The sequence below is a fragment of the Streptomyces sp. NPDC047981 genome (genome assembly GCF_040653315.1).
Lineage (GTDB): Bacteria > Actinomycetota > Actinomycetes > Streptomycetales > Streptomycetaceae > Streptomyces.
On record NZ_JBEZNQ010000010.1, the window covers coordinates 57,672 to 113,638 of the forward strand.

Annotated in this window: 55 protein-coding genes and 4 pseudogenes (2 of these 59 cut by a window edge); 27 read left to right on the forward strand and 32 right to left on the reverse strand. The window is 71.3% G+C overall.

The annotated features are described in order from the left end of the window. Window positions 1-194: the 3' portion of a metalloregulator ArsR/SmtB family transcription factor gene (locus tag AB0E14_RS08760; protein ID WP_362413970.1), read on the forward strand. 169 nt of this gene lie to the left of the window's left edge; 194 of the gene's 363 nt are visible here — the last part of the coding sequence; the start codon falls outside the window, past its left edge; it ends in the stop codon at window positions 192-194. A gap of 80 nt (window positions 195-274) precedes the next feature. Here AB0E14_RS08760 and AB0E14_RS08765 read toward each other — a convergent pair whose 3' ends face one another. Further along, window positions 275-1,039, reverse strand: a complete 765-nt coding sequence (locus AB0E14_RS08765) for an alkylmercury lyase family protein (RefSeq protein ID WP_362413972.1) — start codon at window positions 1,037-1,039, stop codon at window positions 275-277. Between the two features lie 21 nt (window positions 1,040-1,060). On the opposite strand from AB0E14_RS08765, the gene AB0E14_RS08770 reads away from it, so the two are divergent. Continuing rightward, window positions 1,061-1,480, forward strand: a complete 420-nt coding sequence (locus tag AB0E14_RS08770; protein ID WP_362413974.1) for a heavy metal-responsive transcriptional regulator — start codon at window positions 1,061-1,063, stop codon at window positions 1,478-1,480. On the opposite strand, the pseudogene AB0E14_RS08775 reads toward AB0E14_RS08770, so the two are convergent. From AB0E14_RS08775 to AB0E14_RS08785, 3 genes and pseudogenes are all read right to left on the reverse strand, one after another. Next, window positions 1,463-2,524: pseudogene (locus AB0E14_RS08775) on the reverse strand (ArsO family NAD(P)H-dependent flavin-containing monooxygenase). The gene AB0E14_RS08770 and the pseudogene AB0E14_RS08775 overlap by 18 nt on opposite strands. After that, window positions 2,521-3,291, reverse strand: a complete 771-nt coding sequence (locus tag AB0E14_RS08780) for an MIP/aquaporin family protein (RefSeq protein ID WP_362413976.1) — start codon at window positions 3,289-3,291, stop codon at window positions 2,521-2,523. The pseudogene AB0E14_RS08775 and the gene AB0E14_RS08780 overlap by 4 nt, the downstream one beginning before the upstream one ends. Window positions 3,292-3,325: 34 nt before the next feature. Further along, a complete protein-coding gene (locus AB0E14_RS08785; protein WP_362413978.1) occupies window positions 3,326-3,634 on the reverse strand; it encodes a metalloregulator ArsR/SmtB family transcription factor in 309 nt (102 codons plus the stop codon). Window positions 3,635-3,706: 72 nt separating this feature from the next. On the opposite strand from AB0E14_RS08785, the gene AB0E14_RS08790 reads away from it, so the two are divergent. The 3 genes from AB0E14_RS08790 to trxB are packed head-to-tail and all read left to right on the forward strand — an operon-like array spanning window position 3,707 to window position 5,455. Continuing rightward, a complete protein-coding gene (locus tag AB0E14_RS08790; protein WP_362413980.1) occupies window positions 3,707-4,033 on the forward strand; it encodes a three-helix bundle dimerization domain-containing protein in 327 nt (108 codons plus the stop codon). Window positions 4,034-4,043: 10 nt separating this feature from the next. Next, complete coding sequence (locus AB0E14_RS08795) at window positions 4,044-4,460, forward strand: arsenate reductase ArsC (RefSeq protein WP_362413982.1); 417 nt, start codon at window positions 4,044-4,046, stop codon at window positions 4,458-4,460. A 47-nt stretch (window positions 4,461-4,507) separates the two neighbouring features. Next, entirely contained in the window at window positions 4,508-5,455 is a 948-nt protein-coding gene (trxB, locus tag AB0E14_RS08800; RefSeq protein WP_362414143.1) for a thioredoxin-disulfide reductase, read from the forward strand. 747 nt (window positions 5,456-6,202) lie between these two features. On the opposite strand, the gene AB0E14_RS08805 is transcribed toward trxB, so the two are convergent. The 3 genes and pseudogenes from AB0E14_RS08805 to AB0E14_RS08815 all read right to left on the reverse strand — a co-directional run. After that, window positions 6,203-6,616: a hypothetical protein gene (locus tag AB0E14_RS08805; protein ID WP_362413985.1), complete on the reverse strand. Its 414-nt coding sequence runs from the start codon at window positions 6,614-6,616 to the stop codon at window positions 6,203-6,205. Between the two features lie 50 nt (window positions 6,617-6,666). After that, a complete protein-coding gene (locus AB0E14_RS08810) occupies window positions 6,667-7,053 on the reverse strand; it encodes a hypothetical protein (protein ID WP_362413987.1) in 387 nt (128 codons plus the stop codon). A gap of 145 nt (window positions 7,054-7,198) precedes the next feature. Then, window positions 7,199-7,350 (reverse strand): annotated as a pseudogene (locus tag AB0E14_RS08815) (IS5/IS1182 family transposase); the annotation flags it as partial. A gap of 307 nt (window positions 7,351-7,657) precedes the next feature. Between AB0E14_RS08815 and AB0E14_RS08820 the strand changes: the two are divergent. The 11 genes from AB0E14_RS08820 (at window position 7,658) to AB0E14_RS08870 (ending at window position 18,058) form a co-directional block, all read left to right on the forward strand. After that, window positions 7,658-8,191 carry a hypothetical protein gene (locus AB0E14_RS08820; RefSeq protein ID WP_362413989.1) on the forward strand — a complete coding sequence of 178 codons (534 nt, stop codon included), beginning with the start codon at window positions 7,658-7,660 and terminating at the stop codon, window positions 8,189-8,191. Window positions 8,192-8,802: 611 nt separating this feature from the next. Further along, a complete protein-coding gene (locus tag AB0E14_RS08825) occupies window positions 8,803-9,816 on the forward strand; it encodes a serine/threonine-protein kinase (protein ID WP_362413991.1) in 1,014 nt (337 codons plus the stop codon). Between the two features lie 3 nt (window positions 9,817-9,819). Continuing rightward, window positions 9,820-10,878 carry a hypothetical protein gene (locus AB0E14_RS08830; protein ID WP_362413993.1) on the forward strand — a complete coding sequence of 353 codons (1,059 nt, stop codon included), beginning with the start codon at window positions 9,820-9,822 and terminating at the stop codon, window positions 10,876-10,878. A 79-nt stretch (window positions 10,879-10,957) separates the two neighbouring features. Next, the gene (locus AB0E14_RS08835; RefSeq protein ID WP_362413995.1) at window positions 10,958-11,308 is read left to right on the forward strand and encodes a hypothetical protein; all 351 of its coding nucleotides are present in this window, start codon (window positions 10,958-10,960) and stop codon (window positions 11,306-11,308) included. A 32-nt stretch (window positions 11,309-11,340) separates the two neighbouring features. Continuing rightward, window positions 11,341-11,778 carry an NUDIX domain-containing protein gene (locus AB0E14_RS08840; RefSeq protein WP_362413997.1) on the forward strand — a complete coding sequence of 146 codons (438 nt, stop codon included), beginning with the start codon at window positions 11,341-11,343 and terminating at the stop codon, window positions 11,776-11,778. 192 nt (window positions 11,779-11,970) lie between these two features. Beyond that, entirely contained in the window at window positions 11,971-12,192 is a 222-nt protein-coding gene (locus AB0E14_RS08845) for a hypothetical protein (RefSeq protein WP_362413999.1), read from the forward strand. A gap of 59 nt (window positions 12,193-12,251) precedes the next feature. Beyond that, window positions 12,252-13,874, forward strand: a complete 1,623-nt coding sequence (locus AB0E14_RS08850; protein WP_362414001.1) for a hypothetical protein — start codon at window positions 12,252-12,254, stop codon at window positions 13,872-13,874. Between the two features lie 4 nt (window positions 13,875-13,878). Further along, a complete protein-coding gene (locus AB0E14_RS08855; RefSeq protein WP_362414003.1) occupies window positions 13,879-15,063 on the forward strand; it encodes a lanthionine synthetase C family protein in 1,185 nt (394 codons plus the stop codon). 226 nt (window positions 15,064-15,289) lie between these two features. Beyond that, window positions 15,290-15,619, forward strand: coding sequence for a three-helix bundle dimerization domain-containing protein (locus AB0E14_RS08860; protein WP_362414006.1), 330 nt, complete (start codon window positions 15,290-15,292; stop codon window positions 15,617-15,619). 118 nt (window positions 15,620-15,737) lie between these two features. Beyond that, entirely contained in the window at window positions 15,738-17,513 is a 1,776-nt protein-coding gene (gene sulP / locus AB0E14_RS08865) for a sulfate permease (RefSeq protein ID WP_362414145.1), read from the forward strand. Window positions 17,514-17,707: 194 nt separating this feature from the next. Then, window positions 17,708-18,058: a carboxymuconolactone decarboxylase gene (locus AB0E14_RS08870; RefSeq protein WP_362414008.1), complete on the forward strand. Its 351-nt coding sequence runs from the start codon at window positions 17,708-17,710 to the stop codon at window positions 18,056-18,058. 162 nt (window positions 18,059-18,220) lie between these two features. On the opposite strand, the gene AB0E14_RS08875 is transcribed toward AB0E14_RS08870, so the two are convergent. Beyond that, window positions 18,221-18,631, reverse strand: coding sequence for a Rid family hydrolase (locus AB0E14_RS08875; protein WP_362414010.1), 411 nt, complete (start codon window positions 18,629-18,631; stop codon window positions 18,221-18,223). A gap of 171 nt (window positions 18,632-18,802) precedes the next feature. Here AB0E14_RS08875 and AB0E14_RS08880 point away from each other — a divergent pair, with 171 nt between their 5' ends. Both AB0E14_RS08880 and AB0E14_RS08885 read left to right on the forward strand, forming a co-directional pair. Then, window positions 18,803-19,960 (forward strand): hypothetical protein, encoded by a 1,158-nt coding sequence (locus tag AB0E14_RS08880; RefSeq protein WP_362414012.1) that lies wholly within the window; start codon window positions 18,803-18,805, stop codon window positions 19,958-19,960. Window positions 19,961-20,402: 442 nt separating this feature from the next. Next, window positions 20,403-20,930: a transglycosylase SLT domain-containing protein gene (locus AB0E14_RS08885; protein WP_362414015.1), complete on the forward strand. Its 528-nt coding sequence runs from the start codon at window positions 20,403-20,405 to the stop codon at window positions 20,928-20,930. A gap of 88 nt (window positions 20,931-21,018) precedes the next feature. Here the strand turns inward: AB0E14_RS08885 and AB0E14_RS08890 are convergent, their stop codons facing one another. Both AB0E14_RS08890 and AB0E14_RS08895 read right to left on the reverse strand, forming a co-directional pair. After that, complete coding sequence (locus AB0E14_RS08890) at window positions 21,019-21,339, reverse strand: hypothetical protein (protein WP_362414017.1); 321 nt, start codon at window positions 21,337-21,339, stop codon at window positions 21,019-21,021. 135 nt (window positions 21,340-21,474) lie between these two features. Continuing rightward, on the reverse strand, window positions 21,475-22,122 hold the full coding sequence (locus AB0E14_RS08895; protein ID WP_362414019.1) for a DUF4232 domain-containing protein: 648 nt from the start codon (window positions 22,120-22,122) through the stop codon (window positions 21,475-21,477). 351 nt (window positions 22,123-22,473) lie between these two features. Between AB0E14_RS08895 and AB0E14_RS08900 the strand changes: the two genes are divergently transcribed. Further along, window positions 22,474-22,638 carry a hypothetical protein gene (locus AB0E14_RS08900; RefSeq protein ID WP_361445728.1) on the forward strand — a complete coding sequence of 55 codons (165 nt, stop codon included), beginning with the start codon at window positions 22,474-22,476 and terminating at the stop codon, window positions 22,636-22,638. A gap of 31 nt (window positions 22,639-22,669) precedes the next feature. Here the strand turns inward: AB0E14_RS08900 and AB0E14_RS08905 are convergent. After that, a pseudogene (locus AB0E14_RS08905) lies at window positions 22,670-24,169 on the reverse strand (carboxylesterase family protein); the annotation flags it as partial. A 290-nt stretch (window positions 24,170-24,459) separates the two neighbouring features. On the opposite strand from AB0E14_RS08905, the gene AB0E14_RS08910 reads away from it, so the two are divergent. Beyond that, window positions 24,460-25,044, forward strand: coding sequence for a DinB family protein (locus tag AB0E14_RS08910; protein WP_362414021.1), 585 nt, complete (start codon window positions 24,460-24,462; stop codon window positions 25,042-25,044). A 17-nt stretch (window positions 25,045-25,061) separates the two neighbouring features. Here AB0E14_RS08910 and AB0E14_RS08915 read toward each other — a convergent pair whose 3' ends face one another. From AB0E14_RS08915 to AB0E14_RS08940, 6 genes are all read right to left on the reverse strand, one after another. Continuing rightward, complete coding sequence (locus AB0E14_RS08915; protein ID WP_362414023.1) at window positions 25,062-26,297, reverse strand: cytochrome P450; 1,236 nt, start codon at window positions 26,295-26,297, stop codon at window positions 25,062-25,064. Window positions 26,298-26,321: 24 nt separating this feature from the next. Continuing rightward, entirely contained in the window at window positions 26,322-27,746 is a 1,425-nt protein-coding gene (locus tag AB0E14_RS08920; RefSeq protein WP_362414025.1) for an FAD-dependent oxidoreductase, read from the reverse strand. Next, complete coding sequence (locus tag AB0E14_RS08925) at window positions 27,703-27,927, reverse strand: ferredoxin (RefSeq protein ID WP_362414147.1); 225 nt, start codon at window positions 27,925-27,927, stop codon at window positions 27,703-27,705. Before AB0E14_RS08925 ends, AB0E14_RS08920 begins: the two co-directional genes overlap by 44 nt. 141 nt (window positions 27,928-28,068) lie before the next feature. Further along, window positions 28,069-28,707 carry a hypothetical protein gene (locus tag AB0E14_RS08930; protein WP_362414027.1) on the reverse strand — a complete coding sequence of 213 codons (639 nt, stop codon included), beginning with the start codon at window positions 28,705-28,707 and terminating at the stop codon, window positions 28,069-28,071. 139 nt (window positions 28,708-28,846) lie between these two features. Continuing rightward, complete coding sequence (locus AB0E14_RS08935; RefSeq protein ID WP_362414029.1) at window positions 28,847-29,950, reverse strand: PP2C family protein-serine/threonine phosphatase; 1,104 nt, start codon at window positions 29,948-29,950, stop codon at window positions 28,847-28,849. Window positions 29,951-30,051: 101 nt separating this feature from the next. Then, window positions 30,052-30,774 carry a TetR/AcrR family transcriptional regulator gene (locus tag AB0E14_RS08940; RefSeq protein ID WP_362414031.1) on the reverse strand — a complete coding sequence of 241 codons (723 nt, stop codon included), beginning with the start codon at window positions 30,772-30,774 and terminating at the stop codon, window positions 30,052-30,054. Window positions 30,775-30,950: 176 nt separating this feature from the next. Between AB0E14_RS08940 and AB0E14_RS08945 the strand changes: the two genes are divergently transcribed. The 3 genes from AB0E14_RS08945 to AB0E14_RS08955 all read left to right on the forward strand — a co-directional run bounded on the left by AB0E14_RS08945 (window position 30,951) and on the right by AB0E14_RS08955 (window position 38,647). After that, the gene (locus AB0E14_RS08945) at window positions 30,951-32,702 is read left to right on the forward strand and encodes an amidase (RefSeq protein ID WP_362414033.1); all 1,752 of its coding nucleotides are present in this window, start codon (window positions 30,951-30,953) and stop codon (window positions 32,700-32,702) included. A 217-nt stretch (window positions 32,703-32,919) separates the two neighbouring features. Further along, complete coding sequence (locus tag AB0E14_RS08950; RefSeq protein ID WP_362414035.1) at window positions 32,920-35,289, forward strand: isoamylase; 2,370 nt, start codon at window positions 32,920-32,922, stop codon at window positions 35,287-35,289. 61 nt (window positions 35,290-35,350) lie between these two features. Then, a complete protein-coding gene (locus AB0E14_RS08955; RefSeq protein ID WP_362414037.1) occupies window positions 35,351-38,647 on the forward strand; it encodes a carbohydrate binding domain-containing protein in 3,297 nt (1,098 codons plus the stop codon). Window positions 38,648-38,716: 69 nt separating this feature from the next. Here AB0E14_RS08955 and AB0E14_RS08960 read toward each other — a convergent pair whose 3' ends face one another. The 5 genes from AB0E14_RS08960 to AB0E14_RS08980 all read right to left on the reverse strand — a co-directional run bounded on the left by AB0E14_RS08960 (window position 38,717) and on the right by AB0E14_RS08980 (window position 44,097). Next, window positions 38,717-40,096, reverse strand: coding sequence for a DUF5685 family protein (locus AB0E14_RS08960; protein ID WP_362414039.1), 1,380 nt, complete (start codon window positions 40,094-40,096; stop codon window positions 38,717-38,719). Between the two features lie 68 nt (window positions 40,097-40,164). Beyond that, window positions 40,165-41,868: a methyltransferase gene (locus tag AB0E14_RS08965; RefSeq protein WP_362414041.1), complete on the reverse strand. Its 1,704-nt coding sequence runs from the start codon at window positions 41,866-41,868 to the stop codon at window positions 40,165-40,167. 168 nt (window positions 41,869-42,036) lie between these two features. Next, window positions 42,037-43,245: a 4-hydroxybenzoate 3-monooxygenase gene (locus AB0E14_RS08970; RefSeq protein ID WP_362414043.1), complete on the reverse strand. Its 1,209-nt coding sequence runs from the start codon at window positions 43,243-43,245 to the stop codon at window positions 42,037-42,039. A 133-nt stretch (window positions 43,246-43,378) separates the two neighbouring features. Then, complete coding sequence (locus AB0E14_RS08975; protein ID WP_362414045.1) at window positions 43,379-43,606, reverse strand: helix-turn-helix transcriptional regulator; 228 nt, start codon at window positions 43,604-43,606, stop codon at window positions 43,379-43,381. Then, complete coding sequence (locus tag AB0E14_RS08980) at window positions 43,606-44,097, reverse strand: DUF2975 domain-containing protein (RefSeq protein ID WP_362414047.1); 492 nt, start codon at window positions 44,095-44,097, stop codon at window positions 43,606-43,608. Before AB0E14_RS08980 ends, AB0E14_RS08975 begins: the two co-directional genes overlap by 1 nt. 67 nt (window positions 44,098-44,164) lie before the next feature. Here AB0E14_RS08980 and AB0E14_RS08985 point away from each other — a divergent pair. Then, window positions 44,165-44,319, forward strand: a pseudogene (locus tag AB0E14_RS08985) (FKBP-type peptidyl-prolyl cis-trans isomerase); the annotation flags it as partial. A gap of 15 nt (window positions 44,320-44,334) precedes the next feature. On the opposite strand, the gene AB0E14_RS08990 reads toward AB0E14_RS08985, so the two are convergent. Further along, the gene (locus AB0E14_RS08990) at window positions 44,335-45,837 is read right to left on the reverse strand and encodes an MDR family MFS transporter (protein ID WP_362414049.1); all 1,503 of its coding nucleotides are present in this window, start codon (window positions 45,835-45,837) and stop codon (window positions 44,335-44,337) included. A gap of 270 nt (window positions 45,838-46,107) precedes the next feature. Here AB0E14_RS08990 and AB0E14_RS08995 point away from each other — a divergent pair, with 270 nt between their 5' ends. The 3 genes from AB0E14_RS08995 to AB0E14_RS09005 all read left to right on the forward strand — a co-directional run bounded on the left by AB0E14_RS08995 (window position 46,108) and on the right by AB0E14_RS09005 (window position 48,318). After that, window positions 46,108-47,616, forward strand: coding sequence for a DUF4246 domain-containing protein (locus tag AB0E14_RS08995; RefSeq protein WP_362414051.1), 1,509 nt, complete (start codon window positions 46,108-46,110; stop codon window positions 47,614-47,616). A gap of 233 nt (window positions 47,617-47,849) precedes the next feature. Then, a complete protein-coding gene (locus AB0E14_RS09000; RefSeq protein WP_362414053.1) occupies window positions 47,850-48,101 on the forward strand; it encodes a DUF6400 family protein in 252 nt (83 codons plus the stop codon). Next, window positions 48,085-48,318, forward strand: coding sequence for a hypothetical protein (locus tag AB0E14_RS09005; RefSeq protein ID WP_362414055.1), 234 nt, complete (start codon window positions 48,085-48,087; stop codon window positions 48,316-48,318). The genes AB0E14_RS09000 and AB0E14_RS09005 overlap by 17 nt, the downstream gene beginning before the upstream one ends. Before the next feature lie 12 nt (window positions 48,319-48,330). On the opposite strand, the gene hypE is transcribed toward AB0E14_RS09005, so the two are convergent. The 9 genes from hypE to AB0E14_RS09050 form a co-directional block, all read right to left on the reverse strand. Then, on the reverse strand, window positions 48,331-49,371 hold the full coding sequence (gene hypE, locus AB0E14_RS09010; protein ID WP_362414149.1) for a hydrogenase expression/formation protein HypE: 1,041 nt from the start codon (window positions 49,369-49,371) through the stop codon (window positions 48,331-48,333). A 37-nt stretch (window positions 49,372-49,408) separates the two neighbouring features. Beyond that, window positions 49,409-50,599: a hydrogenase formation protein HypD gene (gene hypD, locus AB0E14_RS09015; RefSeq protein ID WP_362414057.1), complete on the reverse strand. Its 1,191-nt coding sequence runs from the start codon at window positions 50,597-50,599 to the stop codon at window positions 49,409-49,411. Continuing rightward, complete coding sequence (locus AB0E14_RS09020; RefSeq protein WP_362414059.1) at window positions 50,596-50,916, reverse strand: HypC/HybG/HupF family hydrogenase formation chaperone; 321 nt, start codon at window positions 50,914-50,916, stop codon at window positions 50,596-50,598. The genes hypD and AB0E14_RS09020 overlap by 4 nt, the downstream gene beginning before the upstream one ends. 10 nt (window positions 50,917-50,926) lie before the next feature. Continuing rightward, a complete protein-coding gene (gene hypF / locus AB0E14_RS09025; protein ID WP_362414061.1) occupies window positions 50,927-53,377 on the reverse strand; it encodes a carbamoyltransferase HypF in 2,451 nt (816 codons plus the stop codon). Next, entirely contained in the window at window positions 53,374-54,069 is a 696-nt protein-coding gene (hypB, locus tag AB0E14_RS09030) for a hydrogenase nickel incorporation protein HypB (RefSeq protein ID WP_362414063.1), read from the reverse strand. The genes hypF and hypB overlap by 4 nt, the downstream gene beginning before the upstream one ends. Before the next feature lie 2 nt (window positions 54,070-54,071). Next, window positions 54,072-54,467: a hydrogenase maturation nickel metallochaperone HypA gene (locus tag AB0E14_RS09035; protein WP_362414065.1), complete on the reverse strand. Its 396-nt coding sequence runs from the start codon at window positions 54,465-54,467 to the stop codon at window positions 54,072-54,074. A 155-nt stretch (window positions 54,468-54,622) separates the two neighbouring features. Next, on the reverse strand, window positions 54,623-54,763 hold the full coding sequence (locus AB0E14_RS09040) for a hypothetical protein (protein WP_362414067.1): 141 nt from the start codon (window positions 54,761-54,763) through the stop codon (window positions 54,623-54,625). After that, on the reverse strand, window positions 54,760-55,290 hold the full coding sequence (locus AB0E14_RS09045; RefSeq protein WP_362414069.1) for a hydrogenase maturation protease: 531 nt from the start codon (window positions 55,288-55,290) through the stop codon (window positions 54,760-54,762). The genes AB0E14_RS09040 and AB0E14_RS09045 overlap by 4 nt, the downstream gene beginning before the upstream one ends. Continuing rightward, on the reverse strand, window positions 55,287-55,967 hold the final stretch of the coding sequence (locus tag AB0E14_RS09050; protein WP_362414071.1) for a hypothetical protein. Its footprint extends 720 nt past the window's final position; 681 of the gene's 1,401 nt are visible here — the last part of the coding sequence; the start codon falls outside the window, past its right edge; it ends in the stop codon at window positions 55,287-55,289. The genes AB0E14_RS09045 and AB0E14_RS09050 overlap by 4 nt, the downstream gene beginning before the upstream one ends.

Genomic DNA, 55,967 nt, shown 5'->3' on the forward strand with positions numbered 1-55,967 from the left:
AGGGCGGCGAGGCATGCGTCTGCGACATCTCCGACGTCGGCGTCTCCCAGCCGACCGTCTCCCACCACCTGAAGAAGCTGAAGGAGGCCGGGCTCCTCTCCTCCGAGCGGCGCGGGACCTGGGTCTACTACCGCGTCGAGCCGGCCGTCCTCGCCGCCATGGGCGCGCTCCTCACCAAGACTGCCGCCGCGTGACCGCCTCAACCATCGTGGTCCCGCCCTCTGCGGAGCTCCGATGATTCCCGCCGGAATACGCTGCGGAACCCGGCTCACCTTCACTTCTCGGCGAGCAGCGGGCCGAAGGTCCGCTCGGCGATGGCGACGGCCTCGGCCTGGTCGGTGACGCGGCCGGGGATGTCGGGGTGGCGGCGCGCCCACGTCTCGGCCGTGGTGCGGTCGGCGAAGAAGTTCAGGGCGTCGCAGCACACGTCGGCCGCCGGGCCTCGTGCCGGGCGTCGGCCGACGAAGACGACCGCTCCCTCGGGCTCCCACCGTGCCGCGCCACTGGTGAAGGAGACCGTGACCGGGTGACCGCTGACCGGGTCGGAGGAGGTGACCCGGACGTCCTGGTCGAGCATCGCGGCGATGCCGAGGGCGTCGATCGCACACATCGACCACGCCTCCACCCCGTTGCCGAGCCTGACCCGGTGAGGCGTCTCGACTGCGGAGAAGGGGTACGCGACTCGCACCCTGTCTTCGGTGTCGAGGGCGAGGAAGTCCTCGGCGGCAAGCTCTGCGAGGACGTCGCGGGCGGTACGGCCGGCTTCGGCGGCGACCGGTTCGAGATCGGACGTGCTCGGTGCGGAGCCGGTGGTGGCGAAGTGCCGCAGCACCGCCTGGTGGACGGTACGCAGTCCCCGCTCGGCGGGGGCCCGGCGGCCACGTCCCGCTCGCCCGATCGGATCGAGGAGCTGGTCGTCGCAGCACTCCTTCGCGCTGTCGAGCGCCGCCCGCAGTACTCCGACGCCGGGCGCCCCGTCCGCCCGCCCCTGCTCGTCCCGGTACAGGCGGCAGGACGCGCCGGCGGGCGCTCCGGGCACGGCGAACGGGTCGACGCCTCCATGCCTATCGGAGAGTTCGCCACGCAGGCGGGGCTGTCGACCAAGACGATCCGCTTCTACGAAGAGTCGGGCCTGCTGCCCGCGCCGCCGCGTACCTCCGGCGGCTACCGGGACTATCCGGCGCAGGCCACCACTCGGCTGTCCTTCGTCCGCGACGCCCAGGCCGCCGGGCTCTCTCTCGCCGAGATCCGATCGGTTCTCGCCCTGCGCGACAGCGGGCAGGCCCCGTGCCGGGAGGTCGGGGCGCTCATCGAGCAGCACCTGGCCGACAGCGAGCGCCGCATGAGCGAGCTGCGCGAAGCCCGCGCCGCGCTGCGCGAGCTGTCCCGCCGGGCCGCCGTGACCGACCCGGACACGTGCACGGACGGCGACATCTGCACCATCCTCACGCGCCCCGCCGGCTCACACGGCGCCGAGTAGTCCGGCGATCTGCCGGGCGGCTTCACGGGCGGGGCGGCCGACGCCGATGAGGGTGGCGGAGGCGGGGCCGGTCCAGTCGCCGTAACCGAGGAGGTGGAGGCGGGGCTCACCGATGGCCTGGGTGCCGGAGGTGGGGATGTGGCCTCGGGCGCCCCGCAGGCCGAGTGGGGCCAGGTGCGACAGTGCGGGGCGGAAGCCGGTGCACCAGACGATCGCGTCGGCCTCGGCGGTCATGCCGTCGGCTCACTCCACCCCGGTCGAAGTGACACGGGTGAACATCGGCTGGGCCTTGAGCAGGCCGGCGTCGCGGGCCTCGCGTACGGGTGGGACGGCGACGATGTCACCCAGCGAGGCGACGCCGCCCGTGTCGGCGCGGCCCTCGTCGAGGGCGCGGCGGCGGGCGGTGGCGTGGTCGAAGAGAGCGCGGCCGTCGATGTCGTCGGCGAGGTAGCGCGGTTCGCGGACGGTGACCCAGGTGAGATCGGCGTCTTGGGCGAGGTCGGCGGCGATCTGGGCGCCGGAGTTGCCGCCTCCGACCACGATCACCTCGTGTCCGGCGAAGTCGCGTGGGCCGTGGTACTCGACGGTGTGGAGCTGGGTGCCCTGGAAGGTCGTACGGCCGGGGACAGCGGGGACGAAGGGTCGCGACCAGGTGCCGGTGGCGCTGACGACCGCACGGGCGAGCCAGGTGCCGGAGTCGGTCTCGACGCGCAGGAGTTCGCCGTCCCGGTGGACGGCGGTGACGCGTACGGGGCGATGGACGGGGAGTTCGTAGCGCTGCTCGTAGTCGGTGAGGTACGTGACGACGTGGGTGGCGTCCGGGTACGTCTCGCCGTGCTGCGGCGGCATGAGCCGGCCCGGCAGCGAGGAGAAGGCGGCCGGGGAGAACAGACGCAGGGAGCCCCAGGTGTGCTGCCAGGCACCGCCCGGCGTGGACTGCGCGTCGAGGACGACGAAGTCCACGCCCAGGCGGCGCAGGTGGTAAGCGGCGGCGAGCCCGGACTGGCCGCCGCCGATCACCACCACGTCCACGAGCTGGGTCACTGGGCTTCCGTCGTACCGCGCATGAAGATGACCGCGACGAGGGCCAGGCCGACGGCCGTGCCGATGATCTGCATGCCGATGAACGCCGGGACGGATGCCGGGGCGATGCCCGCGAAGGTGTCCGTGAACGCGCGCCCGACCGTCACCGCCGGGTTCGCGAACGAGGTGGACGAGGTGAACCAGTAGGCCGCGCCGATGTACGAGGCGACCGCGACGGGCGCGAAGCGGAGGCGGTCGGTGCGGGCCAGGCCGAAGATCAGCAGGATCAGGCCGGCCGTCGCCACGACCTCGCCGAGGAACAGGTTGCCCGCCGAGCGGTCGTGCGTGGACCACTTCACCAGCGGCTCACCGAACATCGCGTCCGCCAGAATCGCCCCCGCGATCGCGCCGATGATCTGCGAGGGGACGTAGACGGCGAGTTCGCGCGCGTTCACGCCCGCGCCGCCGCGACGGGCGGTCCACCACTCGGCCAGGGTGACGGCCGGGTTGAAGTGCGCGCCGGAGACCGGGCCGAGGAGGGCGATCAGGACGCCGAGGCCGAAGACAGTGGCGGTGGAGTTGGCCAGCAGCTGCAGCGCGACGTCGTCGGTGAGCTGGGTGGCCTGGATGCCGGAGCCGACGACGACGGCCACGAGGGCCGCCGTACCCACCAGCTCGGCGGCGGCGCGGGCGGCGAGCGGGGTACGGGGCGGGGTGGCGCCGGGTGCGGGCTGCGGTGACGTGTCGGTTGCTATGGCGTCACTCGCAGCGGGCTCGGTGGCGGTCACGGGCGGGTACTCCTCGGCAGGTGAGGGCGAGAGGCTACGGGCAGGCTCTCTTGGCGTCGGCGTTGGCGCGCGCGGTCTCCGCGAGGGCGGTGAACTGCCCGGCCAGGGCTTCGATGACGTCCGGCTTCAGGCGGTAGTAGGTGAACCGGCCGCAGGGCTCCGTCTCGACGACCCCGGCCTCGCGCAGCACCTTCAGGTGGTTGGAGAGGTTGGTCTGCTTGGCACCGGTCTCCTCCACGAGGTGGGTGGTGCACAGCGTCTCGCGGGCGAGCAGGGTCACGATCTGCAGGCGCAGGGGATCGCCCAGAACCCGGATCAGATCAGTATCGACTGACGTCATCATGGGCTGATACTCTCACATCACCCGGCGCTGATACCAGCCTGGACTGACCTCTTTGAGCCCTGGGGGTTCTCCATGACCGCGTCCTCGTACCCGGTCCTTCCCGACGGACGACTCGCGGCGGGTGGCGCCCGCCTCGCCGTGCGCCACCAGGGCCGGTACTCGGTGGAGACGGTACAGCGGCTGATCGCCGACTCCTACGAGCAGCTCGCCGCGCACGTGCACGTCCGCACCCACCTCGTGGTGCCGGCGGAGCGGTTAGCCGCCGAGCGCCTGGACGCACTGGCGCATGTCGAGAACCCGGTCCCCGCCGGGGCCCGGCTGCGAGTGCTGTTCGCGTGCAGCCACCACGCCGGCCGCTCACAGTTTCCCGTCCCCGCACCACGCTCCGTCCCTGCCTAAGGAAGACCCGATGACCGCTCCGCTCGCCTCCGTGCTCTTCGTCTGCGTCCACAACGCCGGCCGCTCCCAGATGGCCGCCGGATTCCTCAACCACCTCGCCGGTGACCGCATCGAGGTCCGCTCTGCCGGTTCCCTCCCGGGCGAGCAGGTCAACCCGGCCGCCGTCGAGGCCATGAAGGAGGTCGGCGTCGACATCTCCGACCAGAAGCCGAAGGTCCTCACGACCGAGGCCGTCCAGGCGTCGGACTACGTCATCACCATGGGCTGCGGCGACGCCTGCCCGATCTTCCCCGGCAAGAAGTACCTCGACTGGGCCCTGGAGGACCCGGCCGGCCAGGGCGTCGAAGCCGTCCGTCCCATCCGCGACGAGATCAAGGTCCTCATCGAGGGCCTGATCGCCGAGATCGACGCGACGCAGGAGGCGTAACCGAAGTGACCGAGCCCTCCGCCGACGATGTCCGTGAGGTCATCGTCATGGGCTCCGGCCCCGCCGGATACACCGCCGCCCTCTACACCGCACGCGCCCAGCTCGAGCCCCTGCTCTTCGGCAGCTCGATCTTCGTCGGCGGCTCGCTGACCACGACGACCGAGGTCGAGAACTTCCCCGGCTTCCCCACCGGAGTCGACGGTCCGGACCTCATGGACGACATGCGGGCCCAGGCCGAGCGATTCGGCGCCGAGACGATCGACGACGACGTCATCTCCGTCGACCTGACGGGAGACATCAAGGAGGTCACCGACAGCGAGGGAACGGTCCACCGCGCCAAGGCCGTGATCATCGCGACCGGCTCCGGCTACCGCAAGCTCGGCCTGCCGAACGAGGACGAGCTCTCCGGCCGCGGCGTCTCATGGTGCGCCACCTGCGACGGCTTCTTCTTCCGCGACCGCGACATCGTCGTGGTCGGTGGCGGCGACACCGCCATGGAGGAAGCCACCTTCCTCACCCGCTTCGCCCGCTCCGTCACCGTCGTCCACCGCCGCTCCACTCTGCGCGCCTCCAAGGCCATGCAGAACCGGGCGTTCTCCGACGACAAGATCTCCTTTGCCTTCGACAGCGAGATCGCCGAGATCAAGTCCGAGAACGGCATGCTCGACGGCGTCGTCCTCCGGGACGTCATCACGGGCAGGACCCGCGACCTCGACGCCACCGGCCTGTTCATCGCCATCAGCCACGACCCGCGTACCGAACTCTTCACAGGCCAGGTCGACCTGGACGACGAGGGCTACATCAAGGTCGACTCGCCCTCCACCCGCACGAACCTCCCCGGCGTCTTCGCCGCCGGCGACGTCGTCGACCACACCTACCGCCAGGCCATCACCGCCGCAGGCTCCGGCTGCCAGGCCGCCCTCGACGCCGAGCGATACCTCGCCGCCCTCGCCGACGACAGCAAGACCGCCCCCAGCGTGACGCTCGCCTCCTAGAAGCGAGCGGCACGAAGTGATCCACATCGAGCCGGGCCGCGTCGGTCCCCACGACGCCGTCGTACGGGCTGAGCCGGGATCCGCCGGTCAGTGCGCAGCCGGCCGCGATCTGGGGCGCTGCCGGCGACATCACCGAGCACCCGCGCGGCCTGGTCGTCGCCGTGCTCACACACAAGACCGGGCACTCCGTGCGCAACGCGCAGACCGCGTACGCCGACGACCCCGTCCTCTGCCCCGTCCGCGCGTACAAGGCTCCTACTGCGCGTCGGCCGCCGAGACCTACAAGGCGTTCAAGGAGGCCGAGGACGGTGTCTCCCACGTCGAGATCGTGAAGGTGACACCGGGCCTGTAGGCCGCGCCCGCCGAACTCTTTACGTGAGCGCCCCGTCCCGGGCAGCACACGGGACGGGGCGCTTAGGCATATGCCGACGGTTCTTTCATGCACGCCTCTGTTGCCCGACGGGGGCGCGGTGGCAGGGTGTGCGCACGCGGTCCTCGCAGACCACCCCCGGAGAGGGACCGCCATCTGGTTGGCCCCGCCCGCAGCCGAACGGGCGGGGCCGCGCCGCCCCTTGCCGGCTCCCCACGGGAAGGGGGCGGGCACACGCCCAGGTCGCGCGGAGCGGCCTCGCCGTTTGCGTGTTTCTGATCCCCGATGATGCGGAACGGTAGCTGTCGTGGTGAAGCGCAGATGCAGAACAGCCCCGGTTCGCAGTGTTCTGAACCGGAGCTGTTCTGCTGACGTTCTCAGGGGACGAGGAGCCAGAAACCCTGGTCGGCGTACTGGCCGTTGATGCCGACGGTGACGGTGAGAGTGTCGTCGCGGTCACCGCACTGCGGAGTCCTCGTGTAGGCGGGGTAGGCGTCGGTGCCGAAGGGGACGCCGGCGACCGGCACGGTCTGGGGTGTGATGTTGTGGACCGTCAGCTTGGTGTCGACGAACCGGATGCAGTAGATGCCGGTGCCGCCCTTGGTCACCTCGGCGATGCCGGTGCCGCGGTCGACGTCGCCGTTGTACTTGATCAGGCCGGATGCCTGGGCGTGCGGTGCCCTGACGGGAGTGCCGATGCCCGTCGCGAGTGCGATGCCGCCTGTCAGGGCCGCCGCGGTGACGACGGAGGCGGCGATGACGGTGATGCGTGCCTTCTTGGTCTTGAACACGGTTGCTGCCTCTCAGGAGCCCGAGCGGGTTTCTTGGGCCGGGCCGGCGGTCAGTGGACGGTGAGGGTGAAGCCGTCGTCGATGGCGGCCCCGTTCAGGTTGCGTACGTAGACGAGGATGGTGTCGGTCGCGTTGCCGCACTGCGAGGTGGGCGTCTCGTAGGCGTGGACGCTGCCGCCGGCCGGGCCGCCGGTGACGTGGACGATGCTGTCGGCGAGGTCGACGGCGTCCGGGCCGACCTTCACGCAGTAGCCGCCGGTCTGGAACTTGCTGCTGGAGACCACGTTCTTCTGCTTCAGCAGCGTCCCGTTGGCCGCGACTTTGGCGGCGGCCTGGGTGTGGGGAGCGAAGGACGGCTCGGGCCCGGCCTGCGCGGGAGCCGCGAGGGCGACGGTCACCGCGACGGCTCCGATACAGGGCATGGCGAAACGACGCATGGCACTCTCTCGTTCACTAGGGCGACGCAATGCGACGGTGAAGACGCACAGCGTGATGATCGACTCATCGGCAATGAGATCGGCGGGGAAGTCGTGCCGCAATCCGTCGCCCAGGGCTTCTAGGCCAGCTGGGGGTGGCGCATCTCCGGGTGAGCCGACGGGTCACGAGGGTGATCGCCGCCCAGATGACGAGGGTTTCGGGGTGTTGGACGAGAGTTCGTCGTCCCTCGCGTGGCGGCGGGCGTTCATCATCCGTGCGAGCGACCGTTCGACGGCCCGGCGGCGGGGCAGGACGACGAGGCGCCGGGCCGGTGACGAGGCGTACGCGCGGCCCGGCTCGTCTCCCCGGAGGAGCCCGATGCCGGAGGTCGCCGAGGCCCTCGGGGACACGGAGAAGGCCGCCCGCTCGCACAACCCGCGGAGAGGGACCGCGTCTCCTTCGCCCACCCCGCAGCCGAACGGGCGGGGCCGCGCCGCCCCTTGCCGGCTCCCCACGGGAAGGGGGCGGGCGCACGCCCAGGCCATGCGGAGCGGCCTCCCTGTGCCACGACCACCGGGACCCGCTACGAGGATCGATGTCAGTCCTCGTTCATACGATCACCGCATGCCTGATGCCTTCACTGTCCTGTGGACCCACGACACGTGCCGTGCCCTGCGCAAGGCAGGCCGCGTGGGCGAGCGGCCGCCGGTCGCCTACTCCGGTGTCCACCAGTCCCTGCCCACCTGGTCGGGCGCCCGTGCCGGTGACGAGGTGTACGCACTGCACGTCAACCGGTGCGAGGTGTTCGTGGTGTCCCGCATGCGGGTCATCGACATGGAACGCGGCGACTGCTGCGGCGCCGCTCAGGCGACGTGGCAGGATCCACCATTCCCCGGGCACGACGACTGGTGGATGCTCGGAGCCGGCGGCTGCGGCGCCGGCGCGGTCCACGTGGAGGCGACACCCGTACGCTTCGACACACCGATACCCGGCGACCTGCTGCCGGCCCTCACCTGGCGCAACGCCCGAGGCAAGACCCGCAACCTGAAGTACGTCGTCGACGGCCGTCTCGAGCGCTTCGTCAGCCTTCAGGGCTTCTACCGACTCACTTCCGAGTCCGCGGCCACGCTGTCCGGGCTCGTCGACGGCGTCCGGTGAACCTGGGAAGCCACGCATCCGGATCCGGGCGACCGCTTTGTCAGCCCTCGCGGCCGCGATCGGTCTGTTTTTCAGCGCCACGGTGGCGTCGTCACGCGTGAACGCGACTCGCAGGCAGTTGGACCAGGACGAGCGGCATCAGCCCGGACGGGTCGGCTTCTGGACAGGGCCGGGCGGCGGTGGATCCGCGGCCCGACCGGGCTCCGCGCATAGGTGCCCGGGGTCCACGCTGTGGTGCAGGGGGTCGCTCTGCAGGACTCGGAGGACGTATGCATGGCTCGCGCCGAAGTCGAGCGGGCCGAGGACTGGGAAGGGCTCCCAGACCCACGTCTGGGAGCTCGGTCTCCACGACGCGCTGTTCACGGAGGTGCGGACCGGGTCGAGTCGTCAAGGCCGCCTTCGGCGGCGCTGGGCGCTGGGAAGTGTCCTCCTGGCCGGGGCACTGCCTGCCCACCCCGACGACCAAGCAACGAGATCGCCCATTCGGCTTGAGTTGGGTGCGGAGGAGTGGCTCATTGGGCCAGCCGCCTTCCCTCAGCCGGTGTTTCGGTGCTGCGGTTACGACCTCCGAGGCGAACCTGAAGCGCCTCCGGCGTAAAGGTGGCGGCTGCTTGATCGGGGACCAGATCGCGGGCTACGAAGTGGAGCGCGAAATCGGCCGTGGGGAAGGGTCCGTCGTCTACCGCGCGAAGGATCTGCGGCTGGACCGGGTCGTGGCTCTGAAACTGCTTGCGCCCGAGTTGGGCCGTGATGAAGCATTCCGGCAGCGCTTCGCCCACGACTCACGCCTCGCAGCTGCGATCGACCACCCGCATATCCTGCCGATCTACGAAGCGGGCGAGGCCGATGGTGTCGTGTACATCGCCATGAAGTACGTCCACGGCCTCGACCTACGGGCGTTGCTGGACCGGGAAGGCTCGCTCCCGGTCGAAACCGCCCTACGCATTGCCACCCAGGTGGCCTCGGCCCTCGACGCGGCCCATGACCACGACCTGGTGCACCTGGACGTCAAGCCCAGCAACATCCTGGTCGCCGCAGGAACCGACAGCGACTACCCCGAGCACGTGTACCTCACGGGCTTCGGGCTGTCGAGGACTTCGCTGTCGCTCAGTGGGTTCACCGCGGCGGGCACGCTCGTCGGCTCGCTCGACTACTTGGCGCCGGAGCAGACCTCCGAGCGTCCCGTCGACGGCCGGAGCGATCAGTACAGCCTGGCCTGCGTCGTCTACGAAGCCCTTGCCGGGAGGCCGCCGTTCGAGCGCGAGAACGCCATGGCGCTGCTGTGGGCTCACCAGTACGACCCACCGTCTTCCCTTTCCGAGACACACCCCGAGATCCCGCCCGATGCCGATGCCGTGTTGGCCAAGGCGTTGGCCAAGTCTCCTCAGGGCCGATACGCCTCGTGCCAGGAGTTCGTGGTCGCGTTGCGCTCTGCCACCCAGGGCACCAGCGCTGCCCTCGGAGAACCGATGCCGTACCGGAGGCCTTCGCCCCCCATGCTCCCCGAGCCCCCCATGCCGTACCGGGAGCCTTCACCCCCCATGCCGGCCTCGCCCTCTCCTGGCGAGTCGCCTGGAAGCACGCCACCTGGACCGCCGTTCGGCGATGATGACGACGAGTGGTGACGCGTGGGTGACATCGCCAGGAGCGCTCTCGGCGGGGCGTGGACGGTGCTGGTCGGATGGCTCTTGCCGACCGCGTTGAACGTGAGCGTCTTCGTCGTGGCCGTCTGGCCGAGCCTGGGGCGCACCGGGGAGTCCTTGAGGCTGTGGTCGGACGGTGTCACCCCTCTGTCTGTCGGAGTGCTGGGCGTTTCAGTGCTCCTCGGGCTGGCCCTCTGCGCTCTGCAGAACCCTCTCTACCGCGTGCTGGAGGGTTACGCCCTCTGGCCGAATGCGCTCTACGCGTTCGGGTGCGCTCGCCGACGGCGGGCGAAGCAGGATCTTCAGGACCGCCTCGCGCTGATGCGGTGGGAGCGCCATGAACGGGAGGACCGCCTGGCACCGGATGACACCGCCGAACTGACCGCCTTGCGCGCCGACCCGCGGATCACCCGAGCCGCTCGTAAGGACCGCCGGCGCACTGCTGTCCAGCGCGCGCTGCTCCGCGAGCGCCTCGCTCGCTACCCCGTCAACGACGCACAGTTGGCGCCGACGGCGCTGGGCAATGCCATCCGGCGCTTGGAGGAATACGGCTACGACCGGTTCCGCCTCGACACCCAGGTGATGTGGAACGAACTGACCGGGAACGCGCCGGAGCAGGTCCGCCGACAGGTCGACCTCGCCCGCGCGAATGTCGACTTCTTCGTGGCTCTGCTCTACGGCCACTGCGCCGTCGTCCTCTGTGCGGCAGCAGCCCTGGCCACAGCCGGCCCGGATGTCCCCCTGCTGCTCACCGCCATTGCCGTGCCAGGCTTACTGATTCCGGTGTGGTATCGCGCGGCGGTGTCCGCAACCGACGAGTGGTCCGCGGCCGTAAGAGCACTCGTGAACACGGGACGCAAACCGCTCGCCGATTCCCTCGGCCTCCAACTACCGGGCGAGCTGGTCTCCGAACGCGAGATGTGGGCACTGGTCTCCAAGATGTCGCGGCTGCCGCATCACGAACGTGCCGCAGGACTGGACCCCTTCCGAGCACGGCCCCCCGAGAGCTCACCGCGGTCGGCTGGGGACAGCGGCGCCGCCTGAACCACCATTGTCCAACGCGCACTTACCCGCATCAGACCGGTTCGAGTTCGACTCGGGACTCCTGCAGGGGGCCTTGGCCATGTTCGACCTGTCGGAGCCGTTCCGCGGGAATGTCCCGGACCGGGATCAAGACACTAAGGTGATCATCGCGCAGATACCTCACGATGTGCTGCCGCTCCCGGTGGGCCGGGCACGCCGGGCCCTGGCCGTTCCCATGGAGGCGTCCGGTGTGGGCGGGGTCCTGGCGGACCTGATGACGTCGATACGGGGGCAGGCCGGATACACGGACGGATACCTGGACTACGCCGCCCTGACGATAGAACCGGAACTGACTCCGGAGCTCCTGAGCCGGGTCAGGCCGCCTGCCGAACCCGAGACATCGCCGTCGACAACGTCGTTGACCGTCAACTGCGGCTGGATGCCGCACTGACCCAAGACCAACCACCACCAGGAGACCAGCTCATGAAGCAGCGTGTGCGCGCCGTCCTGCTCACCGATCACGGCACCATGCTCGTCATCAACCGCATCCGTCCCGGCATCCCGCCCTACCAGGTCCTCGTCGGCGGCGGCGTCGAACCCGAGGACACCGGCCTTGAGGCAGCACTGCTGCGGGAGGTCCGTGAGGAGATCGCCGGCGAAGCCGCCGACCTGCGTCCGTTCTGCCGGCTGGAGAACGACAAGGGCGAAGCCGAGTACTTCTACACCGCCCAGATCCTCTCCTGGAACTTCGACGACCGCACCGGACCCGAGTTCCAGCGTGACGACCGCGGCGAGTACCTGCTCGAGGAAGTCCCGCTCACCATCGAGGCCATCAACGCCTTGAACCTGCTGCCGCCCCAGGTCAAGGACGCGCTACTCGACGCGATCAGGGAAGGCGCCCTCACCGCCCCCGTGGCGTAGCCAGCCACCGCTAGGCCGTGCCTGCATAACCCGTTCGGACCAGCTCCGCTGGGGCGCTGCACAGCGGAGTCCTCGCAGGTCGGACCCGGTGGGGAAACCGTCTGGAAGGGCTGGTGGAGGTCTTGCGGGCTGGCAGCGCACGACGGCCGGTCGTTTCCTGGCAGCACGTCTGCCAGGAGACAGGAGGAACTCATGGCCAAGCAGGGCAAGGCGAGGTCCACCTCGCTGAACGAGGTCAAGGCGAGCCTTGAACGGGCCTCCGCCGACGTCGACCGTGTGCTGAGGCTGCAGGGGATGCAGACCGAAGGGGGTGCTGCCACCCCGGCCGTCGCCGGTTTCCACAGCACCCAGTCGATCGGCTGCAGCACGTACAGCGTGGCATGCGGCGGTGGCGGCGGAACGGTGCAGATGTGACCGCGGAAGGATCACGAGCCTGCCGGGGCCCCTCTCGGGGCCCCGGCGGCTGAGCGCCCGTGGACCGCCAGGCGGCCCTGGCTGCCCACCACCTCTTCGGTCTCGCCGATCCCCGGCATTACGAGCCGCTGTCCCGCAGGGCCATCACCCCTGAGTACCGCGACGCGCTGCGACTGCTGCTGCCGGACGCCTGGGTTCTGGAGCGCGGGGACGTCTGGCTGCACGCGCGGAGGGCGCCGGGATCCACGGACCGGTCGGCTCCGCCGCCCACCCAGGGCTTCAAGATCCATGTCTCCTCCGCCCCCGCGCACGCCGTCCGCCTGTTCGAACTCGTGGTCCCTGTGTGCGTGTCGTACCGCGTCGAATTCAAGACCGCCGCCGACCCGGTGATGCTGGCCGTACTCAACTCGAAGACACAGCAACGCGGTTTCTCCGGCAAGTTCATGACGCTGTACCCACCCGACGAGCACGTCTTCGCCGAGCTGATCGAGGCCCTGTACCAGTGCACGGCCGACGAAGCCGTCGAGGGGCCGTACATCCTCTCCGACCGGCGCTATCGGGACAGCAGAGTGCTGTTCTACCGATACGGGGGCTTCCGGCCGCCGCGGCGCCTCAACATCGACGGCACGCAGAGCACGTTTCTCGTGGCGCCCGACGGCTCGTACGTGGCCGACGAACGGCTGCCGCTCTTCCGGCTGCCGCCCTGGGTCCGCGACCCCTTCGCCGAGGAGCCCGCGGAGCGACCGGCGTCCGAGGCCGCGGCGCGGTCCGGCGCGGAGTCCGGCGCGGAGCCGGACGTGAAGTCGTACGCGGAGTCCGGCGCGGAGCCGGACGTGGAGTCCGGCGGCACGCTCCTCCACGATCGCTATCTCGTCCAGGGCGCCCTCGCCTTCTCCAACGTCGGCGGCGTCTATCACGGCACCGACCGGCTCACCGGGGATCCGGTCGTCGTGAAGGAGGCCCGGCGGCTCACCAACTGCTGGACGAGCGGAGACCGCACGGTCGACGCGGTCGACATGCTGCGCCACGAGTACGAGGTACTGCGCCGGCTGGAGGGCTTGGACTCCGTCCCCCGGGCCGTGGACCTGTTCCGGGAATGGGAGCACACGTTCCTGGTGGAGGAACGGCTGGAGGGTGTCGCGTTCCACGACTTCTGGGCGCGCGACGAGGTCATCCTCGCCCCGTACATCCGACGGGAGGGAAGGGTGGACCGGTTCGTGCCCCTGTTCCGGGAGGTCGCCGGCCGCCTGGTCCCCATGATCGAAGAGGTGCACGCCCGCGGTGTGGTCCTCGGCGACCTCTCGCCGAACAACGTCCTGATCGACACCGACACGCTTCGGATGCGGTTCATCGACTTCGAGAGCGCTGTCCACGAGGACGACGAGGCGGCGATGCTGTCCTACGGAACCCGCTGGGGCACGCCCGGCTTCCTTCACCCGGACCGCTCCTCGCGCAGCCGGCTCCTCCCCTGCGACGACTGGTACGCCGCGGCCATGCTGCTCTACAGCACCGTCGTGCCCGCCACCGCGTTCTTCGGCCTCAACCCCGCGGCGAAGGACCTCTTCCTCGACGAGCTCGTCGCCCTCGGCGTCCCCACGCAGGTGAGGTCCGTCGTGTCGTGCCTGGCCGCCGCCCGGGTCGACGAGGCGAAGAGAGTCCTGGCCGAGTGGAAGGACGGGTGACGCCATGACGCCCCTGGTGACCGAGAGGCGCAGGCCCGGGGACGGTGTCCCGGCCCGTCCCGACGCGGAGGTCCGGCGCACCGTCGACGGGATCGCCGGCCTGCTGCTCCGTACCTTCGACGAGCGGCGCACCGACCGCCTCTGGCCCGCCGACTACACGGTCTTCGCGACCAACCCCCTGAGCGTGGCCTACGGCGCCTGCGGGCCCGCGCTCCTGCTCGGTTCGAGGACGCGCGGCCGGGACGCGCCGGCGGCCGGACTGCCGCCCGAGGTGGCCGCCTGGATGCTGGGGCGGCCGCTGGACAACGACACCTATCCGCCCGGGCTGTACGTCGGCTCGGCCGGCATCGCCTGGGCCTTCCACGACCTGGGCTGGGAGGAACGGGGCGAGGCGGCGATGACCCTGCTGCAGTCCTCTCCCCTGCTGTACGACGATCCGGGTGTGTTCCTCGGCGTCGCCGGATGGGGACTCGCCTCGCTGCGCTTCCACGCGCGGACCGGGCGGCAGCTTCATCTCGACCGTGCCGTGCAGGCGGGCGAGCATCTCCTCAGCACGGCCGAGCACGAGGGCGACACCTGCTCATGGCGGTCCTCTCTCGACGGTCTGGTCCATTACGGGTACGGCTACGGGGCGAGCGGCATCGCCCTCTTCCTCCTCCACCTGCACCTGGCGACCGGCGAAGAGCGCTTTCGTTCGTACGCCGTACGGGGTCTGGAGTTCGACCTGAGCCGTGCGAGCGAGAGCGCCCTCGGCCTGCAGTGGCAGCGGGTCGAGGGCGACCCCGTGGTGTACCCGTACTGGATCCACGGAGGCGCGGGCGTCGGCAGTGTGCTGGTCCGGTTCCACCGGCTGCTCGGCGACGAGCGGTACGGCGAGCTCGCCCGGCGGGTGGCTGACGACACCTTCGTCACGTACTCCTACGCGCCCGGTCTGTTCGAAGGCCTGGCGGGGATCGGCGAGTTCATGCTGGACATGTACCGCTGCACCGGCGAGGAGGAGTACCGGGACAGGGCCTATGACGTCGCCAGGACCGTCCTGTGGTTCCGGGTCGAGGAAGAGGGCGGGATCGCGTTCCCCGGCCGTTGGCTGAACCGGATCGCCCACGACTACGCGACCGGCTCGGCGGGCATCGGCATGTTCCTGTCCCGCCTGGTCGCCCCCGGCGAACGTGCATTCGTGGATCTGTGAGGGCTCGGCGGGTGCCCGGAGGATCCGCCGAATCCCCGCGATCGTGGCACGCCTCCGCGGCCTCGGTGAGCAGCAGGGGGCCAACGGCACCCCGGCAAGACGGTCCCTGGCTCAGGGGGCGATCTTGCGGTGTCGAGCAGAGAATGACCTGAGCCGACGGACTCGTTTCGGCCCCGTGCCGTCCGGCAGTCCGTCACCGCCCGACCACCGTACGGAGGAAGAAACCGTGGGCGCCGGTGCTCGATCCAACGACGATGACGACCCTGGCGACCCTGGCGACCCGCCACTCGACTCTCCCGACGAGTCCCCGTCCGTCCGGGACATCGCGGCTCGGCTGAGGGCGGCGTTCCCCTTGGTCGACGCGGTCGTCGTCGACGCGACGGTCAGGACCGCGTACGAAGCGTTCCGCCAGGCCCGAGTCAGGGCCTACATCCCGATCCTGGTCGAACGCCGGTCCCGCCAGGCACTCGCCACCCTCCAGGTCCCTCCCGGCCGGGAGCCGGACGAGCGAGTCGTGGAGGCCGCCGGCGCTCCCGTGCCCGTGGGCGGTGAGTGACGGACCGCTACCGTCGTGCGCGCCGGGCGTGCCGTGCCCGCCCGGCCGGAGAAGGGCTGAGTGTGATGTCGGGCAAGAGAGCCGAACACCGGTGAGCACCCGGCCCGACGGCCACGGGATGCTCTCCCGCCTCCGGGAAGTTCCCGGCATCCGCGCGGTCTCCACCTACCGGCGCGAGTGGCTGGCCAAGGACGTGGTCGCGGGGGTCGTCCTCACCACCCTGCTGGTGCCGCAGGGCATGGCGTACGCCGAGTTGGCGGGCCTGCCGGCGATCACCGGGCTGTACACGACGATCCTCTGCCTGCTCGGATACGCGGTGTTCGGGCCCTCCCGGATCTTGGTGCTGGGCCCGGATTCCTCGCTGGGGCCGATGATCGCCTCCACCGTGCTGCCCCTGGTGGCGGCCGACGGGGATCCCGACCGGGCCGTCGCGCTGGCGTCGATGCTCGCGCTCATGGTGGCGGGCATCATGGTCCTGGCCTCGGTGGCGAAGCTCGGCTTCATCGCCGACCTGGTCTCCAAGCCGACGATGATCGGCTACATGAACGGCCTGGCCCTCACCATTCTGATCGGTCAGCTCCCCAAGCTGCTCGGCTTCAAGGTCGAGGCGGACAACCTGATCGGCGAGTGCGTCGGCCTCGTCCGGCAACTCGCCGACGGGGCGGCGGTGCCGGCGGCCGCCGCGGTCGGCATCGGCGGTATCGCGCTGGTCCTGGTCCTGCAACGCTTCCTGCCGAAGGTGCCTGCGGTGCTCATCATGGTGGTCCTGGCGATCGCCGCGGCCGCGTTCTTCGATCTCGGCGAGCACGGCGTCAGCCTGGTCGGGGTGCTGCCCGAGGGCTTCCCGCCGTTCACGATCCCCGATGTGCGGCTCGCCGACGTCGCACCGCTGCTCGCCGGTGCGGCGGGTATCGCCCTGGTGTCCCTGGCCGACACGATCTCCAACGCGTCGGCCTTCGCGGCCCGTACGGGGCAGGAGGTCCGCGGCAACCAGGAGATGGCGGGGGTCGGCGCGGCCAACCTGGCGGCCGCTCTCTTCCAGGGCTTCCCCGTCAGCACGAGCGGGTCTCGTACGGCCGTGGCGGAGCGGGCGGGGGCCAGGACCCAGCTCACGGGGGTGGTCGGAGCCGCGCTCATCGTCCTCGTTCTCGTGCTGCTTCCGGGCCTGTTCCGCAACCTCCCCCAGCCGGCCCTGGCCGCCGTGGTCATCACCGCGTCCCTGTCCCTGGCCGACGTATCGGGAGCCGTACGGCTGTGGCGCCTGCGCCGGGCGGAGTTCCTGCTGTGCTTCGCCGCCTTCGCCGGAGTGGCCCTGCTCGGGGTGTTGCCCGGGATCGCCATCGCCGTGGGCCTGTCCGTGCTCAACGTCTTCCGGCGCGCCTGGTGGCCGTACAACACCGTGCTGGGGCGGGTGCACGGCCTGGAGGGCTACCACGACATCCGCTCCTATCCGCAGGCCCAGCAGCTGCCGGGCCTTGTGATCTACCGGTTCGACGCGCCGCTCTTCTTCGCCAACGCCAAGGCCTTCCGGGACGAGGTCAGGCGGCTGGCCGGTGCGGAGCCGCGGCCGAGCTGGATCGTGGTCGCGGCGGAGCCCATGACGGACGTGGACACCACCGCTGCCGACATCCTGGAAGAGCTCGACGAGGAGCTGAACGCGAGCGACGTGCACCTCGTGTTCGCCGAGCTCAAAGATCCCGTCCGGCGCAAGATCGAGCGGTACGGACTCACCCGCACCATCGCCCCTCGTCACTTCTTCCCCACCGTGGAGGCCGCCGTCGCCGCCTTCCGCCTGCGCACCGGAGCGCGATGGACGTCGCTCCCGACGACCGAGCCGCCCGGTGAGCCCGGCCCCGGGGCAGCTCGTCCCGGGCCCACCGACGACGGGAAGTGACCGCCCTCGTCGGCGGCACGGAGCCCGGCCCGTCGCTGCCCCGAAAAGCGCCCTGACAGCTCTCCTTCACACTCGCTGCCCGACGGGCACAGGCCTGAAGGGACGCCTACGCTGGTACGGCACCCCGTCCGCCCTCCGGGCCCCGCGGCCAGGGGCGTGGGCGGCTCCGTTCAGCAGGGAAAGGCAGTTCCGACATGGTCACCAGGTCTGACGCTCCCGTTCTCGACACGCTCGCGGCGATGACGATCGACTCCATCGAGCACTGCAACATGGACGAGAAGGCGCTCATCACCACCCGTATCGCCGCCCTCGTCGCCATGGACGCCCCGGCGATCTCCTACATGGCCCACATGAGCCCCGCCGTCAAGGCCGACTTCACCGTCGAAGAGCTGCAGGACGTGCTCGTCGCGATCGCCCCCGTCGTGGGCACCGCGCGCGTCATGTCTGCCGCGGGCCACATCTCCCAGGCATTCGGTGTCGCCATCGCCATGGCAGAAGCCGAAGCCGAAGCCATCGCCAACGCCGAAAGCCGGGATGCGTCCTGATCGCCTTCTGACCGACCGGACGTACTCCGGTCGCCTTGCGAGCGCGTGCCGCGAGCGCCTGCAGCCGTAGCCGGTGAGGACCCGCCCGGTCGTGGCGCAGCCCTGGGGAACCGGACCTCAGGGTGTGGGTGATGCCGCGCTCCGGTGCCCTTGGAAGAGGTCTCACGCATCGAGGACGGCGGCCACCGCCTCGATCTCGACGAGTTGGTCCTCGTATCCGAGCACGGTGACGCCCATCAACGTGCTCGGGACGTCGTGGTCGGCGAACGCGTCCCGGACACATTGCCAGGCTGCCACCAGGTCCTCGCGTCGGGCCGACGCGACCAGAACCCGTGTGCTGATGACGTCATGGAGTGACGCGCCCGAGGCGGCGAGAGCGGCCCGCATGTTCTCGACGGCTTTCGCTGCTTGGCCTGCGTAGTCCCCGATCGCTGCCGTGGAGCCGTCATCGTTCAGCGGACAGGCCCCTGCGAGGAAGATCAGGCGTGACTCGGCGGGCGCCGTGGCCGCGTAGGCGTACTCGGCGACGTCGGACAGGGCGGTGGAGCGAATCAAAGTGATGGCACGAGCCACGGTCGCGTGGTCCTTCCCCTCGGGTGTTCGGCGCGGACATCCTGCCAACGGCCGGTCGGCTGCCGCCTTCCCTTTTCCGGCCGCCCCGCGAGACGCCGCGGGGCTGGTGGACTCCGCCGCTCGGGCCACGGACCATACTGGTCACGCCCCGATCACCCACTGGACGGTTCCATGGCCAAGAGCAGCTCTTCATCGACCACTGTCCCCGGCACCGCATGGCTCGGACGTGGGCGTCACCTCGGGCCCGAGGCCGAGCGGGACGTCCGACGCAACCTGCTCGCTCTCAAGGCGGCCGGAGTGATCGACGACTTCCTCGAACTCGACCCCGTCGAGGCGGCCCGCTCGACCGACCTGTTCCCCCGGGACGAGTCCGCGGACCCCGGCCCCTCGGCCCGCCGCCTGTTCGAGGCGCGCTGGCGCGTCGCCGGCGACGTCACGGTGCGCGCTCAACTGACGACCTACGCGCCTGAGTCCCGCCGCAGCGAGAACGAGAGCGAGATCGACTGGGTACTGGTCGCCGAGGCGGAGCGGGCGTGGGAAGCGAGCTGGCCCTCACCCGCCACGGTGTTCTGGCCCGACAGCGACCGGGTCGCCTGGGATCACGACGTGGTGCCGGGCGCGCGTCTGCGAACGACCAACTACCTGCCCAAGGACGATGGCGAGTTGCGGCGCCTGCTGCGGGACTGCGCCCGGCAGAGCTGGTTCATCCATGTCGTGGTGCACGAGGCGATGACGCCGGACGCGCTGGGACGGCGTCCGGTCACGGCATTTCTGCCACCGAGCCTCAGGCACCGGGTGATCGAGCACCGGGCCACGCCGGACCAGGCACTGATCGCCGACTTCGCGACGAAGCGTGAGCTGGGCGTGGGGCTGCCGCGCGGCGGTGCCGTCGTCCTGCCCCCCGTGCCGCAGACCCAGGGCTACGAGGCGGAACGCTTCACGGTGGGCAACGTCTTCCTCGACGGCACCGAGCCGACCGGCCTTCTGGAGAAGATCGTGGAGTTCGCCTCGCTGCCACGACCGTTGCCGGCCGACGCCGAGCAGGCTCTGACACGTATGCGCAAGGGCTGGCACCTGCTCACCCCCGATGAGGAACTCGTCCACGCACGGGCCATGGTCACGTGGTACGCCGAAGCGCTCAGGACCATGACGTCAGCCTGCGACCTGTACCGCGAGGCGGCCGAGTCGGCACACGCCGCGCTCACCGAGGCCACCAGCGGCAACAGCACACCCAGGACGCCCGCACCCGCCACGGCCGCGGAGGACACCTCACCTCTGAAGTCCCTCACGAGGTCGTTCGGCATCTTCCGCAAGCCTGACGGCCGTTAGACGCCCAGGGCCTGGCGGTAGCGGCGAGGGCAGTCAAGGCGCGGGCGCGGGCGACGCCCGGTCGGGTACGGAACGTGAGACGGCTCGACCGGTGAGTGACGATGGCTCCTTGGCGGGGGCTCTGGCTGTGACCCCCCGCACAGGAGCCACGTCACGTCCTAAGGGAAGTAGTACGTGGGGGTCCCGCGATCCAGCGCCCAGGCGGACAACGGCCGGGCATTTCAGGCATTTGCTCCGTGGTGGGGTAGTACGTCACATCCTTGCGCTTCGCTCGGAGTGCCCCTAACCATGGCTGTCGTTCCGGGGATCCCGGTGCGGGGCCGGACAGCGGACCAGGTTCGCTCGACCGCCCCAGCCACCTCGCGGAGTGCCGCTTCGCTTCCGAAGCCACCGCGTTCGGTCGACATCCCCACGTCGTCGCCAGATGGAGAGTTACTCGCGTATGACCGCCCTCACGCAGACCACCACCAGCCGCATCGCCCGATTCCGCAAGCTGTCCGTCGCAGGCATGGCCACCGCGGGTGCCGCGGCGGCGGCGCTCACGCTGATCCCGTCGCCCGCTCAGGCAGCCCCGGTGGCGGCGAATGTCTCGGCGTCCCAGGTGTCCGCGGCGGACGCTCCGGCGGCCAAGAAGGCGAAGAAGCAGTACGCCGACAACCTCGACGGCTGGATCAAGGAAGCCCTGGACATCATGAAGGCCGAGAAGATCCCCGGCAGCTACGAGGGCCTCCACCGCAACATCATGCGTGAGTCCTCCGGCAACCCGAACGCCCAGAACAACTGGGACGTGAACGCGCAGAACGGCACGCCCTCGAAGGGTCTGCTCCAGGTCATCCAGCCGACCTTCGACGCGTACCACGTCCCCGGCACCGAGCATGACCTGACCGACCCGGTCGCGAACATCACGGCGGCCGCCAACTACGCTGCCGACAAGTACGGCTCCATCGACAACGTCGACTCCGCCTACTGATCGCCGCTTCCCCGTCGGTCAGCCGCGGACGACGTTCTCGGCCTGCGGGCCTTTCTGTCCCGCGGCACCGACCGTTCGCTTCGACCGGTCACAGACCGGCGATGTCCCTGGCCCTCTTCAGCACGGAGTCGAGCGCGTCCACCCTCGCGTTGCGCCGGCTCGCACGCGCCGCCCGGTCCGCCGGCACAAGCCGCGCCGCGACCTGCACCGCGTGGGCGTCCGGGTCGCCGAAGGCGGCCCGCGGGTGTTCTCCCGTCTCGGCACAGTGCGCCACGACTTCCTTGACCGCCTGGAGCACGACCGCTCGGTCCACGCCCGGCTGCATGGCCAGCCGCACCTGGAAACGTGCCAGCCACTTCTCGCGGTCCTTCTCGCTCGCCGCGTCCGTCGTCTGTACCTTCTTCGCCACGCGCTCTCCCGGTTGATCGGCAGCCGTCCACCGTGGAGGAGGACGCCGAGGCACCGGCGCAGGTTGCCCTCGCGGCCCGGTGGCCCTGTGCCCGCCGGGCCCCCGCCAGGCGGACACATCTGCGAGCGGACTCGACTACAGGCTGAGGGCGTCCTCGGCGTTGTCCACCCACGCGGTCACCGAATTGTCGTCGGACACGTTCAGCCCGGGCGTGGAGGCCTTGAGCGGCACCTGCTCCAGGTCGGACTCGGTGTTCATGGTCATCGCGATCGAGGAGACCGTCTTGCTCTTGGCGTCCTTCAGCCCGCCCATGAGGCCGGCGTAGGCGGACTGGCCCGGTGCGAGCCGGATGGCCTCCTCGATCCCCGGGGCCTTGCCGCGCTCCGTCGCCTGCCCGTCCAGGTCGCCGAAGGTGACGACGGGGTGACCGAGCACCCGGCACGGCTTACCGGACTTGTTGGTGATCTTCAACAGGTAGCTGCTGGTCGTGGGCTCTGCCAGGCTCGCGGTGAACTTCACGTCGAAGGTGCTGCAGGGAAAGACGTCGTAGTCCGGATCGACCGTCGGCGAGACCGGCTTGGCGGGCGCGGACGGGGTCGCGGGTCCGGACGGCTTGGCGGGCGCGGACGGTTCGGCGGGCTTCGGCGGGGAGGTGGGAGCCGCGGTCGTCGGCACGTCGGTCCCGCCCGCGGCACCGTCCTCGGAAGGGCCGCAGGCGGTCAGGGTCAGTGCGGACACGGCGAGGAGGCCGGCGGCGACGAAGGCTCTACGTACGGTACTCATGGCGATACTCCCCCGATGGTGGCGCTCGAACTGCGCTGTGGTGGACACCAGGTTCGCGCGGAAGCTTCACGGTTCGGTGACAGCGCCTTGCCGAATCCACCACGGTTCGTCCCACGCCTTCCTGGCGCGTCCCGCCTGAACAACCACGGCACACGAGCGGCGCACGGCCGAGGTCGCCGGGACCCCGTTCGGTCGATCGTCCAGCGGATTCAGGACATCCCGGGCGGCTGATCGGGCCGGCCGGCAGCGCCGGGCGGAGCGAGAGACCGGCGGCTCTGAGCACCGCGGGCGAGCCGAATGCGGCCCCCGTACACTCACTAGCTGATTCCGCCGCAGGTAAGGACTCCCGAAGTGAACCAGTACGACCCCATGGGCCGGGCAGCAGGCGACGCGCCGATCTACGCGACTCTCGTTCGGGAGCGCGGGGACGTGCCGGCGGAGGCGAGGCAGGTTGCCGCGCGGGTGCTGGAGGAAGCGGACCGGGCTGTCGACTTCAGCTCGGTGCGCGCCATCTGAACACGCGACGGGCGAAACGCTTCGCCCGCCGCTAGCGGTCGAGCAGCGGCAGCGCGGTGAAGGTGTGGTCCTGCCAGATCCGGCGCGAGGCTGCTTCGGGATAGGCGGTGACGCCCGACAGGGTCTCGACGTCGAAGAGACGTACGAGGTGCTCTCGGGTGTCGTACGCGGGCCAGCCCGGATCGCCGTGGGCGGCGAACGACGTCCACGCGGCCCGCATGCGCGCGGACAGTTCCTCCGCCTCGGGGGACGGGCTCTCGCCGATCAGCGCCGCGGGCCGGCCGCGGTCCAGGTTGCCGAAGACCAGGGGTACGTCGAGCCCGTGGCAGGCGCCGAGGACACCGCCCATCCCCGGGGCGGACCACGTCAGCTCGTAGACGTGGGCGCGGCCGCCGGCAGCGGTCTGGCAGTGGGCGAGGTGCAGGGACGGCATGCGGAACAACCAGTCGGAGTTGACCAGTTCGTAGAACTCGTCCGGGCCCGCGGCAGGGAACGCCTCACGGTAACGGCGTGCGGCGACCTCTCCGGGGCCGAAGACCCGCAGGGCGGTCTCTGCCTGCTCCGGGGTGACCTGGCCGAGGACTCCGTCGAGCGCGGCCAGCAGCCGCGTCTCGTCGCGGGTGTGGCCGACGAGGAGTTCGATGTCCCGCCCGGCGCCGTTCGCCAGCGCCTGCCACGGGGTGACCGGCAGGGTGTCACCGTCGATGACCGGCGAGAAGGGGATCGCCCGGTGGGCGACCGGCCCCCAACGATCCGCCCACCTGGTCATCTTGGCGCCGACCGCGTCAGCGGCGGCGGCCAGCCGGGTGGGATCCGTCCCGGCGAGGTCGGCCACCGTGGGCCGTAGCCCCAGCTCGGCTGCGCACGCGGTGGAGATGTCGGCGGCCAGCTCCGGTGAGAAATACGTGCCCTGCGCGCTCTGCGCCACGGCCCGGCCGAAGAGCCCGGCCGCCCGCTCGGCCGCCAGCAGGGCGGCGACCGATCCGGCTCCCGCCGACTGACCGAAGACGGTGACGCGGCCTGGGTCGCCGCCGAAGGCCCGGATGTTGTCGCGCACCCACTCCAGGGCGGCGATCTGGTCCAGCAGGCCCCGATTGGCGGGGGCCCCTTCGATCTGCCCGTACCCCTCCAGGCCCACCCGGTAGTTGAACGTCACCACGACGACACCGTCACGTGCGAGTCGGACGCCGTCGTACTCGGGAAGACCGGACATGCCGATCGAGTAGGCGCCGCCCTGGATCCACACCATCACCGGCAGCCCTGCGTCGCGGCTCGGGTCGGGCGACCAGACGTTGACCGTCAGCCAGTCGTCGCCCGCGGCGTCACGCGCCAGCGCGTCCATCCCGAAATGACCGCCCTGTGGCGGCGGCGGGCCGTACGACACCGCCGGTCGCACGCCGTCCCATCCCCGTACGGGCCGCGGCGCGGCGAAACGCAGCGGGCCGACCGGCGGCTCGGCGAACGGGATGCCACGGAAGACCGCCACACCCGCCTCGCGGCTGCCGCGCACCACCCCACCCGCAACGCGGACCTCGGGCCGGGACCCGGAATGGTCCGAAGGCCCGGAAGGAGCCGACGGCTCGGACGGCTCGGACGGCTCGGACGCGCCAACGGTCATCACGGCTCCCTCACTGAGCGGCCTGAACGTTCCGGGATCATGCCCTGCCGCCCTGCCGCGCACCAGGCAATTACGCAGGTGTCGCGAGGCCGCGGTACCCGCAAGCGCCTGGTCGCCCGCCCGGTGCCTCGGTGCTGCCGGTCGTGCGCGGATGACGTGCGGGATCTTGAGACCGCGAGCAGCCCGTGGCAGGCTCGTGCCGCATGATCGATGAGTTCGCCAAGGACAACCTGCACACGAGACTGAGGCGGGACCGCACGGCGCTGCTCTGGAAGCTCGACGGCTTGTCGGAGTATGACGCCCGCCGGCCTCTGACAGCCACCGGGACCAACCTCCTCGGCCTGGTCAAGCACATGGCCACCGTCGAGGCCCGGTACTTCGGCGAGGTCTTCGAGCGGCCCTCCCCGGAATCGCTGCCCCGGTGGCAGGACCACGACGGCAGCGACCTGTGGGCGGCCGAGGACGAGACCCGCGATCAGATCACCGGGTTCTACCGCCGTACCTGGGAACACTCGGACGCCACGATCGACGAGCTTCCCCTCGACGCCCCCGGCCACGTGCCCTGGTGGCCGGAGTCCGGTTCCCGGACGAACCTGTTCGCCGTCATGGTGCACGTCCTCGGCGAGTCCAACCGGCATGCCGGGCACGCCGACATCCTGCGCGAGGGCCTCGACGGCCGGACCGGAATGCGCCCCGAACACGAGAGCCGGATCGACGAGGAAGCCCGTGCGGCGTACTGCGCGAAGATCGAGCGGGCCGCAAGGTCGGCCGCGTCCAGCAAGGCGTAGAGGTAGTCGCGCCGACCTCAGGGGCGGATCCCGTCGCAGGCGATCCTGAGGTGGCGCGGTCCGCGCAGTACGGCGTTCTGGCGGTACTGGGGCGGATCGTCCAGCAGGCGTGGGTTCTCCAGTCTGCGGGCCAGTTCCGCCAGGGCGAGTTGGGCCTCCAGGCGGGCGAGTGGTGCGCCGAAGCAGCTGTGGATGCCACTGCCCAGGCCCAGGTGCTGGATGTCCGGGCGATCCGGGTCGAAGCGGTCCGGGTTCTCGAAGCGTTGCGGGTCGCGGTTGCCGGAGGCCAGGATCAGCCAGAGGGTGGAGCCCTTGGGGATGGTGACGCCGCTGACCTCGATGTCCGCGAGAGTGGTGCGCTGGGGCAGCAGCTGCACCGGCGGCTCGAAGCGCAGCAGTTCCTCGACGATGGGTACGGCCAGGCGCGGTTCGGTCCTCAGCCGCTGAAGGACGTCGGGATTGCGCAGCAGGGTCAGCATGCCGTTGGTGATCAGGTTGACCGTGGTCTCATGCCCTGCGATCAGCAGCAGAGCCGCCGTGCTGAGCAGTTCCATCGTGGTCATCGGGCCGTCCTGGCCCTCGGCCGTGGCCAGTTGGGAGAGCATGTCGTCCCCGGGGTTCTTGCGGCGCTCCTCGATCAGGCCGGCCAGGTACATGCCCAACGCCATCCGAGCCTCGTGCGCCTCCTTGCCGCGGTCGGCGGGGTCGGCGTCAGGGTCGGGGTCCAGGCTGGCGGCGAGGGTGTCCGCCCACGTGTGGAAGCGTGCCTCGTCCTCGCGCGGTACTCCGAGCAGTCGGCAGATCACCGTCACGGGGAAGGGGTAGGAGAACTGCTCCACCAGGTCGATCTGCCCCGGGTCGCCGAGGCCGTCGATGAGTCCGGCGACGATGTCGTCGAGCTCCGGACGCATTCCGTCGACCCGGTGGGGAGAGTGCGGCGGGCCGAAGTGCCGGTTCGTCATGCGTCGCAGCCGGTCGTGTTCCGGCGGGTCGAGCCGGAGGAAGCCCGGCGGCAGGGCGCTCTCCTCGGAGGACGGCTGAGCCAGCGGGTCGGCGCTGCCGGACGCCAGGTTGCGGGCGTCGGAGCTGATCCGGGGATCGTGCAGAAGGCTGCGGATCTCGTAGTAGGTACTGATCAGGTACGGCCCGTCGGCCTCGTGGTGGACCGGTGTCTTCCGCAGCTCTGCGTAGATCGGGTACGGGTCGGCCCGGTTGGCGTAGTCCAGGATCTGGTGCAGCAGGGTTTGCGTCATGGCAGGTCCTTGTGGCCGTGCGGGTCAGTGCGCGGGGGTGAACGTCATCCGGCGGTCGGCGGGCGAGTATCCGCTGACGGTGACGGTGGGGCCGTGGCTGGGGACCGACGGGTCGGGGAAGTCCGCGTCCATCGGCCGCTGCCCTTCCGCCTGTCGGTCGACCGTGGGGAACTGCGGTGGGAACGGCGCGGTGCGTTCGATGAGTTCCTGGTAGAAGGGCAGCCACCGGCCGTGGTCGAAGGAGACGGCACCGATGACGCGCCCCTGGTATCCGTAGACGCCGACGAACCGGCGGCTGTCCAGCGAGCCCTGCGCGATCAGGATCTCCGTCGCCATCGACGGCACTCCGACCGACTTGATGTTGACGCCGAACTGGGAGGACCAGAAGGCCGGCACGTCCATGTGCGGCAGTCGGTCGACGCTCTCGCTGAGCATGTTGTGTGCCGCGATCCCGGCCTGGGCGACGGCGTTGCCCCAGTGCTCCAGCGACAGGAACTGGTAACCGAACAGGGGATGGGGGCAGCGGGCGACGTCGCCCGCCGCGTAGATGTCGTCGGTGACGATCCCACGGATGTCGAAGGCCCGGCAGCCGGCGTCGCAGGCGATGCCGCGGGGCCCGGCGCCGAGCCCGGAACCGTGCAGCCATTCGGTGTTGCGGAGCGCTCCGAGCGAGACGACGACCACGTCGGTCTCCACGGTGGAGCCGTCGGACAGATGCGCGGCGCGCACCCGTCCCGAGGCGTCGCCCTCCAGGGCGGTCACCATGACCCCGCACCGCAGGTCCACACCGTGCTCGCGCTGGAGGTCGGCGGCCACCGCCGCGATCACCCCGCCGAGCGCGCCGACCAGTGGCGCGGCGCCTCGTTCGGCGACGGTGACGGGGAGGCCGCGTTCGCGGCAGGCCGCGGCGACCTCCGAGCCGGCGAATCCTCCCCCGATGACGAGGACCCGCTTGGGTCCCTCGTCGAGCCGCCGGGCGAGCGCGGCTCCCTCGTCGCGGGTCCGCAGCACGAACACGCCGTCGAGTTCCGCCTCCTCCTCGCGCGGCCACGGCCGGGCCCGGACGCCCGTGGCGATCAGCAGCCGGTCGTACGGCACCTGGTCGCCGTCGGCCAGCCGCACCGTCCTCGCGGCCATGTCCAGGCCTGTGGCGGGAACGCCGAGCCGCCACGTCGCGTCGACGGATCGGAGCCGGGGCAGCGCGGTGCGGTCGGCGCGCGCCCTGCCCAGCAGCACCCCCTTGGACAGCGGGGGCCGGTCGTACGGTTCGTAGGGCTCGTCGCCGATCATGGTCAGGGATCCCCTGAAGCCCTTGGCACGCATGGTCTCCGCAGCCCGCAGACCTGCCAACGAGGCGCCGACGACGACGATGCGGCCCTCGCGTTTGAGCTGCTCCAAGGCTCCGTCACCGGGCACCGGGCACCGCCTCGGCCGGCTCGTCCACGGCATCGACGAGGATGGCCTGCACGGGGCAGGCCGCGGCGGCCTGGGCCAGCTTCTCGCGCTGGGCCCCGTCGGCATCCGGGTCGTACAGCAGCGCCTCGTCCCCGTGCATGGTGAAGATCTCGGGAGCGAGGAACGCGCACTGCGCGTACCCCTGGCAGCGGTTCAGATCGACGGCGATGCGCACCACGGGATCGGCCCTCTCCGACGGCTCGGTCACAACCCCCTGGGCCCACTCTCACCGGCCGGGAGGGCCACAGCGACGGGGAGCGGACCGATCGAGTGAGCGGGTGCGGGTGAGGTGCGGGTGGGGGCGGGTGCGGGCCGCTCAGGACGAGGCGGCGGTCGGCGACGCGGCGGAACGTCGGCCCCACAGGGCGTTCAGGCTGAGAACGAGCACCCAGGCCGGGAAGACCAACTCCGACCAGGGCACGTTCGCTCCCACCACGAGCAGCGTCAGGCCCGCCAGATAGCCGAAGACGGTGAGTGGGCGCGGGATGATGCCGAGTCGGTGGCCGATGGTCGAGGTCGTCATGACGAACACCGCCGCCATCCGCATGGCGTAGGTGGTCAGCAGGCCGTACGCGATGTCGCGGCCGAAGGCGGAGCCCTGTCCGTCCTCGTCGAGCACGCTCGAGGCGGCCGCCGCGGCGCCGAAGAGCATGGCGACGAAGACCAGACCGCTGCCCAGGAACACCGTGGCGACGAACTTGTCCTCGCGCTGCCCCGCCTGCTCGCGCAGAGCGCCCATGAACCAGAGGAACGCGATCCCGGCGAAGGGGATCAGCTCCAGCGCCGTCCGCACGGCGCTCCGCTGCCCCGCGTCCACGGTCGCCTCTCCGCCGTCGACGCCGGTCGGCACGGCGAGGCGTACGAGGACGATCGCCGTGGCCGTCAGGATCGCGAACACCGTTCCCGCCACCCCGGCGGCCCACGGCGTCGCGAGGCGCCTGCGTTTCCGCTCCATGGTCTCCCGTTTCCTGGCTGTGGTTCCTTCGTCCAGACACCCGTGATCGCGGGACGCGCGCCACCGGGATCACCCGAGAGGAAGAGCGCGGTGCGCCATACAGGCCTGCCGGAGGTCGCGCGGCCCCGGCGCCGTCCCGTCAGCCCGGCTCGGCGGCGTACGGGGTGAGGATCAGGAGGGTGACGTCGTCCTGGATCTTGGGCGTGAAGCGGCTCAGGTCGGCCCAGATCTCGTCGGGCAGCTCGTCGAGGCCGACGCCGGTCATGCTGGTCAGGCGCTCGACGAACGGGTAGAAGGCGCCCGAGGCGTCCCGGGCCTCCAGGACTCCGTCCGACGCCAGGAGCAGCAGGTCCCCGGGCAGCAGCGACACCGTCCCGGCGGTTCCGGCCATGACATCGGCGAGGCCGAGTCCCAGGGGCGGTCCTGGGTCGAGTTCGAGGGTGCTCACGGCTCCGGCGCGCAGCAGGACCGGGGGCGGATGGCCGCAGGCCAGGACGCGGACCTCCCGCCCGTGCGGCGCGAAGTCCAGAAGGACGGCCGTGGCGAAGAGTTCCGCGTGCTCCGTCCGCGCCGAGTCGACCACGAGCCTGCGGTCGAGGCGCGCCGCCATCGACTCGGCGTCCACGTCGTCCAGCACGGCCTCGCGGAACGCTCCCAGGACGGCGGCGACCGTCGCGACGGCCGAGAGACCGTGCCCCTGTACGTCGCCGAGGACCGCACGCACCCCGTGGGGGCCGGGCCGGACGTCGAAGAAGTCGCCTCCCACCAGGGTGCCGCGCTCGGCGGCGCGGTACAGGCTCGCGCAGCGCAGGGGCCCGACCCGTCGCCGTACGTCCGGGACGATCGCCCGCTGGGCCGTCTCGGCGACGGTACGTTCCAGGTCGAGCTGCTCGTCCCGGCGCCCGCGGACGAACGAGACGAAGACGCTCAGGGCCGCGACGAAGCCGAGGGTGAAGAGGTCGGTGTTGCCGGGCTGGTTCAGATGGAAGAGGGGAATGGTCAGCAGCCCGATCGTCGCGGCGCCGAGGAAGGCCGTGGCCCATGGCCCGTAGGCCAGGACGGCGAGCGGGGGCACCGCGCCCAGCAGGAAGCCGATGTCCAGCGGAACGGAGTCGGTGAGGGAGGCCGCTCCGACCCCGACGAGCAGTACCACGGGCAGGACCCGCACCCAGCGGGGCGGAGGGGCCCCGCGCAGCCAGCTCCGCCAGTACGCCCCGGTCGCCGCCTTTCTTGGCTTCACCACACCACCAGGCTCCTATGCGGGGGTGCGCCGCGCACTCCACGCTCCCCGCCCCGCGCCGGTGCGGGCGTCGCCGACCCCGAGCAACGCCCGCAGCGCGCGCGTCAGCCCCGACCCGCGGGACGCAGTTCGCGTTCGAGGGCGGACAGGGCGAAGGCGTGGGCGGATGTGTGCTGCCAGCGGGACCGTCCGAACATCACGTCCTCGGAGATCCCGCTCAGCATGGCCACCGCCCTGATGATGAACTCGGGGAGGTCCACGTCAGCGAAGTGCCCGAGCTCCCGCCCCTCACGGAGAATGGCCTCCAGACGCGCGTCCCAGCCGTCCAGCAGCTCGGTCAGGATGCGCCGGCCCTCTTCGTCGTGCCGCTGGGTCATGACCTGCGCCCACAGCGCGTAGCGTTCGTCGCCCTGGTGGCGGGGCAGATAGAAGCGGACGAACAGGTCAAGCTTCTCGGCGGGGGACGCGGCCCGGTCGGCGGCCTCCTGGAACCGGGTCCAGAGTTCCGCCTGGCTCCATGCGAGGACCTCGAGCAGGAGCCGGTCCTTCTTGCCGAAGTGGTAAAGGATGTGGCCGGTGCTCATGCCGGCCCGCTCGGCGATGTCCGACATCCGCAGGGCCGCCGTGCCCTTCTCCGCGATGACGCCGATGGCGGCCCGCATCGCCCGTCCCCGCGCCTCGTCGCCGCTGGGCTGACGCTTCCTGTCGACCGCTACCCGCGCCGCGGACCGGGAGGCGGCACCGGCACCGGCCCCCGACGTCCTGTTCGCGCCTTCCGGCGGGAGGAGGCGGTCGGGCAGCCCGGGCCCGGTCTCAGACGTCGGCATGAGCTCACTTTCGGTTCCGGACGATCCCGGCCCCAAGTCTAGGTTCCGAAATCCTAGACTCCTAGTCTAGACTGAAAATCTAGTCAGAACGATGGAGAGGGTGCCGCCCGCCTGTGCGAGGCCGCTTCGACGGCCGGCGGCCCGCCTGTCCTACTCACCACCCGGGAGACACCCTCATGACGCGCGGATTCGATGTCGTGGAGACCTGTATCGCCGATCTGCGGGCTGCGCTGGAGAAGGGCGAGACGACCGCGGTCGAGCTGCTCGACGCCTACCTCGCGCGGATCGACGCGTACGACCGGCCCGGCACGGCCACCGCCCTCAACGCGATGGTCGTGATGAACCCGCAGGCCCGCGCCGAAGCGGAGGCCTCCGACGCCCGCCGTGCGCGCGGCGAGACACTGGGCCCGCTGGACGGCATCCCGTACACCGCCAAGGACAGCTACCTCGCGAAGGGGCTCACGGCCGCGTCAGGCTCCCCCGCCTTCGAGCACCTCGTCGCTCAGCGCGACGCCTTCGCCGTCGAGCGGCTGCGCGCCGGTGGCGCGGTCCTCATCGGTCTGACGAACATGCCGCCGATGGCGAACGGCGGCATGCAGCGGGGTGCGTACGGCCGAGCGGAGAGCCCGTACAGCGCCGACTGGCTCACCAGCGCCTACGGCTCCGGCTCCTCCAACGGCTCCGGCACGGCGACGGCGGCCTCCTTCGGCGCGTTCGGCCTCGGCGAGGAGACCTGGTCCTCCGGGCGCGCGCCCGCCTCGAACAACGCGCTGTGCGCGTACACCCCCAGCCGCGGCGTGATCTCGGTCCGGGGCAACTGGCCGCTCGTGCCGACCATGGACGTCGTCGTCCCGCACACCCGCACCATGGCCGACCTGCTCGAACTGCTGGACGTCATCGTCGCCGACGACCCGCTCACGCGCGGCGACCTGTGGCGCGCCCAGCCGTGGGTGGAGCTGCCCGCCGCGTCCCAGGTGCGCCCCGCCTCCTACCCCGCCCTCGCACCCGCCCACGCCGGGGCCGCTTCCGCCGCGCTCGCCGGCAAGCGCGTCGGCGTGCCCCGCATGTACATCAACGCCGACCCCGACGCCGGAACGAACCCCGACGGAGGCATCGGCGGCCAGACCGGGCAGCGCGTCGACACGCGCCCCTCGGTGATCGCGCTGTGGGAAGCCGCGCGCCGGGATCTCGAGGCCGCCGGCGCGGAGGTGGTCGAGGTCGACTTCCCCGTGGTGTCCCACTACGAGTCCGACCGCCCCGGAGCGCCCTCGCTGCTCACCCGCGGGCTCGTCGGCCGCGAGTACCTCACCTTCGAGATCGAGGACCTGTCGGCCTGGGCCTGGGACGACTTCCTGCGCGCCAACGGCGACCCGGCGCTCTCCACCCTGGCCGACGTCGACGGCGATCGCATCTGGCCCAAGCAGGAAGGCGAACTGCCCGACCGGTACGAGGGCTTCGACGACACGATCGGCGACTACCCGCGCTTCGTGCGCGAGCGCCCGTACGCCTCCCTCGCCGACATGCCGCTCCTGGAGGAGGGGCTGCGCGGGCTCGAGGAGACGCGCCGCGTCGACCTGGAGCAGTGGATGGACGGCCTCGGCCTGGACGCGGTGGTCTTCCCCGCGGTGGCCGACGTGGGCCCCGCGGACATGGACGTGAACGTGGCCTCGGCGGACCTCGGGTGGCGCAACGGCGTCTGGGTCGCCAACGGCAACCTGGTCCCCCGCCACCTCGGCATCCCGACCGTGACCGTGCCGATGGGCACCATGGCGGACACGGGCATGCCCGTCGGCCTGACCTTCGCGGGCCGCGCCTACGACGACAACGCCCTGCTGACCCTCGCCGCAGCCTTCGAGCAGACCGGCAGCCGCCGCACCGAACCGCCGCGCACGCCGCGCCTGTCGGCCGAGCGGCCCGCCGCCGCCTAGCCGGAGACGGTCTCGCCGGGTCCTCGCCGGGGCGGCGGCTCGACCCGGCGGGCCGCCGGTGCGGCTCTCCTCGTGTCCGCCGTGAAACAGGCTGTGCGGCGGGTCTTTACGCGCGCATGCGGCTGCACTAATTTTCGGCAAGATTCAGCAAGGGTTTTCAGCCTCTGGCGTCAGGGACGGCGCCATGGCTTCCCGCTGCCTGCCGTCAGGAGCCGCCATGTCCGCGTTCCAGCCTGCCCGCCTCCGCAGAGGGCGCCGCCGCGCGGTGCTGCGTACCGCGACGGTCGGCCTCGCGGCCGCGGCCGCCCTCGGCGGATTCATCGCCCCCGCGCCCCTCGTGACGCCCGCCGCGGCCGCCGCCGGCGGGCCGCTGGGTGCGCGCTACGACGCGACCGGCGCCAACCTCGAGTTCCGGATCCACTCCTCGCACGCCACCCGCATCCAGCTGTACCTCTACACGGCGGCCACCGGAGTCCACGAGGCCGCCGCGCTCACGCTCGCCAAGGATCCCGGCACGGGTGTCTGGTCCGTGACCGTGCCGGTCGCCACGATCCGCCAGCAGTACGGCATCACCGGCCCGGTCCACTACGGCTACCGCGCCTGGGGCCCGAACTGGCCGTACGACGCGGCGTGGACCAAGGGGTCCACGGCGGGCTTCGTCGCGGACGTGGACGGCGAGGGCAACCGGTTCAACCCGAACAAGCTGCTCACCGATCCGTACGCGCGGGAACTCAGCCACGACCCGCTCACCCCGGGCGGGCCCTCGAAGACCGTCTACGGCACCGGGCCCGCGTACCGAGCGGTCGACAACGGGACGCAGGCGCCCAAGGGAATCGTGCCGGCGGCCGACACGACGAGCACGGGAACCAAACCGACCCGGGCGCTGAAGGACGACATCGTCTACGAAGTGCATGTCAGGGGGCTGACCAAGAACGACCCGTCCGTGCCTGCGGCCTATCAGGGCACCTACAAGGGCGCGGGCCTCAAGGCCGCCGCCCTCGCGTCCCTCGGGGTGACCGCGGTGGAGTTCCTGCCCCTCCAGGAGGCCCAGAACGACACCAACGACGTCGACCCCACCGGTACCGCGGGCGACAACTACTGGGGCTACGAGACCCTCAACTTCTTCGCCCCCGACCGCCGTTACGCCGCCGACAAGAGCCCCGGCGGGCCGACCCGCGAGTTCAAGGAGATGGTGAGGGCCTACCACGACGCCGGGATCAAGGTCTTCACCGACGTCGTGTACAACCACGCCGCCGAGGGCGGGCCGTGGAACGCCGGCGACAAGAACACCTACAGCCTGTTCAACCTGCGCGGCCTGGACAACCCCACGTACTACTCGCTGACCGGCGACAGGCAGGCGTCCTGGGACAACACGGGCGTCAACGGCAACCTCAACACCTACAACCCCGTCACCAGGGACCTGATCACCGACTCGCTCGCCCACTGGAAGGACACCCTGGGCGTCGACGGCTTCCGCTTCGACCTGGCTCCCGTGCTCGGCAACACCTGCGAGCACGGCTGCTTCCAGTACAGCCGCACCGACCCGAACACCGCCCTGAACCGGATCACCGCCCTGATGCCTCCGCGGCCCTCGGGCGGCGGCTCCGGCACCGACTGGATCGCCGAGCCCTGGGCGCTGGGCAGCGGGACCTACCAGGTCGGCAACTTCCCCGCGGGTTGGTCGGAGTGGAACGACAAGTTCCGCGACACCGTGCGCCGCGATCAGAACGCCATGGGCAGCGAGAGCGTCACCCCCGGCGACCTCGCGACCCGCTTCGCCGGTTCCTCCGACCTGTACGCATCGAGCGGTCGGGCGCCCTGGAACTCGGTCAACTTCGTGGTCGCGCACGACGGGTTCACCCTCGCCGACCTGTACCGCTGCAACGCCAAGAACAACGGTCAGGCGTGGCCGTACGGACCTTCCGACGGCGGATCCGACCACAACCTGTCCTGGGACCAGTCGGGCGACGCCGCCGACCAGCGCAAGGCGGCCCGCAACGGCCTGGCCCTGCTGATGCTGTCCGCCGGAACCCCCATGATGACCGGCGGCGACGAGTACCTGCGCTCGGTCGACTGCAACAACAACCCCTACAACCTGGACTCGTCCGCCAACTGGCTCAGCACGTCCTGGACGTCGGACCAGTCCACGTTCCGTACCTACGCTCAGCGCCTGATCTCGTTCCGCAAGGCCCACCCCGCCCTTCGCCCGGCCGCCTTCTACAACGCCTCGGACGGCAACGGCAACGGCATGGGCCAGCTCGACTGGTTCACCCCCGCAGGCGTCGCACCCGACGGCGCCTACTGGAGCAGCGCCGACAACCACGCCCTCGCCTGGCGTTACGACGGCAGTGAGCTCGGCGACCCGAACAGCGCGGTGTACGTCGGCTACAACGGCTGGTCCGGAGCCGTCGACTTCACGCTCCCGTCCCCGGGCGCCGGCAAGAACTGGTACCGCGTCACCGACACCTCCACCTGGGCCGAGGGCGCGAGCCAGTTCGCCCAGCCGGGCAGCGAGGCCCTGATCGGCGGCGCCGGGACCGTGTACCGCCTGCACGGCCGCGCGGCCCTTCTGCTGATCGCCAAGTAGCCGCCCAGCCCCTCAGCACGACGCGCGTTTCACACTCCCCCTCACCTCAGGAGCCGCCGTCATGAGCACCCTGCTCCATCGACCCCCACCCCGCGGACACCGGAGAACGCGCCCCCTGGCCGTGCTCGGTCTCCTCGCCGCGCTGCTCGGCCTGTCGGCCGCTCTGCTGCCGGCCGTGACCGCGCACGCGGCGACGACCGCCACCGTGTACTACAAGCCGGCCGCGAGCTGGACCACCGTCAACATCCACTACGCCCCGACCGGCGGCGGCTGGACCACCGCCCCCGGTCTGCCCATGACGGCGGCCTGCGCGGGCTGGTACAAGAAGACGATCGACCTGGGCACGGCCACCGGCCTCGCCGTCGCCTTCAACAACGGCTCGGGCACCTGGGACAACAACGGCGGCGCCGACTACCGGCTCGGCAGCGGGACCTCGGCCGTCGGCAACGGCGCGGTGACCACCACAGACCCGTGCGCCGCCGCCGCGCCGACCTCCGCGACCGTCTACTACTACACGGCGACGCGGAACTGGTCGGCGTACTACCTGCACTGGGCACCCGCGGGCGGTAGCTGGACGACCGTCCCGGGCACGCGGATGGCCGCCGCCTGCACCGACTGGGTCAAGCTGACCGTCGACCTGGGCACGGCCACCGGCTGGCAGGCCGCCTTCACCAACGGCTCCGGCACCTGGGACAGCAACAACGGCGCCAACCACCAGCTCGGCACCGGCTCGATCACCGTCAAGGACGGTGTGATCGCCCACAGCGACCCGTGCGGCTCGACGCAGCCACCGCAGGGGAACGCGGCGACCGTCTGGTACTCCACCGCCACCGTCGGGTGGACGACCGTCAACCTGCACTGGGCGCCCAGCGGAGGCACCTGGACCAGCGCCCCGGGCACCGGCATGGAACCGGCCTGCGCCGGGTGGGTGAAGAAGACGGTCGACATCGGCACCGCCACGACCTGGCAGGCCACCTTCAACAACGGCAACGGCGTCTGGGACAACAACAACGGCGCCAACTACCCGCTCGGCACAGGAAACTCCACCGTCAAGGACAGGGTGGTGGCGGCGAGCGCCACCGATCCGTGCGCGGCCGTGGAGCCGGACATCACGGCGCCCACCGTGCCCACGGGCCTGGCCGCGAGCGTCACCGACACCTCCGTGGTGCTCAGCTGGAACGCGTCCACCGACGACGGGGGCGTCACCGGCTACCAGGTCACCCGCACCGGTGGCGGTCAGGGCACATCGGTGGTGAACACCGCCTCCACCGTGCTGTCCGTGAGCGGCCTGGCGGCGCACACCTCGTACTGCTGGACCGTGAAGGCCCTGGACGCGGCCGGCAACCTCTCCGCCGCGAGCGCGCAGACGTGCGCCACCACCGGCGACGCCCCGCCGCCCGCCGCCCCCGGCACCCCGCTCGGTGGCGATCCGCGCAAGGACCCGATCTACTTCGTCCTCACCGCCCGCTTCAACGACGGCGACAGCTCCAACAACCGCGGCGGCAGCCAGCACACGAAGTCCGGCAACGCGGCGAACGACGACCCCATGTTCCGCGGCGACTTCAAGGGGCTCGTGCAGAAGCTCGACTACATCAAGGGCCTCGGCTTCTCCGCCGTGTGGATCACCCCGGTCGTCCTCAACCGCTCGGACTACGACTACCACGGCTACCACGGCTACGACTTCTACAAGGTCGATCCGCGACTGGAGTCCGCCGGCGCGAGCTATCAGGACCTCATCAACGCCGCCCACGCCAAGGGCATGAAGATCTACCAGGACGTGGTCTACAACCACTCGTCCCGCTGGGGCGCCAAGGGCCTGTTCACGCCGAAGGTGTACGGCGTCCGGGACGCCCAGTGGAGCTGGTACTACGACCAGCCGAACAGCGGCTTCGAGTACGACGGGCTGACCGTCGAGCCCGTCTCGGGCAAGTCCTACTACAACGGCGACCTGTGGTCGACGGCCGAGCCCAGCGGCAACACGTGTCTGAACTGGGGTGTGCCGACCGGCGCCAAGAGCCCCGAGGGCTACACGATCTACAACTGCCAGTGGCCCAGCCCCACGTCGAAGATGTTCCCGTCGGCGTACTACCACCAGTGCTGGCTCGGCAACTGGGAGGGCGAGGACTCGCGTTCCTGCTGGCTGCACGACGACCTGGCGGACTTCGACACCGAGAGCACGCCGGTGCAGAACCATCTGATCGGCGCCTACAACAAGTACATCGACATGGGCGTCGACGGCTTCCGCGTCGACACCGCCGTCCACATCCCGCGCACCACCTTCAACCGCCGCTTCCTGCCCGCCATCCAGGACCGGGTCACGAGCAGGTTCGGCGCCCAGAAGGCGAAGGACTTCTTCGTCTTCGGTGAAGTCGGGGCCTTCGTCAACGACAAGTGGAACCGCGGCTCGGTCAACCACTCCGCGCAGTTCTTCACCTGGAAGGAGCGGAAGGAGTACGCCGCGGACGACGCCAGGGCGGCGCTGGAGATGTACGACTACGAGCAGCAGCAGGGCACCGGCAACCAGCCCACCTCGAACAACGCCTTCCTCGCCGGCAACAGCTACCACACCCCGGACCGCAGCCGGTTCAGTGGCATGAACATCATCGACATGCGGATGCACATGAACTTCGGCTACGCGTCGAACGCCTTCGAGAACGGCAAGGACTCCGACGACAGCGTCAACGACGCCACCTACAACGTCGTCTACGTCGACAGCCACGACTACGGACCCAACAAGTCCAAGGAGCGCTACACGGGCGGTACCGACGCCTGGGCCGAGAACATGTCCCTGATGTGGACCTTCCGCGGCATCCCCACCCTCTACTACGGATCGGAGATCGAGTTCCAGGCCGGCAAGGAGATCGACTGCGGGCCGACCTGTCCGCTGGCCTCCACGGGGCGCGCGTACTACGGCGACAGGATCGCGGGGAACGTGACGGCCGGCGACTTCTCGCAGGTCACCAGCGCGACCGGCGCCGTAGCCACGACCCTCCAGCAGCCGCTCGTCAAGCACCTGCAGCGACTCAACCAGATCCGCCGGGCCGTCCCCGCCCTCCAGATGGGCCAGTACTCCACCGAAGGCGTCAACGGCGGCATGGCCTTCAAGCGCCGCTACACCGACACGGCCACGGGTGTCGACAGCTACGCCCTGGTCTCCGTCGGCAACGGCGCGACCTTCAGCGGGATCCTCAACGGCACCTACAAGGAGGCCGTCACCGGCCAGACCGTCACCGTCACCAACGGCACCCTCACCGCCCCCGCCTCCGGCAAGGGCAACCTGCGGGTCTACGTGCTCGACCTCGCCGGGGCCAACGCGGCTCCCGGCAAGATCGGCGTGGACGGTCCGTATCTGAAGTAGCGCCCGGCACTACTCGGTGATGCCGCCCGGAGACCTCCGGGCGGCATGGGAGCCGACAGCAGGCCCGGGTCAGTCGCAGCAGTCGCAGCAGCACTTGCAGGGGTTGCAGCAGCCCCCGCCGCAACCGTCGCCCGAGCCGCCGCCCGACCCGCCGGAGCCGCCAGAGCCGCCGGAGCCGCCGTGCGAGTGGCCGCCTCCGCCCGAACTCCCGCCGGAGCCACCCGAGTTGCCGCCACCCCCGCCGAACCAGCCGTCGCCCCCGGAACCGTCCCGGTTCGAGCCGCCACCAGAGTTGCCGCCGCCGGACTGATCGGGCTCCCACTCACCCGCGTCGTCGTCGTCGCAGCGGCAGCAGTTGTAGCAGAGCCTGCAGTCGCGGCAGATCCGGCGCACTTCGCGACACCGCGGGCACTGCCCCTCCGGCGACCGGCCGGACGCCGACTGCGCACCGCCGGGAGCCGTGCCTCCCAGCGCACCGATCCCGCACGCCGCGCCCGTGCCGGTCTCCGCGGCCGCCTCCGTCTCCGTACGACGGCCGAGCCAGGGCAGCATGCGCAGGCCGCGCGTCTGGGGGCGGTGCCGGTGGTGGCGATGCCGAGGGTCGAAGACCCGGTCCACGGCACGCTCCAGCTCGCCGCCCAGAAGGACTTGTACGAGCCGTCCGTCGACGAACACCGCGTCCGACAGGGCGAGTCGGATGCCGTGCACGGCGTCGTCGCAGAGCCTGCGCACCTCGGCCCGGTCCGCGCCGGTCACGGCGATCGGGTTCCATGCGCCCGACGCCTCGTCCGCGTCCAGGTCCTCCACCGCGTCCAGCAGATGGGCCAGCCGGCCGAAGAGTCGACCGGCCTCCGCCAGCGGCTCGGCGTTGCCCGGACGGTCCGTGAGCACCGCGGTGTACGCGAAGGCGGCGGCGGTCGCCGTCTCCGTGGGCTCGGTGACCGTCAGCAGCGAGCCACCGAGGCCGGTCGACCGCTCGATCTCCGTCTGACGCTCGACCGCCCGGAGCAGCACGGCGGTGTCGAAGCCGAGCCGCTCACCGCCCGCGGCACCCGCGCGGTCCCAGCCGCGGGCGATCCGGCGTGCCGCGAGGGCCACCGGACGGCGCCCCAACAGCCCGTCGCCGTCCGCCACATGGTCACGTATCTTCGCGGCGGCCAGCACCAGCGACACGGTGGCTGCCAGCCGCGCACCCTCGCCCTGTGCCACGTCCGCCGACCGCATCCCGCGCAGCGGGCACGGTCCCGCCCCGCGCCGCCAGTCGCCGGTCCGCTCCGACTGGGCCTCGGTCAGGACCGAGACGATGAGACCGTCGTAGTTGGTGGCCACCCGCGCGAACTGCCCGTACTCCCCGCGCAGCGTCAGGCACAGCCCGCACAGATGGGCCATCCACTCGGTACGCAAGCCCTCGCCCAGACGATGACGGCATGGCCTGATGATTCCGAACACCGAAGCTCTCCCCCGTAGAAACACGCGCCGTCACGGCGCGGTCGTCATCCTACGGGTCGCTCCGTCCGTCAGGACTTGCGGACGTGGAGGGCGTGGGCCCCCAGTGCGAGCGGGGTGTGGCCGACGAGTTCGAGGCCGTGGCCTTCGAGCAGTCGGGCGTAGTGCTCGGCCGTTCGTTCACGGCCTCCGGTGTTGCACATCATGTGGAGGTCCCACGCGGTGGCGAGTGAGGGGACGGCCGCCGCGGCCGGCAGGAGGCGCTCGACGACGAGGAGGTCGGCGTGCGGGGGCATGGCGTCGGCGCAGTGCCGCAGGATGCTCCGGCAGCGGTCGTCGTCCCAGTCGTGCAGGACCCGGGAGAGGAGGTAGACGTCACCGTCGGGCGGAACGTCCGCGAAGTCACCCGCCCGGTATGCGCACCGTTCGCCCGCGTCGGTGGCCGCGAGGTGGGTGCGGGCGGCGGCGACGACCTGGGGGCGTTCGAGGAGGATGCCGTTCAGGGTGGGGTGGGCGGTCAGGATGCGGCCGAGGAGCTCGCCGGTGCCACCGGCGATGTCGACCACGGTGCGGGGGCGGCCCGGGGCGGTGGCTGCGGAGGTCAGGACCGGGTGCGCGAGGAGTGCGTCGAACATGGCGGCGCTCGACACCATCGACTGGTCGAACAGGGTGGCCAGCTCGGGGTCGTCGGCGAAGTGGTCGAAGTGGTTCCGGCCGTAGAGGTGGTCGAAGCCGGGTTCGCCGGTGCGTACGGTGTGGGTCAGCTGGGCGAAGGACTGGTAGAAGGGGCCGCCGTACATCAGCGCCAGGGGCCGCATCGAGCCCGGGACTTCGGTGTGCAGGAGCGCGCCGACCTCGGTGAGCCGGAAGCCGTCGGTGTCTTCGGAGACCACGCCGAGCATCGCCAGGTACCTGAGCAGGGTCGTCAGGCTCTGCGGGTCGGCGCCGACGGCCCGGGCCAGCTCGGAGCAGTCGACCCCGGTGCGGAGGTTCAGTGCCTCCGGCAGCCGCAGCCGCGCGCAGGCCGCCAGGGCCTGGGTGGTCCACGCGCCGGTCAGCAGCCACAGGAGCCGCTCCGCCGGGTGCGGTGCGTCCGCCTGTCGGAGGTGTTCGGTCAGGACGTCCCGGTGGTCTCCGCTCGCGTAGAGCTCCACGCGCCGGTACGGCGTCTTCGTCTCGGCGGGGACGGTGAAGTAGAACACGGTGCCGTCCTCGTGCGGGTTGTAGCCGCCTCCGTCGGCGGTCGCGCCGTGCCGGGCGAAGCCGGCCAACAGGCCTCGCAGCACCAGCGGGTCGGGCCGCGCCACGTCGAAGGCGAGGTGCGCCTCGTGGTCGAGGCGGCGTTCCTCGGCGGCGATCCCGGCCAGCCCGGAGCCCGGTGGCACCGTCAGCGCGAACACCTCGACCGCCCGTCGCTCGCCGCTGGGGCCTCGTACCAGGGGACGGAGAATCCTTACGTCAAGATCCTCTGGAGTGCGGCGGTGCCGTGCGGCGAGACGTTCGCGCACGACGACACTGGGTTGGGCCTGGGCGTCGACGGAGAGCCCGCACGCCGTGAGGTCGGCCCGCAGGGTCTGCTCGTCGGGCGGGAACACGAGCACGGCGGCGTGGGCGAAGCGGCACTGGTCCGTCAGCGCCCGGAGTTCGGGGCCGTCGAGGCCGGGCAGCACACGGGAGAGCAGGACGGACGTGTCCTGCTCCCGGACGAATCCAGCCGTCGTGCGCAGGCGCTCCGCGTCGTCGCCTGTGTTCGTCAGGGGGGTGGGCGCGGGCATGGTGGGCATGGTGAAGCGTTGTTCGGAGCGCATTCCCTGTCCATGGGTGAAGGAGGAAGCCCCGGGACTCCGGGCACCGGAGCGTGGCGTGCGCAGGCACGGTCGGCCCAGCGCCCGGCCCGGAACGGGGACGAGAAGAAGAGAAGTAGGGGGAGGAGAGGGTCGGGGTCAGATGCCGACGTAGTTCTCTGCGAACCAGTCCTGTTGGGCGCGTGAGGTGCGCAGCGAGGCGATCCGGGAGTGGCGCAGACGCTCCTGGAAGAGGGAGTCGCCCTCCGGACCCGGCTCTCCGTGCAGGAGGCGGATCATCCAGTGCGAGAACTCCTGCGCCCGCCAGATGTGGGCGAGGCACCGCTCCGAGTAGGAGGCGAGCGGCTCGGGGTCGTCGTGAAAGAGGGCGGCGGTCAGGGCCTGAGCCAGGGTCTCCGCCTCGAGCACCGCCAGGTTGGCGCCCTTCGCGGCGGACGGGCTGATGAGGGCGGCGGCATCGCCCACGAGGAACAGGGAGCCGTGGCGCAGCGGTTCGAGCACGTCGGACTCGAGGTCGACGACGGCGCGCTGCACGATCGGGCCGCGCAGCAAGGGTCCGTACTCGCTCGCGCGCATGCGCAGATCCAGCTCGTCCCAGACGCGGTCCTCGCTCCAGGTGTCGGCCTGTGTCCCCCGTTCGCACTGCAGGTAGTAGCGGGTGATCTCGGCGGAGCGGGCCATGTGCCCGGCGAACCCGTGCGGGTGGGTGGCGTAGCCCACGGCGTCCAGACTCGGCGGGGCCTCGGCGAGCAGGCCGAGCCAGGACACAGCGTGGTCGCGGTGGTGGCGGACCACGCCGGGCGGGAGCGAACGCCGCCCTGCTCCGTGGCGGCCGTCGCAGGCGGCGACGTAGCGCGCCCGCCACCGTACGGGACGTCCGTCGCCCTCCCGTACGGTCACGGTGGGCGTGGGGCCGTCCGCGTCGGAGACGGCGACGGCCTCGGTGTCGAAGTGGATCCGGCCGCCGGCGTCGACGTACTGCGCGAGCAGGTCGGTGACCAGCTCGTGCTGCGGATACACGGTGTGCGGTTCGCCCCGGCCGAGCAGCCGGTAGTCGAGGCGGAAGCGGCCGTGCTCGGTGCGGAACTCACAGATGCCGTGTTCCTGGCCGCGTCGGCGCAGTCCCTCGTCCAGACCGTTGCGTTCCAGGATCCGCACGGTGTTCGCGGCGAGGAAGCCGGCGCGTGCCCGGTTCTGGATGTGGTCGCGAGCGGCCCGTTCGACCACGACACAGTCGATTCCGCTGCGGAGTAAGAGGTTGCCCAGCACCAGGCCTGCCGGGCCGGCCCCGAGGATGACCACATCGGCCGAGTGCTGGACGACCCGGGCGTACTGACTCTCTGTCACAACGGTGGATCATAGGCACTGAGGGAGACGTGAATGATCAATCGTCACCCGAATGCAGCACATCCCGGGAAAAGGATTCTGCCGTCCCCCACCGCCGCCGGCGCGGGGCGGTCCCCTGCCGGCGCGGGGGCGGTCATTCGTCCGCGGCGCCCTCCGCCTCGACCTCCCAGCGCAGCAGGTCGCCCGGCTGGCACGCCAGCACGTCGCAGAGGGCGGCGAGCGTCGCGAAACGTACCGCCTTGGCGCGGCCGTTCTTGAGCACCGCCAGGTTGGCGGGGGTGATCCCCACGCGGTCCGCGAGTTCGCCCACGGACATCTTCCGCCGGGCCAGCATCACATCGATGTCGACGACGATGGGCATCAGATGACCTCGTCCAACTCGGCCTGCATCCGCGCGGCTTCGACGTCCCGTGCGACCGCCTGGCCGAGCAGTGTCCGCAGCACGAACACGATGAGCGCGACCCCGAGGATGGCCAGGCCGATGCCGCCCATGATGACGGTGACGCCCGGGTCGTCCCGCTGGCCCGGCGCGTTGATCGCGGTGACCACGAACCACAGGAGGGCGGCCGCCACGATCGCGCCGATCACGGCGTCCACGTACCGGAAGGCCGCGTGGGAGAACACGGTCCCGCGTCGCGCCATCGTCACCAGCCGCCACACGCTGACCAGCGTGACCTGGGCCGAGACCATCCCCAGGACCACGATCACGCGCAACGGTGTCAGCGGCAGCGAACCGTCCTCCGGGTCGTTCCCACTGACCAACACCCACAGCATCAAGGCCTGCACGCACACGGTGCCGGCCAGCACCAGCGCGAGCACGGCGCGCAGCGCCCGTACCGCCAGATCTCCCATGACCCACCCTTCCATCGAGCTACGATGGAAATCTATCGAAAATCGATAGCCTCAGCAAGGCGGGGTGATCAAAGGCTGGGACCGGGGAGTGAGGGGATGAAGGCGGGCGGCCGGCGCGAGATCATCGTTCCCCCGCGCCTCGGCTACGGCGATCAGCCCCCCTCGCCGTTGATCCCGGCGGGTTCCACGCTCGTCTTCGTCGTGGACCCGCTCTCCGTGGTCCGAGAGCGACCCGCGTCAGTGAGATGCGGGGGCGGCCTTGCTCGTCGCGGTGGTGCCGTCCTCGTCCTCGGCGTCCGGCGCGACCGGCTGGTCCGGCGTGGGCGGGGTGCGGACCAGGAGCGCGACCAGCACCGTCAGCCCACCGAGGGCGGCACCCACCCCGAATCCCCACTGGATGCCGGTGGCCAGGGCGTCGGTGGCGCCGGCGCCTTCGGCCGCCGCCGCGGCAGCGCGTCCCGACATGACGCTGATGACCAGGGCGGTGCCGGCGGCGGCCGCGACCTGCTGGAGCGAGCCCAGGATGGCGGAGCCGTGGGGGTAGAGGTGCGGCGGCAGCACGGACAGACCGGAGGTGAAGACGGGGGTGAAGACGAAGGCCATTCCCGCGCTCAGGGCCACGTGCAGGACGAGCACCAGCCACGGCGAGGTCTGTTCTCCCGTGAGGGCGAAGAGACCGAGGCACAGCGCGGTGAGGACGGCTCCGGGGACGACGAGACGCGGCGCGCCGAGCCGGTCGTAGAGCTTTCCGACCTGCGGCCCGAGGAGACCCATGGTCAGGCCTCCCGGGATGAGGAGCAGCCCGGTCTGCAGTGAGGTCAGGCCGAGCACCTCCTGCAGATAGATCGGCATCAGGATGAACGCACCCATCAGCGCCATGAAGGACAGACACATCAGGGCGAGCGCCACCGAGAAGTGACGGAACGTCAGGGTGCGCAGGTCGAGCAGCGGAGTGGACGAGCGCTGCAGCGCCAGCTGCCGCCAGGCGAACAGGCCCACCAGCACGGCGCCCGCCGCGGCCGTGGCCTCCGGGGGCACGAAGGACCCGGCTCCCTGCTCGGCACCGAGGCCGCTGAGGCCGTAGACCAGCGCGCCGAAGCCCGCGGCCGCCAGGGGGACGGACAGCCAGTCGATCGGGCCGGCCTGCGGCTCACCGATGTTGACCAGCTTCCGCCGGCCGAAGAAGGCCATGGCGCCGGCGATGGGCAGGACGGCCAGGAACAGCAGACGCCAGGTCCCCAGTTCCAGCAGCACACCGGAGACCGCGGGGCCGAGGGCGGGTGCGACGGAGATGACCAGGGTGAGGTTGCCCATCACACGCCCGCGGTCCTGCGGAGGCACGAGGGTCATCAGGGTCGTCATGAGCAGCGGCATCATGACGGCGGTGCCACTGGCCTGGATGACGCGGGCGGCCAGCAGCACGGGGAAGGCGGGCGCGGCGGCGGCCAGGACCGTGCCGGCGAGGAACAGCGCCATGGCCAGGCCGTAGGCGGTCCGGGTCGTCACCCGCTGCAGGAACCATCCGGTCACCGGGATGACGACGGCCATGGTGAGCATGAACGCCGTGGACAGCCACCCCGCGGCTGCCGCGGTGACCTCGAACTCGCGCATGAGCCGCGGAATCGCGTTGACCATGATCGTCTCGTTGAGGAGGACGACGAACGTGGACAGCACGAGGATCCGCAGCACGGCGGTCACGCGTTCGGGCGCGTGGGCGGGTGTTGCGTGTGGTGCGAGCATGGCGCCTTCCGTCGGGTGAGTGTCCTCCGCGCAGGGCGGGTCACACAGGAAGACCACGGCGCCGGGAAGAACTCATCGGTGGTGTTCGATCCTGCCGGTGCCACCCCCCTGTGCTCAAACCATTTTCCGAGGGCGTCCCCCACGCGGACCCCGGGCGTCGAGGCTCCGCCGGGGAGGCCCCGGAGCCTCGGCGCGGGGACCACGGCTGTGGTGTCAGTCCCCTCACGTATCGTTCCCGGCACCGCACACCGACTGTGAGGAACAACAGAATTGACTGGCCTGTCCGCCTTCCCGCTGCCCTTCCGATCCACCCGTTCGCTCTCGTTCGCCACGCCCCGTACGCTGCGGGAACTCGAGATGACGCGGTGCAGCGCGCACGTGCGGGAGAAGCCGCGCTGGTTCGACAAGATGAACGACGCCGACGTCGCCGCCCGGTGGACGCGGGAGGCGCTCGGTCAGGGCCTCACCGAAGCCCAGGTCCGCTACGTACTGGCCGAACTCCGGCATTACGCGGCCCTGAGGGACGAAACGACCGGCATCGAGGTGTCCGGCGTGGACGGCGTGTGGCAGTCGGACACGTTGGTCGACGACGGGCTCAGGTCCCGGCTGCGCTCGGCGGTCGAGGTCCTGGAACAGGTGCCCGAGGCGGAGCGGGACTGGCATCCCGGATCCGACGGCCAGGTCCTGGACCTGGTTCATCCCTCGCTGTTCTGTCTGACGAGAGAGGCGAGCGGCGGTCCCGAGCAGGCGTGGAACAACCCGACGGACCGCTACGCGAAGTACGAGTTCTCGGAGAAGTTCCAGTGGCTCCCCACGGACGTCGACATCAGTGAGGACGGCGATGTCACCTTCCTCTCGTACGTCAACAACGTCCACCCGGAGACTCACGGCGAACTGGCGGCGGTCCTCCCTGACGTGTTCGCGCGCCTGCGCCCGCTCCTGGAGAACGTGCTCACCGATCTCCGCCACCCCCGGCCCCTGCGGATCGAGGCCGATCCCTACGGGTGGTACGAGGAGAAGCCGGTGTATCCCTCCAGGTCCTCCTACAGCGACGCCGAGGCCCACGCGCAGGCCCGTCGCGCCTACGACCAGGCCTATGACGCCTGGTGGGAGAACCGTCGCCCGGTCGTCCCGGACGCTCCGGACTTCACCCCGCCCCCGTCGCCCGACGCATCCGCACGCGTCGATCTGCGCGGCCGCCGTCTCCAGGTCATCGTCAAGCTCGCCACGATCCATCTGACCCCGGAGAAGCCCGAGTACCAGGGCGGTTCCTGGCACGTCGAGGGGATGCTGAACGAGCGGATCGTCTCGACCGGCATCTACTACTGGGACAGCGAGAACATCACCGAGAGCCGGCTGAGCTTCCGGGCGGCACTGGACGACCCGGACTACGAGCAGAACGACGACGACGGTCTGCGTGAGGTCTACGGCCTGGAGGACGAGGACGCGCTGAACCAGGAGCTGGGATCGACGGCGACGCCGGCGGGCCGCTGTGTGGCGTTCCCGAACGTCCTGCAGCACCGCGTCGGCTCCTTCCGCCTCGCGGACACCACCCGCCCGGGACATCGCAAGATTCTCGCGTTCTTCCTGGTCGACCCGTCGGAGAAGATCGTCTCCACCTCCGACGTACCCCCGCAGCAGCCGTGGTCCGACACCTCGACCATGACGCTCGCGCAGGCGAAGGACTTCCGCGAACAGCTCATGCAGGAACGCAAGTTCTTCGTCGACGAACACAACGAGCAGCTCTACGAACGGGAGTTCTCCCTCTGCGAGCACTGAGCCCGCGCGGCCCCGGGATGCCTCCGCCGATCCGCCGACACGGTCCGTGCTCGGCGGAGGCCTCCGGGCCGCGCTCGGTGCGCACAGTGAGATGCGCCACAGTGCGTGCGCGCACGCCCCGGGAGGTGATGTACGCCCTTTCGTACCCGGTGCCCGTTCTGGTAGACGTGTCGGATCCTGTTCGATTTCGATGTGCACCGAACGCGCGTCGAAAGCACGATCGAGAGCTTCCCATGAACCAGGCCTCCGACCCGGACCACATCACCTTCACCATCGACCTCACCCTCGAGGAGGCCCGTCGGCGGGCCGAGGTCGTGGCGGCCCTGGGCGCCGACTGGGACCCGGTGGCCGTCCTGCGGGAGGAGCAGGCCGCGTACGACCTGCTCTACTCGGGCCTGGACGAGGAGCAGCTGCGGATCCACTCCATGCTGGTGGCGGCGGGTGTGCTGCCGGGACGGGAGCCGGGCGATGCGGCTTCCCATTGATCCCCACGCCGACCGGGCCCGCCGCGCCTGGGTCGCCTGCCCCGGCTGCGACGACGCCCAGGGGTGCGGGCCCTGCGAGGAGCGCCGCAACTGCTCGGAGCACTGGCGCTACCTGATCGCCAACAAGGGGCCCAAGGTCCATCTGCAGTGCCCGAACTGCACCCACACATGGACCCTCGACACCGCCCGCGACCGCCGTCGCGGCGCGCGGGGCTGACCCTCGGCGGACTCAGCAGATCCGCGGCAGCTGCTCACCGAGCGGCATGTCCACCACGCGCGTCCCACCGAGGCCGGTGCGCGCGACGACCATGCCCGGATGCGCCTCGACGGCCTCCCCGATCACGGCCGCCCCCTCGCCCAGCGGATGCGCGCGCATGGCGGCGAGCACCTCCTCGGCCCGTGCGCGCGGGACGAAGGCCACCAGCTTGCCCTCGTTCGCCACGTACATCGGGTCGAGACCGAGGATCGCGCAGGCACTGGCCACCGGGGCGGGGACGGGCACGGCCCGCTCCTGGACGACGATGCCGGTGCCCGACGCCGCAGCGATCTCGTTGAGCGAGGCCGCGAGGCCCCCTCGGGTGGGGTCGCGCAGCACGTGCAGGTCGGGGGTGACCGCGAGCATCGCCTCGACCAGGCCGCCGAGCGGCGCGCAGTCGCTCTCGATCTCGACGCCGAACTCGAGGCCCTCGCGCACGCTCATGATCGCCACGCCGTGGACGCCGACGGGTCCGCTGACGATCACCACGTCGCCGGGTACGACGCGCTGGGGCCGCAGGTCGACGCCGGGCGGGATCAGACCGATGCCGGAGGTGTTGATGTAGACGCCGTCGCCGTGGCCGGCCTCCACCACCTTGGTGTCGCCGGTGGCCACCTGGACGCCGGCCGCGCGGGCCGCCGCGCCGAGCGCGTTCGCCACCCGCGTCACGACGTCGGTCTCCACCCCTTCCTCCAGGATGAAGCCGCAGGAGAGGTAGGCGGCGCGCGCGCCGCTCATGGCGAGGTCGTTCACGGTGCCGTTGACGGCCAGGTCGCCGATGCTGCCCCCGGGGAAGAACAGGGGGCGTACGACGAAGGAGTCGGTGGAGAACGCCAGCCGGGCGCCGCCGAGTTCGACGGTGGCGGCGTCGGTGGTGACCGAGAGCGCGGGGCCGCCGAACGCGGGGGCGAAGATGTGCTCGACCAGTTCGGCGGAGAGGGCGCCGCCTCCGCCGTGGCCCATCACGACACGCGGCTGGTCGCGCAGCGGGGCCGGGCAGGTCCAGGCGAGCATGTCGGGCGCCTGGGCGCCGGGGGTGTCACGGATGAGTTCAGACAACGGAACTGCCTTCCAGAGCCGCGGAGTCGCCCGTCGGGGCGTTCGGGGTCGTCGGAGTCGTCGGAGTCGTCGGAGTCGTCGGGGACGGCGTGCCCAGGTCGAGCCGTCGGTAGAGGTAGTACGCGGCGCACGCGCCCTCGCTGGAGACCATCGTGGCGCCGAGCGGGGTGCGGGGCGTGCACAGCGTGCCGAAGGCCTCGCACTCGTGCGGCTTCAGCAGCCCTTGGAGCACCTCGCCGCTGCGGCACTCGGCCGGCTCGCGGGTGTCGATGCCCTCGACGGAGAACCGGTGCTCGGCGTCGTGTTCGCGGTACCGCTCCGAGAGCCGCCAACCGCTGTCCGGGATGACGCCGATCCCGCGCCACGCGCGGTCGGTGACCTCGAAGACGTCGTCCAGCATCGCCCGGGCGGCGGGGTTGCCCTCCGGCAGGACCGCGCGCGGATAGGCGTTCTCGACGGTGTGCTCTCCGCGCTCCAGTTGGAGCACGGTCCGCCGGACGCCCTCGAGGATGTCCAGCGGTTCGAACCCGGTGACGACGATCGGTACCCGGTGGCGCGCGGCGAGCTCGGGATACTCGGCCGTACCCATCACGCTGCACACGTGCCCCGCGGCGAGGAAGCCCTGGACACGGCAGTCGGGGGAGCGCATGATCGCCTCGATCGCCGGGGGGACCCGGACGTGCGAGACGAGCAGGCTGAAGTTGCGGATGCCGAGCTTGCGCGCCTGGTGGACCGTCATCGCGTTGGGCGGCGCGGTGGTCTCGAACCCGATGCCGAAGAACACCACTTCGCGGTCCGGGTTCTGTTCGGCGATCCGCAACGCGTCGAGCGGCGAGTAGACGACCCTGACGTCACCGCCCTCGCCGCGGACCTGGAACAGGTCGCGGCCCGTACCGGGGACCCGGAGCATGTCGCCGAACGAGCAGAAGGTCACGCCGGGGCGGGAGGCGATCTCCAGCGCCTTGTCGATCACCTCCAGCGGCGTCACGCACACGGGACAGCCCGGTCCGTGGATCAACTCGACCTCGGGCGGCAGCAGTTGGTCGATCCCGTGCCGGATGATGGTGTGGGTCTGGCCGCCGCAGACCTCCATCAGCGCCCAGGGCCGGGTCACCGTCGCCCGGATCTCGTCGAGGAGCCGCCGCGCCAGCTCGGGGTCCTGGAACTCGTCGATGTACTTCACGGCCGCACCTCTCCGGCCACGCCCTCGCGCGCCGGCCGCTCGTTCCCGTTCGCCTCGGCGGCCGACTCCCACGGGTCGCCGAACTCCTCCTGGAGCATGCCGAGGGTCTCGAACAGCTCCAGCGTCTTCCTGGCCGACTCCTCGTCCAGTCGCTGCAGGGCGAACCCGACATGGACGATGGCGTACTCGCCGGGCTTCAGGTCCGGCAGGTACTCCAGGCACACCTCCTTGACCACCCCGCCGAAGTCGACCGTGGCCATCCGGGTGCCGTCCCGGTCCTCGACGTCCAGCACTTTTCCGGGTACCGCCAAGCACATGGGTGTCTCCTCACTCTCGCTCTCGTCGTGGCGTGCCGGGGGCCGCCGCCCCGTCCGTGACCCGGGCGGCCACGAGGAGCTGACCGAGCGCCAGACCGCCGTCGTTCGGGGGGATCAGGCGATGGCGCAGCACGGTGAAGCCGTCCTCCCGCAGCCCTTCGGCGCAGGCCGAGGAGAGCACGGTGTTGGCGAACACTCCCCCGGTGAGCGCCACGGTCGCGAGACCCGTCTCGGCGCGGGCCGCGGCGCAGGCCGCGCGGACCAGGCGTGCCACGGCGTGGTGGAACCGCGCCGCGACGACCGCCACGGGGGTCCCGTCGAGGACGTCGGCGGCCACCGCGGCAAGCAGGGGCGCGGGGTCGGCGGTGAGCGGGGCACCGGACCGGGGCGGGCTGAGCCGGAAGGCGTAGCGCCCGTCCTCGGCCTCGGCGGGTGCGCGCAGGGCCGCCGCCTCCAGCTCGATCGCGGCCTGCGCCTCGTATCCCGCGTGGTGGCAGATCCCGGCGAGGGAGGAGACGGCGTCGAAGAGGCGGCCCATGCTGGACGTGGGTACGCAGTTCAGCTCGCGCGCCAACTGCCGTTCCAGTAAAGCCCGTTCCTCGGGAGGGCAGGCCCGGCTGCAGGGCAGGGCGGGGTCGGCGGTGAGACCCGCCGCCCGTAGGTGGGCCAGCGCCATCCGGTAGGGGCGGCGTACCGCCGCGTCGCCGCCCGGCAGGGACACGTAGGACAGGTGGGCGAACCGCTGGAAACCGGCGTAGTCCGCGAGCAGGAACTCCCCGCCCCACACGGCGCCGTCGAGGCCGTAGCCGGTGCCGTCGAAGGCGACGCCGATGACGGGAGCCGCGCCGTCGAGGCCGTGCTCGGCCATGGCCGACGCGACGTGCGCGTGATGGTGCTGCACCGGGACGACGGGGCGCCCGGCGGATCGGTCTTCGGCCCAGCGGGCGGACCGGTAGGCGGGGTGGCGGTCGGCGGCGAGCAGGGCGGGCCGGACGCCCGTGACGGACTCCAGCTGCCGCTCGGCGGAGGTGAGGGCGAGCTGGGTGGCGAGGTCGTCCATGTCGCCGATGTGGGCGGAGAGCCACGCCTGCCGTCCCGCGCCCAGGCAGAAGGTGTTCTTCAGGTCCCCGCCGACGGCGAGGGCGGGGCCGACCTCGACGGGCAGGGTGACCGGCAGCGGCGCGTAGCCCCGGGAGCGGCGCAGCGTCAGCTGCTCGCCGTCGCAGACGCGGACGACGGAGTCGTCGCAGGGCACATGGATGGGCCGGTCGTGCAGCAGCCAGGCGTCCGCGAGACCGGCGAGCCTGGTGAGCGCCTCCGCGTCGTCCGTGACGATCGGTTCGCCCGAGAGGTTGCCACTGGTCATCACGAGCAGCCGGGGCCCTTCCCCGTCCGCCGCGCCGAGACCGAGGAGGAGATGGTGCACCGGGGTGTACGGGAGCATGAAGCCGAGGTCGGGGCTGCCGGGCGCCACCGACGGCGCCGGGGCGGCGCCCTGGCGCGGGCGGGCGTCGGCGCGGCGGCGCAGCAGGACGACGGGGCGGACCGCGCCGGAGAGCAGCTCCCGTTCGAGCGGGCCGAGGTGCGCGAGAGGCTCGATGTCCGCGAGGTCCGCCGCCATCATCGCGAACGGTTTGTCACCGCGCGCCTTGCGGCGGCGCAGTTCCGCGACCGCGTCGGGGGCGGTCGCGTCGCAGGCCAGGTGGTAGCCGCCGAGGCCCTTGACGGCGAGGATCGCGCCGGCGGCGAGCATCCGGCGGGCCGCGGCGACCGGATCGCCGTCCATGTCGCCGGCGGAGGCGCAGGCGGCGGCGGTGTGCGGGCCGTCCGGGGCGGTGACCAGGCGCAGCCGGGGGCCGCAGCGGGGGCAGGCGACGGGCTGGGCGTGGAAGCGTCGGTCGGCGGGGTCCGCGTACTCGCGTGCGCAGTCCGGGCACATCGGGAAGCCGGCCATGGTGGTGTGCACGCGGTCGTAGGGCAGACCGGTGACGATCGTGAACCGGGGGCCGCAGTGGGTGCACGTGATGAACGGGTGCAAGTACCGCCGGTCGGCCGGGTCCGCCAGCTCCGCGAGGCAGTCGTCGCAGGTCGCGGTGTCCGGCGGCACGAGCGTGCGCACGGCACCGCCCTGGCGGGAGGGCACGATGGTGAATCCGCTGCCCCCGCTCGGAGTCACCTCGGCCGTCTCGACGGAGTCCACCCGGGCCAGCGGCGGGGCGTCGGCGGCGAGGCGGGCGCAGAAGGCGGCGACGTCCTCGGGGTCGCCCTCGACCTCCGCGACGACACCGTCCGCCGTGTTGGTGACGTGGCCGGACAGGCGCAGTCGGCCGGCGAGGGCGTGGACGAAGGGCCGGAAGCCCACGCCCTGGACGACACCCCTGACGACGACCTGGGTGCGCCGGGGGGCCGTCGCCGTGTCGGGTACGGCCGCGGGTCCGGTGCCCGGCCTCGCCGTGGTCACGCGCCGGCCTGGGCCATCACCGGGGTGTGGACGCGGTTGCCCTCGGCCGCCGCGAGGGCCCGGTCGAGGAGGGCGCCGGCACCGCTGCCGTCCCGCACCGAGCTGAGGACGATCTCGACACCGGGGTTGACCTGCTCCACATGGGCGCGGAAGGCCGTCTCGTCGAACTCCGCCGCCTCGGCCATGTCGGTCTTGGTGACGATCACCAGCTGGGCGAGGCCGAACGCGGTGGGGTACTTCAGCGGCTTGTCCTCTCCCTCGGTGACCGAGGCGAGCACGACGCGGAGCGACTCGCCCAGGTCGTAGCCGGCGGGGCAGACGAGGTTGCCGACGTTCTCGACGAACAGCAGCCGGGTGGACTCGGGCAGCCAGTCGTGCAGGTGCCGGGCGACCATGTCCGCCTCCAGATGGCAGAGTCCGTCGGTGAGCACCTGCTTGACGGGGGCGCCCGAGCGGGCCAGGCGGCGGGCGTCGTTCTCGGTGGCGAGGTCGGCGGTGAGCGCGGCGGCGCTGACACCCCGTTCGCCGGCGAGCCGCAGCTCACGCTCCAGCAGGGCGGTCTTGCCGCTGCCGGGGCTGGAGAGCAGATTGACCACGGTGGTGCCGCGGGCGGTGAGTTCGGTCCGCAGGATCTGTGCCGCGGCCTCGTTCTTGGCGAGGACGGCGCGCTGGAGATCGACGGCTCGGCACATGCTCAGCTCTCCTCGGTGATCGGTTGGCGATGCCCCGGGCGCGCCGCCTCGGGCTCGGTCCAGCGGACCTCCCGGATCTGGAGTTCGCGGCCGGAGACGAGTTCGTCGGCCGCGGCGCCGCATCGGGGGCAGAGCAGCCGCGGTGGCATGCCGACGGCCCAGACCTCGGCGCAGGGTGCGCAGCGCGCGGTGCCGGGGACGGTACGGGTGATCAGTTCGGCGCCCTCGACGACGGTTCCGGCGCAGGCGAGTTCGAAGCAGAAGGCGAGGGCGTCAGCGACGACTCCGGCCAGCTCGCCGACGTCCAGCTCGATGCTGTGGACGCCGACGGCCCCGCGGGACCTCGCCGCGGTCTCGACCTGGTCGACGACGGCGACCGCGAGGGACATCTCGTGCATCGGTCTCCGTCCTGGGTGCCGGGGTGGGTCTCCGGCGCCATTAGAGGACGGGTGGCGGCGGGGTCCCGACCGGCGCGCCGGGACCGCTCGGCGGTGTCGTCCGTTCGGTGCAGCCGCTCGTCCGCCGCGCAGGGCGGACGCGCGTCCGCGTGGCGTCACATCTTGCTGATGCGCAGGTAGCGCCGGAGGTCGGGGAGGACTCCGACGACGACGGCCACGACCGCCAGGGCGGCGGTGGCGGCGGCTGCGGTGCCGAGGACGTTCTTGTGCATGATGCTCTCCGTTTCGGTCTTCATACGACGGCTTCCTGGCGGACCAGTTCGGTCACCATGCGCACGGCCTCGGGCACGGCGGCGGCGACCTGGGGGCTGAGCCCGATGCCCTCGTCGAGGCAGGCCGGTTCGCAGCCGACGACGAGGATCCGCCGCGGCGGCGCGGACCCGGTTCCCGCGCACAGCGTGTCGAGCAGGGCGAGGACGGCGTCGGGCGTCATCCGGTGGCCGTCGAGCGGCGCGTGCTCCGTGCCGGAGCCGCGGTCGCCGGCCGTCGAGGCGTCGATCAGGTAGAGCGTCCCCGGTTCGCCGCCGCGGGCGGTGACGTCGACGAGGACGAGGGTGTCCCAGCCGTCGAGGAGCTCGTAGGCGAGGTGGACGCCTCGGACCCCGACGTCGGCCAGTTGGACGGAGGCGGGGAGTTCCTCCCGGCCGAGCCGCCGTACGGTCTCCACGCCGAAGCCGTCGTCGCCGAGGAAGATGTTGCCCACCCCGGCCACGAGGGTGCGGGCCGTGGCAGGTCCCGGGGCGTCGGGCGCCGGGCCGGTCACAGGTCCTCCAGGGCTTCGACCTCGTCGGGCTGGAAGTAGAGGAACCGGCCCTGTTCGCGCCGGATGTCGGCGCCCGGGTCGTCCTCCACGGTCACCGCGATGTGGACGCCGCCGTCGACGTCGTGGAGGACCGCCTCGACCAGCGCGCCGCGTCCGTCGAGGAACAGGTCCTGGGCGTCCGTGCGGCGCAGTCGTGGGCGCAGGACGACCCGGCTGCCCGCGCGGACCGGGCGCCCGTCGACGAGGACGTGGTCGCTGCCGGGGTCGACGCCGGTGTCACCGCCGGGGTCCCACCAGGGCGTCTGGGGTTCGAGGATGTTGCCGGCGGCCGACTTCGGGGCGCCGGTGACGCTCTGGAGGCTGCGTACCGCTCCGTGGAGACGTTCGAGGACCTCGGGCGGCATGGTGTCCGCGAGATCGATCACCGCCGCCGCGCGGGCGTCGGTCCCCCTGGCCTCGCGCTTCTCCTCGTCGGTGAGGGCGGCCGTGCGCAGGGCGAGGATCTCGTCGATCTCGGTCGCGTCGTACAGGGCGCCGGGGCTCTCGGGCGCGATGGCCGGGTGGTCCTCGAGGATGATCGGTGAGGAGAGCAGCAGGTCGCTCTTCCCGGGCTCGCCGGCCAGGACGGGCCAGGTGTGCAGATTGCGGCAGGCGGCGACGGCGCCCTTCGCCCACTC

Coding starts and splice junctions, on each gene's coding strand:
- AB0E14_RS08930 (WP_362414027.1), bottom strand. CDS start 28,707: ATGGAGCGGAAACGCAGGCGCCTCGCGACGCCGTGGGCCGCCGGGGTG.
- AB0E14_RS09035 (WP_362414065.1), bottom strand. CDS start 54,467: ATGCACGAGATGTCCCTCGCGGTCGCCGTCGTCGACCAGGTCGAGACC.
- AB0E14_RS08880 (WP_362414012.1), top strand. CDS start 18,803: ATGGCCAAGAGCAGCTCTTCATCGACCACTGTCCCCGGCACCGCATGG.
- AB0E14_RS09005 (WP_362414055.1), top strand. CDS start 48,085: ATGCGGCTTCCCATTGATCCCCACGCCGACCGGGCCCGCCGCGCCTGG.
- AB0E14_RS09040 (WP_362414067.1), bottom strand. CDS start 54,763: ATGAAGACCGAAACGGAGAGCATCATGCACAAGAACGTCCTCGGCACC.
- AB0E14_RS08885 (WP_362414015.1), top strand. CDS start 20,403: ATGACCGCCCTCACGCAGACCACCACCAGCCGCATCGCCCGATTCCGC.
- AB0E14_RS09020 (WP_362414059.1), bottom strand. CDS start 50,916: ATGTGCTTGGCGGTACCCGGAAAAGTGCTGGACGTCGAGGACCGGGAC.
- AB0E14_RS08770 (WP_362413974.1), top strand. CDS start 1,061: ATGCCTATCGGAGAGTTCGCCACGCAGGCGGGGCTGTCGACCAAGACG.
- AB0E14_RS08835 (WP_362413995.1), top strand. CDS start 10,958: ATGTTCGACCTGTCGGAGCCGTTCCGCGGGAATGTCCCGGACCGGGAT.
- AB0E14_RS08955 (WP_362414037.1), top strand. CDS start 35,351: ATGAGCACCCTGCTCCATCGACCCCCACCCCGCGGACACCGGAGAACG.
- AB0E14_RS08980 (WP_362414047.1), bottom strand. CDS start 44,097: ATGGGAGATCTGGCGGTACGGGCGCTGCGCGCCGTGCTCGCGCTGGTG.
- AB0E14_RS08855 (WP_362414003.1), top strand. CDS start 13,879: ATGACGCCCCTGGTGACCGAGAGGCGCAGGCCCGGGGACGGTGTCCCG.
- AB0E14_RS08920 (WP_362414025.1), bottom strand. CDS start 27,746: ATGCCGTGGACGAGCCGGCCGAGGCGGTGCCCGGTGCCCGGTGACGGA.
- AB0E14_RS08990 (WP_362414049.1), bottom strand. CDS start 45,837: ATGCTCGCACCACACGCAACACCCGCCCACGCGCCCGAACGCGTGACC.
- AB0E14_RS08940 (WP_362414031.1), bottom strand. CDS start 30,774: ATGCCGACGTCTGAGACCGGGCCCGGGCTGCCCGACCGCCTCCTCCCG.
- sulP (WP_362414145.1), top strand. CDS start 15,738: ATGCTCTCCCGCCTCCGGGAAGTTCCCGGCATCCGCGCGGTCTCCACC.
- AB0E14_RS08910 (WP_362414021.1), top strand. CDS start 24,460: ATGATCGATGAGTTCGCCAAGGACAACCTGCACACGAGACTGAGGCGG.
- AB0E14_RS08945 (WP_362414033.1), top strand. CDS start 30,951: ATGACGCGCGGATTCGATGTCGTGGAGACCTGTATCGCCGATCTGCGG.
- AB0E14_RS08795 (WP_362413982.1), top strand. CDS start 4,044: ATGACCGCTCCGCTCGCCTCCGTGCTCTTCGTCTGCGTCCACAACGCC.
- AB0E14_RS08845 (WP_362413999.1), top strand. CDS start 11,971: ATGGCCAAGCAGGGCAAGGCGAGGTCCACCTCGCTGAACGAGGTCAAG.
- AB0E14_RS08950 (WP_362414035.1), top strand. CDS start 32,920: ATGTCCGCGTTCCAGCCTGCCCGCCTCCGCAGAGGGCGCCGCCGCGCG.
- AB0E14_RS08870 (WP_362414008.1), top strand. CDS start 17,708: ATGGTCACCAGGTCTGACGCTCCCGTTCTCGACACGCTCGCGGCGATG.
- AB0E14_RS08915 (WP_362414023.1), bottom strand. CDS start 26,297: ATGACGCAAACCCTGCTGCACCAGATCCTGGACTACGCCAACCGGGCC.
- AB0E14_RS08810 (WP_362413987.1), bottom strand. CDS start 7,053: ATGCGTCGTTTCGCCATGCCCTGTATCGGAGCCGTCGCGGTGACCGTC.
- AB0E14_RS08975 (WP_362414045.1), bottom strand. CDS start 43,606: ATGCCCATCGTCGTCGACATCGATGTGATGCTGGCCCGGCGGAAGATG.
- hypE (WP_362414149.1), bottom strand. CDS start 49,371: ATGCTCGCCTGGACCTGCCCGGCCCCGCTGCGCGACCAGCCGCGTGTC.
- AB0E14_RS08790 (WP_362413980.1), top strand. CDS start 3,707: ATGACCGCGTCCTCGTACCCGGTCCTTCCCGACGGACGACTCGCGGCG.
- AB0E14_RS08965 (WP_362414041.1), bottom strand. CDS start 41,868: ATGCCCGCGCCCACCCCCCTGACGAACACAGGCGACGACGCGGAGCGC.
- AB0E14_RS08820 (WP_362413989.1), top strand. CDS start 7,658: ATGCCTGATGCCTTCACTGTCCTGTGGACCCACGACACGTGCCGTGCC.
- AB0E14_RS08785 (WP_362413978.1), bottom strand. CDS start 3,634: ATGATGACGTCAGTCGATACTGATCTGATCCGGGTTCTGGGCGATCCC.
- hypB (WP_362414063.1), bottom strand. CDS start 54,069: ATGTGCCGAGCCGTCGATCTCCAGCGCGCCGTCCTCGCCAAGAACGAG.
- AB0E14_RS09000 (WP_362414053.1), top strand. CDS start 47,850: ATGAACCAGGCCTCCGACCCGGACCACATCACCTTCACCATCGACCTC.
- AB0E14_RS08895 (WP_362414019.1), bottom strand. CDS start 22,122: ATGAGTACCGTACGTAGAGCCTTCGTCGCCGCCGGCCTCCTCGCCGTG.
- AB0E14_RS08840 (WP_362413997.1), top strand. CDS start 11,341: ATGAAGCAGCGTGTGCGCGCCGTCCTGCTCACCGATCACGGCACCATG.
- trxB (WP_362414143.1), top strand. CDS start 4,508: ATGGGCTCCGGCCCCGCCGGATACACCGCCGCCCTCTACACCGCACGC.